This window comes from Lonsdalea britannica, from assembly GCF_002111595.1.
GTDB classification, from domain to species: Bacteria; Pseudomonadota; Gammaproteobacteria; order Enterobacterales; family Enterobacteriaceae; genus Lonsdalea; species Lonsdalea britannica.
Map to the genome: position 1 here is coordinate 1 of NZ_LUTN01000010.1, position 57,069 is coordinate 57,069.

At 51.0% G+C, this 57,069-nt stretch carries 58 protein-coding genes, 2 tRNA genes and 3 pseudogenes (1 of these 63 only partly in view); 23 read left to right on the plus strand and 40 right to left on the minus strand.

The features are described 5' to 3' along the window. On the plus strand, positions 1-928 hold a 928-nt coding region (locus AU509_RS09695; RefSeq protein ID WP_457920371.1), incomplete at its 5' end, for a restriction endonuclease. A gap of 440 nt (positions 929-1,368) precedes the next feature. Here the strand turns inward: AU509_RS09695 and AU509_RS18145 are convergent. The 3 genes from AU509_RS18145 to AU509_RS09710 form a co-directional block, all read right to left on the minus strand. Continuing rightward, entirely contained in the window at positions 1,369-1,506 is a 138-nt protein-coding gene (locus AU509_RS18145) for a hypothetical protein (protein ID WP_176223472.1), read from the minus strand. A 516-nt stretch (positions 1,507-2,022) separates the two neighbouring features. After that, the gene (locus tag AU509_RS18150; protein ID WP_162896333.1) at positions 2,023-2,361 is read right to left on the minus strand and encodes a hypothetical protein; all 339 of its coding nucleotides are present in this window, start codon (positions 2,359-2,361) and stop codon (positions 2,023-2,025) included. A gap of 480 nt (positions 2,362-2,841) precedes the next feature. Then, a complete protein-coding gene (locus AU509_RS09710) occupies positions 2,842-3,219 on the minus strand; it encodes an EthD domain-containing protein (protein ID WP_085653831.1) in 378 nt (125 codons plus the stop codon). Between the two features lie 71 nt (positions 3,220-3,290). Between AU509_RS09710 and AU509_RS09715 the strand changes: the two genes are divergently transcribed. Both AU509_RS09715 and AU509_RS09720 read left to right on the plus strand, forming a co-directional pair. After that, positions 3,291-3,623: a MerR family transcriptional regulator gene (locus tag AU509_RS09715; protein ID WP_085653832.1), complete on the plus strand. Its 333-nt coding sequence runs from the start codon at positions 3,291-3,293 to the stop codon at positions 3,621-3,623. A gap of 204 nt (positions 3,624-3,827) precedes the next feature. Continuing rightward, a complete protein-coding gene (locus AU509_RS09720; protein WP_094118229.1) occupies positions 3,828-4,970 on the plus strand; it encodes a Fic family protein in 1,143 nt (380 codons plus the stop codon). Positions 4,971-5,101: 131 nt separating this feature from the next. Here AU509_RS09720 and AU509_RS09725 read toward each other — a convergent pair whose 3' ends face one another. The 3 genes from AU509_RS09725 to AU509_RS09735 are packed head-to-tail and all read right to left on the minus strand — an operon-like array spanning position 5,102 to position 8,780. Further along, entirely contained in the window at positions 5,102-7,090 is a 1,989-nt protein-coding gene (locus tag AU509_RS09725) for a DUF3732 domain-containing protein (protein ID WP_094118230.1), read from the minus strand. Next, complete coding sequence (locus AU509_RS09730; RefSeq protein ID WP_094118231.1) at positions 7,087-7,575, minus strand: three component ABC system middle component; 489 nt, start codon at positions 7,573-7,575, stop codon at positions 7,087-7,089. Before AU509_RS09730 ends, AU509_RS09725 begins: the two co-directional genes overlap by 4 nt. Before the next feature lie 2 nt (positions 7,576-7,577). Then, positions 7,578-8,780 carry an ABC-three component system protein gene (locus tag AU509_RS09735; RefSeq protein ID WP_094118232.1) on the minus strand — a complete coding sequence of 401 codons (1,203 nt, stop codon included), beginning with the start codon at positions 8,778-8,780 and terminating at the stop codon, positions 7,578-7,580. Between the two features lie 500 nt (positions 8,781-9,280). Here AU509_RS09735 and AU509_RS09740 point away from each other — a divergent pair, with 500 nt between their 5' ends. From AU509_RS09740 to AU509_RS09755, 3 genes are all read left to right on the plus strand, one after another. Continuing rightward, positions 9,281-9,742: a hypothetical protein gene (locus AU509_RS09740; RefSeq protein WP_094118233.1), complete on the plus strand. Its 462-nt coding sequence runs from the start codon at positions 9,281-9,283 to the stop codon at positions 9,740-9,742. Beyond that, positions 9,739-9,960: a helix-turn-helix domain-containing protein gene (locus AU509_RS09745; protein WP_094118234.1), complete on the plus strand. Its 222-nt coding sequence runs from the start codon at positions 9,739-9,741 to the stop codon at positions 9,958-9,960. The genes AU509_RS09740 and AU509_RS09745 overlap by 4 nt, the downstream gene beginning before the upstream one ends. Before the next feature lie 772 nt (positions 9,961-10,732). Then, positions 10,733-11,614 (plus strand): integrase domain-containing protein, encoded by an 882-nt coding sequence (locus tag AU509_RS09755; RefSeq protein WP_094118235.1) that lies wholly within the window; start codon positions 10,733-10,735, stop codon positions 11,612-11,614. A gap of 294 nt (positions 11,615-11,908) precedes the next feature. On the opposite strand, the gene AU509_RS09760 is transcribed toward AU509_RS09755, so the two are convergent. The 6 genes from AU509_RS09760 to aspA all read right to left on the minus strand — a co-directional run bounded on the left by AU509_RS09760 (position 11,909) and on the right by aspA (position 17,739). Beyond that, entirely contained in the window at positions 11,909-13,168 is a 1,260-nt protein-coding gene (locus tag AU509_RS09760) for a tyrosine-type recombinase/integrase (RefSeq protein ID WP_094118236.1), read from the minus strand. A 163-nt stretch (positions 13,169-13,331) separates the two neighbouring features. After that, positions 13,332-13,407: transfer RNA gene (locus AU509_RS09765), tRNA-Phe, on the minus strand. Between the two features lie 117 nt (positions 13,408-13,524). After that, complete coding sequence (gene dicD / locus AU509_RS09770) at positions 13,525-14,100, minus strand: division control transcriptional repressor DicD (RefSeq protein ID WP_085653479.1); 576 nt, start codon at positions 14,098-14,100, stop codon at positions 13,525-13,527. Between the two features lie 25 nt (positions 14,101-14,125). Continuing rightward, entirely contained in the window at positions 14,126-15,829 is a 1,704-nt protein-coding gene (locus AU509_RS09775) for a protein-disulfide reductase DsbD (protein ID WP_094118237.1), read from the minus strand. Continuing rightward, positions 15,805-16,137: a divalent cation tolerance protein CutA gene (cutA, locus tag AU509_RS09780; RefSeq protein WP_094118238.1), complete on the minus strand. Its 333-nt coding sequence runs from the start codon at positions 16,135-16,137 to the stop codon at positions 15,805-15,807. The genes AU509_RS09775 and cutA overlap by 25 nt, the downstream gene beginning before the upstream one ends. Before the next feature lie 162 nt (positions 16,138-16,299). Beyond that, the gene (gene aspA, locus AU509_RS09785; protein WP_085653476.1) at positions 16,300-17,739 is read right to left on the minus strand and encodes an aspartate ammonia-lyase; all 1,440 of its coding nucleotides are present in this window, start codon (positions 17,737-17,739) and stop codon (positions 16,300-16,302) included. Positions 17,740-18,165: 426 nt separating this feature from the next. On the opposite strand from aspA, the gene AU509_RS09790 reads away from it, so the two are divergent. From AU509_RS09790 to ubiA, 5 genes are all read left to right on the plus strand, one after another. Continuing rightward, positions 18,166-18,636 carry an FxsA family protein gene (locus AU509_RS09790; RefSeq protein ID WP_085653475.1) on the plus strand — a complete coding sequence of 157 codons (471 nt, stop codon included), beginning with the start codon at positions 18,166-18,168 and terminating at the stop codon, positions 18,634-18,636. A 207-nt stretch (positions 18,637-18,843) separates the two neighbouring features. Beyond that, positions 18,844-19,137 carry a co-chaperone GroES gene (locus AU509_RS09795; RefSeq protein ID WP_026739589.1) on the plus strand — a complete coding sequence of 98 codons (294 nt, stop codon included), beginning with the start codon at positions 18,844-18,846 and terminating at the stop codon, positions 19,135-19,137. 45 nt (positions 19,138-19,182) lie between these two features. Then, positions 19,183-20,826, plus strand: a complete 1,644-nt coding sequence (gene groL / locus AU509_RS09800) for a chaperonin GroEL (RefSeq protein ID WP_085653474.1) — start codon at positions 19,183-19,185, stop codon at positions 20,824-20,826. A gap of 874 nt (positions 20,827-21,700) precedes the next feature. Then, positions 21,701-22,222, plus strand: a complete 522-nt coding sequence (gene ubiC / locus AU509_RS09805; RefSeq protein ID WP_094118239.1) for a chorismate lyase — start codon at positions 21,701-21,703, stop codon at positions 22,220-22,222. A gap of 15 nt (positions 22,223-22,237) precedes the next feature. Continuing rightward, a complete protein-coding gene (gene ubiA, locus AU509_RS09810) occupies positions 22,238-23,101 on the plus strand; it encodes a 4-hydroxybenzoate octaprenyltransferase (RefSeq protein ID WP_094118240.1) in 864 nt (287 codons plus the stop codon). Positions 23,102-23,147: 46 nt separating this feature from the next. Here ubiA and plsB read toward each other — a convergent pair whose 3' ends face one another. Further along, positions 23,148-25,601, minus strand: a complete 2,454-nt coding sequence (plsB, locus tag AU509_RS09815; RefSeq protein ID WP_094118241.1) for a glycerol-3-phosphate 1-O-acyltransferase PlsB — start codon at positions 25,599-25,601, stop codon at positions 23,148-23,150. Between the two features lie 130 nt (positions 25,602-25,731). Between plsB and AU509_RS09820 the strand changes: the two genes are divergently transcribed. Then, complete coding sequence (locus AU509_RS09820; protein WP_176223473.1) at positions 25,732-26,100, plus strand: diacylglycerol kinase; 369 nt, start codon at positions 25,732-25,734, stop codon at positions 26,098-26,100. A gap of 112 nt (positions 26,101-26,212) precedes the next feature. After that, positions 26,213-26,824, plus strand: a complete 612-nt coding sequence (gene lexA / locus AU509_RS09825; protein ID WP_085653469.1) for a transcriptional repressor LexA — start codon at positions 26,213-26,215, stop codon at positions 26,822-26,824. A gap of 206 nt (positions 26,825-27,030) precedes the next feature. Here the strand turns inward: lexA and zur are convergent, their stop codons facing one another. Together zur and AU509_RS09835 are read right to left on the minus strand one after the other, a co-directional pair. Then, complete coding sequence (gene zur, locus AU509_RS09830) at positions 27,031-27,540, minus strand: zinc uptake transcriptional repressor Zur (protein ID WP_094118242.1); 510 nt, start codon at positions 27,538-27,540, stop codon at positions 27,031-27,033. Positions 27,541-27,625: 85 nt separating this feature from the next. Then, the gene (locus tag AU509_RS09835) at positions 27,626-28,327 is read right to left on the minus strand and encodes a pirin family protein (RefSeq protein WP_094118243.1); all 702 of its coding nucleotides are present in this window, start codon (positions 28,325-28,327) and stop codon (positions 27,626-27,628) included. A 110-nt stretch (positions 28,328-28,437) separates the two neighbouring features. Between AU509_RS09835 and AU509_RS09840 the strand changes: the two genes are divergently transcribed. Beyond that, on the plus strand, positions 28,438-29,334 hold the full coding sequence (locus tag AU509_RS09840; RefSeq protein ID WP_094118244.1) for a LysR family transcriptional regulator: 897 nt from the start codon (positions 28,438-28,440) through the stop codon (positions 29,332-29,334). 82 nt (positions 29,335-29,416) lie between these two features. Here AU509_RS09840 and AU509_RS09845 read toward each other — a convergent pair whose 3' ends face one another. From AU509_RS09845 to AU509_RS09880, 8 genes and pseudogenes are all read right to left on the minus strand, one after another. Further along, positions 29,417-30,406 (minus strand): glutathione S-transferase family protein, encoded by a 990-nt coding sequence (locus AU509_RS09845; RefSeq protein ID WP_094118245.1) that lies wholly within the window; start codon positions 30,404-30,406, stop codon positions 29,417-29,419. Between the two features lie 154 nt (positions 30,407-30,560). Beyond that, entirely contained in the window at positions 30,561-30,956 is a 396-nt protein-coding gene (locus tag AU509_RS09850; protein ID WP_094118246.1) for a DoxX family protein, read from the minus strand. 238 nt (positions 30,957-31,194) lie between these two features. Further along, positions 31,195-31,482, minus strand: coding sequence for a YqjK-like family protein (locus AU509_RS09855; RefSeq protein ID WP_094118247.1), 288 nt, complete (start codon positions 31,480-31,482; stop codon positions 31,195-31,197). Beyond that, entirely contained in the window at positions 31,479-31,874 is a 396-nt protein-coding gene (locus AU509_RS09860; protein WP_085653462.1) for a phage holin family protein, read from the minus strand. Before AU509_RS09860 ends, AU509_RS09855 begins: the two co-directional genes overlap by 4 nt. Positions 31,875-31,879: 5 nt before the next feature. Continuing rightward, on the minus strand, positions 31,880-32,188 hold the full coding sequence (locus AU509_RS09865; RefSeq protein WP_085653461.1) for a DUF883 family protein: 309 nt from the start codon (positions 32,186-32,188) through the stop codon (positions 31,880-31,882). Between the two features lie 140 nt (positions 32,189-32,328). After that, on the minus strand, positions 32,329-32,703 hold the full coding sequence (gene mzrA / locus AU509_RS09870; protein WP_085653460.1) for an EnvZ/OmpR regulon moderator MzrA: 375 nt from the start codon (positions 32,701-32,703) through the stop codon (positions 32,329-32,331). Positions 32,704-32,706: 3 nt separating this feature from the next. After that, positions 32,707-33,380: pseudogene (locus AU509_RS09875) on the minus strand (DedA family protein). A gap of 636 nt (positions 33,381-34,016) precedes the next feature. Further along, positions 34,017-34,970 (minus strand): TerC family protein, encoded by a 954-nt coding sequence (locus AU509_RS09880; RefSeq protein WP_085653458.1) that lies wholly within the window; start codon positions 34,968-34,970, stop codon positions 34,017-34,019. Positions 34,971-35,355: 385 nt separating this feature from the next. Here AU509_RS09880 and rlmG point away from each other — a divergent pair, with 385 nt between their 5' ends. The 4 genes from rlmG to copM all read left to right on the plus strand — a co-directional run bounded on the left by rlmG (position 35,356) and on the right by copM (position 38,190). Beyond that, entirely contained in the window at positions 35,356-36,498 is a 1,143-nt protein-coding gene (gene rlmG, locus AU509_RS09885; RefSeq protein ID WP_085653761.1) for a 23S rRNA (guanine(1835)-N(2))-methyltransferase RlmG, read from the plus strand. A 93-nt stretch (positions 36,499-36,591) separates the two neighbouring features. Further along, positions 36,592-36,888 (plus strand): hypothetical protein, encoded by a 297-nt coding sequence (locus tag AU509_RS09890; protein WP_085653760.1) that lies wholly within the window; start codon positions 36,592-36,594, stop codon positions 36,886-36,888. Between the two features lie 252 nt (positions 36,889-37,140). Beyond that, entirely contained in the window at positions 37,141-37,632 is a 492-nt protein-coding gene (gene spy / locus AU509_RS09895) for an ATP-independent periplasmic protein-refolding chaperone Spy (protein ID WP_094118248.1), read from the plus strand. A gap of 195 nt (positions 37,633-37,827) precedes the next feature. Beyond that, complete coding sequence (gene copM, locus AU509_RS09900) at positions 37,828-38,190, plus strand: CopM family metallochaperone (RefSeq protein WP_085653764.1); 363 nt, start codon at positions 37,828-37,830, stop codon at positions 38,188-38,190. A gap of 48 nt (positions 38,191-38,238) precedes the next feature. Here copM and AU509_RS09905 read toward each other — a convergent pair whose 3' ends face one another. From AU509_RS09905 to AU509_RS18630, 11 genes and pseudogenes are all read right to left on the minus strand, one after another. After that, complete coding sequence (locus AU509_RS09905; protein ID WP_100053515.1) at positions 38,239-39,189, minus strand: Csu type fimbrial protein; 951 nt, start codon at positions 39,187-39,189, stop codon at positions 38,239-38,241. Between the two features lies 1 nt (position 39,190). Further along, positions 39,191-40,948 carry a fimbria/pilus outer membrane usher protein gene (locus AU509_RS09910; RefSeq protein WP_100053516.1) on the minus strand — a complete coding sequence of 586 codons (1,758 nt, stop codon included), beginning with the start codon at positions 40,946-40,948 and terminating at the stop codon, positions 39,191-39,193. Continuing rightward, positions 40,906-41,598 (minus strand): hypothetical protein, encoded by a 693-nt coding sequence (locus AU509_RS17815; RefSeq protein ID WP_139824041.1) that lies wholly within the window; start codon positions 41,596-41,598, stop codon positions 40,906-40,908. Before AU509_RS17815 ends, AU509_RS09910 begins: the two co-directional genes overlap by 43 nt. Before the next feature lie 12 nt (positions 41,599-41,610). Beyond that, a complete protein-coding gene (locus tag AU509_RS09915) occupies positions 41,611-42,399 on the minus strand; it encodes a fimbrial biogenesis chaperone (RefSeq protein ID WP_085653762.1) in 789 nt (262 codons plus the stop codon). A gap of 14 nt (positions 42,400-42,413) precedes the next feature. Next, the gene (locus AU509_RS09920; protein ID WP_085653757.1) at positions 42,414-42,923 is read right to left on the minus strand and encodes a Csu type fimbrial protein; all 510 of its coding nucleotides are present in this window, start codon (positions 42,921-42,923) and stop codon (positions 42,414-42,416) included. Positions 42,924-42,995: 72 nt separating this feature from the next. Then, the gene (locus AU509_RS09925) at positions 42,996-43,553 is read right to left on the minus strand and encodes a Csu type fimbrial protein (RefSeq protein ID WP_085653756.1); all 558 of its coding nucleotides are present in this window, start codon (positions 43,551-43,553) and stop codon (positions 42,996-42,998) included. A gap of 972 nt (positions 43,554-44,525) precedes the next feature. Further along, positions 44,526-44,792 (minus strand): bacteriocin immunity protein, encoded by a 267-nt coding sequence (locus AU509_RS09930; protein WP_094118249.1) that lies wholly within the window; start codon positions 44,790-44,792, stop codon positions 44,526-44,528. A 117-nt stretch (positions 44,793-44,909) separates the two neighbouring features. Continuing rightward, positions 44,910-45,164 (minus strand): bacteriocin immunity protein, encoded by a 255-nt coding sequence (locus AU509_RS09935; protein WP_094118250.1) that lies wholly within the window; start codon positions 45,162-45,164, stop codon positions 44,910-44,912. A gap of 39 nt (positions 45,165-45,203) precedes the next feature. Continuing rightward, positions 45,204-45,524: a bacteriocin immunity protein gene (locus AU509_RS09940; protein WP_094118251.1), complete on the minus strand. Its 321-nt coding sequence runs from the start codon at positions 45,522-45,524 to the stop codon at positions 45,204-45,206. 180 nt (positions 45,525-45,704) lie between these two features. Then, positions 45,705-46,034 (minus strand): hypothetical protein, encoded by a 330-nt coding sequence (locus tag AU509_RS09945; RefSeq protein WP_094118252.1) that lies wholly within the window; start codon positions 46,032-46,034, stop codon positions 45,705-45,707. After that, positions 46,031-47,741 (minus strand): annotated as a pseudogene (locus tag AU509_RS18630) (S-type pyocin domain-containing protein). The gene AU509_RS09945 and the pseudogene AU509_RS18630 overlap by 4 nt, the downstream one beginning before the upstream one ends. 266 nt (positions 47,742-48,007) lie before the next feature. Between AU509_RS18630 and AU509_RS09960 the strand changes: the two are divergent. Then, positions 48,008-49,183 (plus strand): phage tail sheath protein, encoded by a 1,176-nt coding sequence (locus AU509_RS09960; RefSeq protein ID WP_094118254.1) that lies wholly within the window; start codon positions 48,008-48,010, stop codon positions 49,181-49,183. Positions 49,184-49,192: 9 nt separating this feature from the next. Beyond that, complete coding sequence (locus tag AU509_RS09965) at positions 49,193-49,399, plus strand: Ogr/Delta-like zinc finger protein (RefSeq protein ID WP_244201020.1); 207 nt, start codon at positions 49,193-49,195, stop codon at positions 49,397-49,399. 140 nt (positions 49,400-49,539) lie between these two features. On the opposite strand, the gene AU509_RS09970 is transcribed toward AU509_RS09965, so the two are convergent. Continuing rightward, positions 49,540-49,615 (minus strand) — tRNA-Ile (locus AU509_RS09970). A 141-nt stretch (positions 49,616-49,756) separates the two neighbouring features. Here AU509_RS09970 and mug point away from each other — a divergent pair. Next, positions 49,757-50,254 (plus strand): G/U mismatch-specific DNA glycosylase, encoded by a 498-nt coding sequence (mug, locus tag AU509_RS09975; RefSeq protein WP_085651587.1) that lies wholly within the window; start codon positions 49,757-49,759, stop codon positions 50,252-50,254. Positions 50,255-50,338: 84 nt separating this feature from the next. Here mug and AU509_RS09980 read toward each other — a convergent pair whose 3' ends face one another. The 4 genes and pseudogenes from AU509_RS09980 to rpsU form a co-directional block, all read right to left on the minus strand. After that, positions 50,339-50,728, minus strand: coding sequence for a DUF1090 domain-containing protein (locus AU509_RS09980; RefSeq protein ID WP_085651588.1), 390 nt, complete (start codon positions 50,726-50,728; stop codon positions 50,339-50,341). A gap of 75 nt (positions 50,729-50,803) precedes the next feature. Continuing rightward, entirely contained in the window at positions 50,804-52,639 is a 1,836-nt protein-coding gene (gene rpoD, locus AU509_RS09985) for an RNA polymerase sigma factor RpoD (protein ID WP_085651589.1), read from the minus strand. Positions 52,640-52,791: 152 nt separating this feature from the next. Next, positions 52,792-54,545 (minus strand): annotated as a pseudogene (gene dnaG / locus AU509_RS09990) (DNA primase). A gap of 125 nt (positions 54,546-54,670) precedes the next feature. Beyond that, positions 54,671-54,886, minus strand: coding sequence for a 30S ribosomal protein S21 (rpsU, locus tag AU509_RS09995; RefSeq protein WP_001144069.1), 216 nt, complete (start codon positions 54,884-54,886; stop codon positions 54,671-54,673). A gap of 220 nt (positions 54,887-55,106) precedes the next feature. On the opposite strand from rpsU, the gene tsaD reads away from it, so the two are divergent. Then, positions 55,107-56,120 (plus strand): tRNA (adenosine(37)-N6)-threonylcarbamoyltransferase complex transferase subunit TsaD, encoded by a 1,014-nt coding sequence (gene tsaD / locus AU509_RS10000; RefSeq protein ID WP_094118255.1) that lies wholly within the window; start codon positions 55,107-55,109, stop codon positions 56,118-56,120. A 6-nt stretch (positions 56,121-56,126) separates the two neighbouring features. Here tsaD and argR read toward each other — a convergent pair whose 3' ends face one another. Further along, the gene (argR, locus tag AU509_RS10005) at positions 56,127-56,597 is read right to left on the minus strand and encodes a transcriptional regulator ArgR (RefSeq protein WP_085651631.1); all 471 of its coding nucleotides are present in this window, start codon (positions 56,595-56,597) and stop codon (positions 56,127-56,129) included. 450 nt (positions 56,598-57,047) lie between these two features. On the opposite strand from argR, the gene mdh reads away from it, so the two are divergent. Further along, a protein-coding gene (mdh, locus tag AU509_RS10010) for a malate dehydrogenase (RefSeq protein WP_085651591.1) crosses the window boundary here: on the plus strand, positions 57,048-57,069 show its 5' portion. 917 nt of this gene lie beyond the right edge of the window; the window shows 22 of its 939 coding nt (coding positions 1-22); the start codon lies at positions 57,048-57,050; its stop codon lies off the right edge, out of view.

The window sequence follows — 57,069 nt, forward strand, 5'->3', positions numbered from 1 at the left end:
TGCGGGTATTGAGAGATATGTGAAGCCTGTAAGCATGAGGGCCAAGCGCAAATTTAACAAAGAACTCTATGCCTCGCCGGATTTTAAGAGACTTTGGAGCGCTATCAGCCAGAAAACGACTTATCGAGTGACAGTTAAATATCCTATGCTGATTGAGTCGTGCATAAAGGCGCTTAAGGCTGAACCCAAAATCCAGCCGTTACGTATTGATGTCACGCGTGCGGGTGTGAAGGTACTGCGAGGTGGCACGCAAGGGCGAGAGCTGGGGGCGCGGACTGTCGACCTCAAAGGCAGCTATGATCTGCCGGACATTATCGGTGAGTTGCAGCAAGGTACGTCTCTTACGCGCAAGACGCTCGTGGACATTCTCATCGGCAGCGGCAGGTTGGAGGAGTTCATTGCCAATCCGAACGACTTTATGGCGATGGTACGCCGTTGCGTAGAGGGTGAACTACAGCGTGTCATTGTCGAAGGCGTTCAGTATGAAAAGATTGGCGGCTCTGTATACGAACTCCGCGAGTTGCAATCCGATGGCCTTGCCGAAAAGGATTTCTTCAAAGAACATCTGTACCGCGTCATACATACCGAGAAAACTGATTTCGATTGTGTCGTATTTGATGGTGGGTCAGACAGTCCAGAGAGAAAGTTCGCAGAGTTTCTCGATCACCGCGAGGATATCAGGCTGTTTATGAAATTACCGCCAAGATTCCAGATTGACACGCCGGTTGGCCCTTATAATCCCGACTGGGCCATCATGAAATCCGAAGATGGCGAAGACCACATCTATATGGTTCGCGAAACTAAGAGCACCATGGATGAGCAAAAAAGGAGGCCATCTGAAAATGCCAAGATTAAGTCCGCCGAGGCACACTTCAGGGAAATTGGCGCCGAGTATGCAGTTTCAGTGCCTGAACAATGGAATATATGACATCGCTCTAGCATCGTAGGCTTATGGCGAATAGGCAGATAAAAAGCGTGTTAAACCTGTCTTCTCTTTTGCTGAAGTCAGGTTTAACGTGATTGTTTATCATAAAACTATACAAGATATAATTTTAAAAATTATCGACTCGCTACTGTTCGAATCGAGCTGCCGTCAGGGCCGGGTGCAGGCCGAATAATAGCGCGACAAGCATCGAACTGACGATCCCCTGCGGCAGTGACAGCGGTCATAGGGAAAACGCCCAGCCGGAAAATTTTACGAATAGACAAGCGGCGGTCAGACCAAACGTTGCTTCGGCAAGCGCACAGGCCACTCAGTACGATCGTCTCCAGCAAAAATTAGCGGCTAATGTCTATGGCCGTACCCCAAGGTCATGCGCACACTGATTTCGTGTCGTCGTTCGGTTATGTTCATCACCATCACATTCATTACATCCACGCCGCCCACCACCAATGCGATTCCCCCAATATTGCCCGCAACCAAGAGAAGGTACGCGACTGTTGCGGCATTCCCTCCTGTAGTTGCTGCGGGATCGTCGGCATAGGCTTGTGCCATGTCACGGCCATTCAGCAGCAGACTTCCGGTAGTAGGTTGGTCGAGTTGTCCGATGATGTTCAGCAGAGTGCTTTTGCCCCAGCCCTACTCATCACCGATGACACAGCTCTGGCCGGAAGGAATGGATAGAGAAACGCCATGCAATACCGGCTGCGTAGATGCGCCGGTATCTTAGGCATGAGTGATGTTTTTCAGTAAAAACAGAGGAGTATCACTCATCAGCTCCTCGGCAGTTCATCACGGCTACAGCTGGCGTCTCGGGCTTCTGCTCTCACTGCGGCATCGGCCAACTGACGAGCGAGCGTGGAAACGCTGCTTTGTGATTTTGATTCCGTCTCACCGGAAATAATATCGGGGTGATGACTTGTAGATACGCCCGAGCTGTTTCCCGTTGCCTTTGTTTCGCCAGAACGGAAAGAAGTTGCGGACTCAGATAGGCCATTTACATTCATTGTTATCCCTCATCATCGCTATCAGACGCGCCTGAAAAAAAATGGCACGCCTGAATATTAGGTCAAAGGGCCGGTTTATCTCATGGTCAGTTCGACGGTTAAATCATAGGTCCAGGTTTTAGCCCCTTTTACTGCCATGTTGCATCTTGCTCCATTACTTACAGTACCTTTCAGCGCCGCCATGAATTTCACCGTACTGGCCGACCATAGCGAAACTTCACCGAACCCCTGATAGAAAGCAACGCTCCGGCGCTGAGAATGGCGCTCTGCGGGCGACTTGACGCCTGTCTTGCTGGCTTTGTTGTCAGTTAACATATAAGGGTCACTCCCGTTCATCGAACTAAATGACCCGCGTTCTGACCCACAAATTCCCCGATACGAAGGGATATCAAAACGCATTGGAATGGTTTTCATGCCAACTCATTGAATCGAAACATTATAGGTCTTGATAAGAAAGCATAAAAAAGGAAGGGGGGGCGGACTACGCCGTAGGCGTTGAACTGCGCGTTGACGCGCTGACCCCGAAGGGGTGAGCCGCTTGCGGCGAATCATCGAACGGGGTTCGGTGAAAAGGCAATACTCCAGAAAGCAAAAAACCAGCCAATAGGCTGGTTTTTCTGAATAAGTGGTGCCGGACTCGGGATCATATCGACGATTAATATGCTGTTTATTATTGGTTTTGTTGGTATTTCTTGTAAACAGCGCCCCCATGAAAGCCCCCATAAAAAATCACTTTGTTTTTGTGAGGGTTATTACGAAAAATCGATGTTTAAGGGCAGGGGCTCCGTTATGTGTCCAGGTCCATATATAACGCTAGAATGAGTTGGTTTAAATTTTCACCAAAAAGTCGCTTCTGAATAGACGAATAGAGTAATTTTTAAACCCGTCGACGTTTCACTCACAAATCACGCACCGCTCCTCACCGTACCAGAGTTGCGAATGCTGCAAATCCACGAATTTCCCCTCATCATCAATAAGCTCCTGAAGGGCGCTTAATCCTTCTTCTGTTTTTCGGGCTGCAAGATGCGACTCCAGACTGTCCCACCACAACTCGGCGCAACCATCAAAATCGACGGGCAATGAATTTCTTGTCTGCTGAAGCGCCGATTGCGCAGTATTATTCGCAAAGGGAACTGTCTGGATGTACTTACGAATACCAAGACGTTCTGAGTGTTTAACCACCAGTGAGGCATGTTGATTACGCCAGTAATGATCAAATTCTTCTCGCGTTAAATGGGCGCGCCTTTTGACACACATGACTAGTTTTAACATGTCGCTACTCCTGTCATTTCGGGAGTTCAAAGCTTACACTCTGACAGTGGTGTCAGAGTCAAGAGGACGTTATGCAGATTGGAAAACTGGCGGCATTGACTGGCGTTAGCATACGGATGCTTCGGTACTACGAGAGCGCAGGTTTGCTTCATCCTTCGCGAACCGACGCAGGCTATCGAAGTTTCTCGTCAGAAGATGTGGATATTCTCAGACGGATACTTATTCTGAATGGTGCAGGCTTCACGTTACCGGTTGTGCGTAGTTTGCTGAACTGCGTACATGCAGGAACCTCACCTTGCGAGGAACTAAAAGCTAAAGTGCGAGAACAACTGATGCAGATAGACCGTCAGTTTGAAGCGCTCTCGGAAAGCCGCAATCTTCTTAATAAGTTTCTTATTGACTAGCCCCTAACAATTTACCTGCTAACAGCATGCGGACAATGGATCCTACCCTTCCGATTGAACATCGTTCAAACTTACATTTGATATGTTGGAACAAAGTTTTTTGAGATAATGAGAAAAGATGAAATTTCTAATTTATAGATTCTATTAGTATTTTTGCTATACTTTTGAGATATCGTCATGCACCAGTTGAGATAACTAAACATCATGGCTCAATTTAATCACTTTGAACTCTCGCTTCTGAATCCCAGCTTTGACTCCCCTTTGGTCGATGCGCTGACGGAGCTGGAGTTACTCCGGCATCTACGGCTGGAAACCGATGTTCACCCTATCCTGTTTGCGCAGTTGAAGGCGGTTTTCCACATGTTGGAGAGTCTTGGCTCTGCAAGGATTGAGGGAAACCACACCACGCTTGCCGACTATGTTGAAAGCAAGGTTGAGGGAACACAGAGTTCGACGGATCAGCTCAAAGAAATCAACAATATTGAAGCCGCGATGGAGTTCATTGACGAATACCTGAACGATGGCGATGAGATAACGGAATATTTTATCCGCGAGTTGCATAGTCTGGCGGTAGCCGGGTTGCAACAGGAAGGCGACAGAACGCCCGGTGCATATCGACAACATAATGTCAGCATCGCTCAGTCTGACCATTTGCCGCCGGACCACATCCACGTTCCCGATTATATGGCAGAACTGACCGCCTTTATTAACCGTGCCGATAAACCAAAGTACGATCTGATGAAGATTGCACTGGTGCATCACCGCTTTGGCTGGATACATCCCTTTGGCAATGGTAATGGCAGAACGGTCAGGCTGCTGACCTATGCGTTGCTTATCAAGTATGATTTTAATGTTCAGGCTGGTGGGCGGGTTCTCAATCCGACAGCGGTATTCTGTAACGATCGTGAACTCTATTACGCCATGCTTTCGTTAGCCGATAAAGGAACGGAACAGGGGCTCGAGGAATGGTGCTTATATGTCCTTTCGGGGATCTCTTCTGAGCTGAAGAAAGTCGATCAACTGACAAACCACGCTTTTCTGAGCGAAAAGATCTTGTATCCGGCTATCGATTTTTCCTCGGAGAGAGGGCTGATAAACCCACTGGAGTCGAAAGTTCTGAAACGCGCCGTTGAGCTGGGGACGATAAAAGCAGGCGATCTCCGCGCCGTTTTACCTGATCTGAAACCGACGCAGGTGACTTACCAGCTTGGTAAGCTGATTGAGCGGGGATTGCTCCAGCCAGTAGAAGAAGGGGCTCGTACCTATACAGCGAAGTTCTCTAACTCGTATCTGATTCGTGGGGTGATTAAGGCTCTGAGGGAAGAAGGGTTTATTCCTGATTTGTGATTATTTGCATGAGTACGCAATGTCAGTGAAATTTAACATAGTATGCTCGTACCCTATATTTGCTCGGACCTGATCTGACATTATATTTGAAATTTTGACGTATCATATCAGGTCTAAGTTATTAAAAGTTACTAAAACCATTCTTTAGGAATGAGCCCGTCACCTTTATTTTTCCAGCATGCAGATTCGTGGATATTACTTACTTTTCCCCATATTGATTTATCGGCGTGTTCCAATACGATAATTTGAAAATTGTAACTATTTTCTTCAATCGCGGATGAAAGTATTTCGAAAATTTGTCGTGTTGCAGTAATGTCGTCATGTCTGGTTATTTGTAAATCTCCATTTTTATCTGCCTGATCTAATATATTTTCGCCAGAGTCAGCGCTAGGGAAATAGACCTGACTGGGCTGATCTATCACCAGAAAACTAAAAGGGGGTAATGTAAATCTGTCCGCATGAGATAAGAATTCATGAAAAGCTAAGAATACTGAAATATGATATCCCATCCAATTGGCACCGCTACCAACCTCCCATAAATATTCATTTTTGCTATATGTTGATGCTTTAAAGCTTAATGTTAGTTCTTTTTTGTCAAAGTTAATATCACCCCGACGATCAAGTTCAAACTTGTCCACATATTTTTCGATAAGTGAATTTATTTTTTTATAAACAGAATATTCTAAATTCTCTCGATTTGATGTTTTGAAATATTGTTCAAGTGGAGTCAGTTGAGTATTAATTTCTTTGATCTTCTCGCCGATGTCATCAGTGTTTTTCACCTTATTTAGTGATGACAATGTCTCCTGAATTCGGCCAATTATAACATATACTTTATTTAATGAGTCATTGGTTGCTTTATCTATATTTTCAAATTGAAATTTTTGTTTTCTTATATTTTGAAGTTCATCTTGTTGGTTTCTTAGTTCTTTTTTTAGATTGTTTAACTCTTTATCTGCAACAGGATTATCAAAGAGTGCATTGGACATTATATTAATTTTTGAAACTTTTCTCTCAAGGTTATTAACAACAGCAGATAAAGCGTTCGTCTTTGATCCACAAGCAATACATTCTCCATTGGGTGATAAATTTTCTTTGAGCCAGTAAAAACCTACAATATGTTCTTGTTCTTTCCTTACTGCTTGAGCGAAATATTTTCCTTTAGAAAATAATTGCTCATAATTTCTTATTTTTACTCGCAAGGAATCAACTTCTCTTTGTTTTTCCTCTCCGAGAATATTAAGTCTTTTTAATTGTTCATTTGTGTATTCATAATTTGGAGTATTTAATAGTTTGCTAAGATTCCCTTCGAGGTAAGTTTTATTGATGAATGTAAGCCTGTCAACCTTATAATCTGTATCCTTTTCTTGTTCTTCTGGGGAAGGTGTTAATCCTAATTCAATACACCCTCTCCATAAACGATCGACTTCAAAATCCCAACCGGCCAAAGCTTTTTTATTAACCTCTTGTTGTTTATGTAATGAATCAAGTCTTTTTTGTAGATCTACACGTTCTTTTTCTTTTATCATATATTCACGATTAATTATACCTAATGCGAAAGGCATAACTCTTTGTAATCGTTCTTTATTCTGATAGGAATCGGCTTTAAAAAATAATGTATAGGGATTTGCAACAATGTGTTGTGGTAAAAAATTTAACGCGGCCATGTCTCTATAAGAAGCTCTGGCATCAAAACCTGGTCTTTCGTTATCCTCTGACTGAGGAAGATCGCTTAATTGGACTAATTGGTTAAATTTATTCTTAAATGCAGAATTATTGTGAGTGGTATTCAGTTCAAGCGGAAGTTCTTCTGGGCAAAGTGAAAGGCAAAACTCATTGCTTACAGATTTGTTCCCCGGCGTTTTGCGAGCAATAAGATATTTGTATCCCTGAATATCAACAGTTAAGCCAAACCACATAACGGATTCTCGAATTATCCCGACAGGGATAGCACATTTACTAGCCCCAAGGCAGTAATCAATTATTGATATAATCGATGATTTTCCTGTTCCACTAATTCCATGAATGATACTTATTTTATCTTTTTTAAAAGAGATCTTACGAAGCTCATTTTCAGGATTAGTTGGCCAAAGAATCAGTGAGTCAATCATGAATTTCATAATGATTTCCCTAAAAGTAAGCTATAAAGTAAAGGAGTATCCATATGGTAGAACCAGTTTGCCAGCCGAATTATAGTTTTACTCATATCAGAAGGTAATGTTTTTTTTACATTAGTCGGCCATTTTGCAGGACTTCTTTTGAACAGAATTTTATTATCTGCTTCGACTTTAATTAATAGTCCTGATGAAACAGCGAAATTTAATCCCTGAAGTGTTATGCCACTATAATCAGCAATGCGTTGATTTATATTTGATTTTATTATTGGGGTTGCTTGTATAACAACATCTAACGGTGTTGATGATTTTTTTGTTTTTATTGCTTCTCGGCTGATTTTATTCCATGTAAATGGTAGTATAAGAAGAAATTGCATTAGATCTGGAACGCGATCGTCAATAGATAATTTCTCGTACTCTTCTACGAAAAGTACAAATAAAAAACAAGCAAGTGAACTGTTGTTAATGATGTTTTTATCCATGTAAAACATAATTATTCGACCTTGTGTTTTTTATAACTATTATGCCAGTATATAAATGATTTTTTTTCGGGATTATTTGCTAATTCGTGATAATTTCCGATAGTGAAATAGGAATTATCCGTATCGTTACCATCGAGAGATGCTTTATAGTTTGGGCTCATGGTTTCTGAATATATTTTTTGAAAGTAAGATAATTTCTTTTCATGCGTATTTTCCGATTCAGGTAAGCTGAATTTTATATTTAACCATCTATTATAAAGTTCATCGTCACGATCTTCCCATGCAGAAGGTGACACTTCACCTATATCTAGTAATCTGACTCTTTCAGCATAAAATGCCCAATAGTTGGACAGGGCGTGGATACAGGCATCAGCACTTTGACCAATATCTTGAAGTTGTTTAATAAAAGTATGACTAGTTCCATCATTTTCTAAATATTCTTTATATGAAGTTTTGAACATAGGTTGGTCAATGAAATTCCTACGCTTTATTTTACTGCTTTCAGCATGTAATAAATTAAAAAACGGTTCTTTTGTTAATTCGATAGGTTGCTTGGCTTTCCATGCTGACTGGCATTTATCCACAATTAAGCCCAATAACGACTGATATATTGTTTCTGAATGCTTTTTGATTTCTGATGGGAGGTGCAATAGGTTTATTGTTGCGCGTTTAGTTTCAAGGCCTGAAATAGTCCCGTGGTTATCAAGTAATACAATGTTTTTAACCAAAAAATTAAGGTCATCTTCAGAGTAATTAAGTACTTGCTTTGCAATTTCTTTTACTGCTCCTGTAATAGCATCCGCCTGTTTCCTTAATTCTCCTAATGCTATTTTTATTTGTTCATCTGTTTGTGCTTTGGAAAGTAAGTTGGCAAGGGTGTTTGCACCTACATTTTTGTTAGTTACTAAACAATAAGAAATTTCCTCGTATTTTTCTCGAGCACCTTTCATTGTTGAAAGCCAGATATGTAAAGTATGCCAGAGATTCTTGCTACTATCCTGATAGGGTTGTCCACTGATATCCAAAGCGTGTTTATCTTGCTCAAAAGAGACATGAAGCTGACCGTTATTGAATGAAATTTCTTCTACTACATCATCTGCGGTTTCAATTCCAAATACCGCAGAATCATGCTCACTAGCAAAGATGCGATACAGTGCGCGCTCAATCTGATAAAGAAAACCTAAAAATTTAGAACTGGCTTCTTGAGTGACCATTTTTTAATCATCACCTGTATAAAATTACATATGAATTTGTCTAAATAACTGTTCATACATCAAAAGTGACATTTCATGAGATATAGAATCATTCAAGCGCAAATTTTCACCTGATGCAATAACATTATTCATGTTATATGATTGTAAACTAATACATATGTGACGTGTATATATATACCTGCGCTACCGTATTTATGATTTGATTATTTCATCCGGAAACTTCTTGCTGTTTTTCATCGCCAGTCGTAGCATATTTGCGTACCTGCAAAATCAGGTGCCGGGATTGGTCTCCCGAATACCATACTGGCGACATATGACGCGCCTTGCGTCTTTTTTTATGTCGTAATGCTTAGCTATGCCGAATTATGGTGGGCTGGGCGGGGGCACCGCAAGGTGCGCCGGTTCCAGTATGGCCGGTAAGACCAACTCCGTTCAGTCCACCACCAGTAAGATTGGTCTCTTCGGTGATGGTTTAAACATCACATACTGGAGGCTGCCCTATGGCTACAACCCTCGATCAAACTCATCCGTTACTTTCCCACCCTTTTAATGCCGATACAGATTTCACCGTACTGGCCGATCATTGTGAAAAGTGCGCAGATACTCAGGCGGAAAGCTACGATCCTGTACTGAAGATGGCTCTCTGCGGTCGGTTCGCCGCCGGTCTTGCGCTGCTGAAACCGGGCCTAAGCGATCCCATTCCGCCTCACCTGATAGACAGCCTAACCGTTGATACCTTGCCCACAAATTCTCCCCGTTTTGCCCCCGATGCGGATACGCTTTGCGATTACTGTTTTACCCTGACTCAGCTTCTGCTTTGCCGGATGTTTCCACCACAAGCGGAAGAACAATTGCGTTGGCTTCTGGCGGAACTGGTTGATTACTTTGCCGCTGAACTGAAAGCCCCGCGCTGGATACGTACAGCGGATGGTGTGAAATGTATTAATGAGGAGGCGGTATGAATCAACAGGACTGGCATTCCGCCGATATTATTGCGGCGCTGAAAAAGCGGGGAACGTCGATGGCGGCGGTTTCGCGTAACGCGGGGCTGGCCTCTTCCACGCTGGCGAATGCGCTGACAAAACACTGGCCCAAGGGAGAACGGCTGATTGCGGAAGCGTTGGGTGTTGCGCCTGCGGAAATCTGGCCTTCCCGTTACCGCAAGCCAGAGGAGCACTAAAGTAAAACAATCTCTCCCGTCCTGTTATCGGCGAACGCAGATAACAGGACGGGAGAAGGCAAGCGAAGCGTGGCAGCTTGTTATTCATGAAGTGATCAAAAAATCAATAAACAACTGTGTAAAAGCAAAAAACAGTTTTCTCTTTCTGCCTTGTTGCCACGGGTGTAAGTTTTCACCTGCACAAAATGCTTCACGACCTGAGAGAAGCGCCTGATGAATCAGGATGGTCGTCCCTTATGGCGGCTACCTTTGTAAACTGCCAGACCGTCTAACAGACGGTTGAGGTCATCCTTCACTCTCTACACCAGTCTATAAACGTGACGGGCCGCGGCCTGCAAAGACAGCGGCTTTGCTGCCGCGTGACCGCAATCCTGCACCAGAATTTCAATTTTTAATCACTGTGCCAGTCCAGTGCGTCACTTTAACCGCGCAACGCGGGAAAGTGACGCACCAACGCCCTTTCACTGCACCAGACAATTTAGCTGCGCCAACGCACGGCGGGATTCCGACACCGTGATTCCACCCACTTTCACTCACAGGAGAACGTGAACCGATACCGGAGGGGGATCAGGACGATCTGGGGGATAACCCGCGCAAGCGGGCGGCTGCTCAGAGAGCACAACCGAAGCCCCACAACACCTCAACGGCTGCCGCCCCGGCGCTCAGGTATCGTTCGCAGCCCGACCCATCATTCAGGGCTATCGGCCTACGCGCCGGGGAAAAGTTGTATCAGATTTTGGAGTTGCGGCAATCATGAAAGGGGGAAGAGAAGATGAGTTTTCTGGAGCAGGAAATGAAAATGCTGGCGCGGCAGGCGGGTGGCAGTCATAAAACTGTCCACGATCGCATGGCGCTGGCGCAGCGATTTTGTGAGCGCTTGCTGGAACAGAATGTACAGATCCGCCGGGTGGAGCAACTGAAAGCGCGGCATATTGAGAATTACGTTCGGGAACGACTGGATCAGGGCATAACGAAACGTAGCCTGCAAAACGAGATGGCGGCGATCCGCTGTCTGTTGAAGCAGGCCGGGCGTGATCGGTTAGCAGCCAGTGAACGGCTGTCCAATAAATCGCTCGGCTTGTCCGGCGCATCCCGCAACGGCACCCGGCGGGCGATTACGGCGGAGTATTATTGGCAGGTGCTGGAAATCGCTCGCGCAAAAGACGCCGGGATGGCGGCGGCGCTGGAACTTTCAAAGTTGATGGGCCTGCGTTCACAGGAAGCAGTGCAGTGCGCGCAATCGCTTAGGACGTGGAAACAGGCGCTGGAACGCGGTGAATCCCGGCTGACCGTGGTGTTCGGCACCAAAGGTGGGCGGCCCCGCGAGACGGTGATTTTGGATGCTGGCGCAGTCAGAAAAGCGCTGGAAAATGCGTTGGCTGTGGCGGAACAACGCAACGGCAGGCTGATTGATAAACCCGATCTGAAAAGCGCGATGAAGTACTGGCACGGTCAGGCTTCGCGTATCGGCTTGACCGGCGCATATTCCCCGCATTCATTGCGCTACGCCTGGGCGAAGGATGCCATTCGCCATTACCTGGCGCAGAGATTCAGTGAAAAAGAGGCTCTGGCATTGGTCGCGATGGATTTAGGCCACGGCGACGGGCGCGGGCGTTATGTGGCGCAGGTTTACGGACGGCGGGGAGAGGAGTGAGTTTCCGTGCTGGTGCAGCCGTTGATGAATGTTCGATCATTGCGTCAGCCAAAAGGAAAAAGGGCTAAAGGGTAAAGGATGCTAAGGGTAACAGCGCCAAACCGGAAAGGGCCAAAGGCTGAAAAGGCCGTGATTGGCGCAGTTCGATGTTCGTTCGACGGGGAATCTGGTGCAGTCCTGCGATTTTACCGGCGTCAGTGAATGAGGGCTGTGATAGGCCCCAGTGTTGGTGCAAATAAAAAAGCAGATCCGCTGGCGCAGAGATCTGCTTTTCGGCGTCAATCAGTCGCGGGTTCAGGCAACCTGAATATGCCTCTCAAAACGGTAAGCCGGGATGAATTTCTGCCGGCAGGCGTCGAGATAGTCCGACCACCATTGCATCATCTGCGTGCGTTCGTCGAGGTGCTCCGCCTTGTGGATATAGGCGGCGCGAACGTGGTTACGCTCCTGATGGCTCATCTGCCGCTCCACTGCATCTTTTGACCAGCGGCCTGATTCAATCAACGCGCTACAGGCCATCGTGCGGAAACCATGACCGCAAACGTCCACCTGCGTGTCATAGCCCATCGTGCGCAGCGCCTTGTTGATGGTGTTTTCGCTCATCGGTTTGCGCGGATCGTGGTCGCCGGGAAACAGCAACTCACTGCTACCGGACAGCAGTTTTAGCTGCTTCAGTACAGTTACCGTCTGTGTTGACAGCGGCACCAGATGCGGTGTTTTCATCTTCGCGCCGCGCTCTGAATAACGCACGCCCGGAATGGGTTCACGTTGCGCGGGGATGGTCCACATTGCGCCATCCAGATCGATCTCCGTCCAGCGGGCAAAGCGTAGCTCGCTGGAGCGAATAAAGATCAGCAGGTTAAGCTGCACCGCCAGACAGGTTAGTAATCTGCCGGAATAGCCTTCGATCCGTTCCAACATCTCCGGCAGCTTCTCCAGCGGTAGGGCGGGGTAGTGGTTTTTTGGCGGCGGCGCAATGGCTCCGGCCAGATCGTTGGCGGGGTTGCTGGCGATGAGTCCTTCCTGTACCGCATAGCGCATGATCGCCGTGGTGCGCTGCTGTATCCGCGCGGCGGTTTCCAGATTGCCTTTTCTCTCCGCCACCCGCAGCGGGATTAGCAGATCGGCCGTTTTCAGGTCGGTAACGAGGAATTTACCGATCAGCGGAAAGACGTGCAGTTCCAGCGAGCGCAGGGCTTTGGCGGCATGGGCTTCAGTCCAACGGGTATTACCCGCCACCCACTTGCGGGCGATCTCTTCAAAGGTATTGCCGTTTTTTCTCGCCTGCTTCTCCTGCTGTTTTTTTACGCCGGGATCGGCACCTGCACTGAGTACCGCACGGGCTTCCTCGCGTAGCTTACGGGCATTTGCCAGCGTGACGGTGGGGTAAGCGCCAAACGCCAGCTTTTTCTCTTTGCCGCCGAAGCGGTATTTGAGATGCCAGAGTTTAGAACCGTTGGGTTTAATCAGCAGGTACAGACCCTGCGCGTCGCTGAGTTTGTAAGGTTTATCGAACGGCTTGGCGTTGCGGATGGCGGTATCTGTCAGAGGCATGGTGGGGGCTCCATAGTTTATCGAACCGGCAGGCCCCCAATTAAGCCCCCAAAAACTACGGATGTCAAAAAATCTGGTAGTACCTGTTGGTACTCCAGATTCTTATCAACTTACTGATTTTTCAACGTTCCCGGACGCATAAGGACATCCTGAAACTAAATTTTGGTGCCCGGACTCGGAATCGAACCAAGGACACGGGGATTTTCAATCCCCTGCTCTACCGACTGAGCTATCCGGGCAACGGGGCGCATTAAACCGTATTGGTTCCGCGCCGTCAACGGCTTTATGGGAAAATAGCGCTGACTGCTGACTTTTCAGTCAAAGCCATGCTATCTGATATATATCAGCGGCCTGGCTTAACTCAGCGCGCCGTTTAGGCGGCAGCAAGCGATGCGCAATACGTCTTCCGCCAACCGTTTGGCGACGGCAATATCGGTGATTTGGCGCTTCACCAGCAGTTTGCTCAGGCAACCTTCCAAAATCAGTTCCATCTGCTGTGCGACCATCGCAGGATCGTCGATGTCTAATTCGCTCAGCAGCTCCTTGGTATAGTGGTATGACGCCTGCTTTTGCTGCTCGGCCAGTTGGTGAATGGGGTGGTGAACGTCCGGGTAAAAACTGCAGGCCGCGATGAACAAACAACCCGGATAGCGCCCTTGTTTAACCGCCTCGTTCAGAACGTGATAACGCGCCAACAGCTTTTGCTCTACATCGCGCGAGTCGTCCAGCATCAGTCGCCTGCGCCAGCCGTCGATCTGTTGACTGTGATAGCGCAGACTGTCATACAGCACCGCCTCATCGTCGGGCCAGAACGGCGCCAGCGTCTCCAAAGAAATGTGCAGACTGTCGGCCAGTGTTTCCCGTGTCATGGCGGTGAAACCATGCTGTTCCAGCAAGGTCAGCGCATGCTCCAGTACTTTTTCCCGTTGCATGTGTTCTCCTCTCAGTACGTGGCCGTTAATCAACAAGTGTCGTTGACGGAGATAGTTTCTGCAAATGCGACCGGAACTGCGCCGCATCCATAAAACCGGTGACGCGTGACCCCGGAATTTCTTTGCCGGAATCGTCGAAAAATAGAATGCTTGGCAGGCCGAGCACCTGCAACTGCGTCAATAGGGCGTTCTGTTCAGGCGTATTGGCCGTGACGTCGGCTTGCAGGAGCCGCAGGCGAGCCATCTGATGTTGCACTTGGACATCGCTGAACGTGACTTTTTCGAACGACTTACAGGCGGCGCACCAGTCGGCATAGAGATCCAGCATGGTGATGCCGTGGCTGCTGCGAAGGGCGGTGTTCAGATCGTCCAGATTGTTGATGGGCGAAAAAGCGATGTCGGAAGCCGATTCGGTTTGTGGCTCAGCCGAGGCGAACAGCCAGTCCTGTATTGGCCGTACGGAGACCAGCGCGCCGAGCAACAGCAAGACCTGAAGACCGCGTATCCAGCCACCTCGTCCGCGCAGACTGAGGGCGAAGGCCCAACCGAAAAACGCGACGCCGAGCAGGCCCCATAGCCGCCAGGCCCAGAGGTCGCCGAGTAGCCGCGTCAGTAGAAATACCGGCAACGCCAGCATCGCGAAACCGCAGGCCTCTTTAATATGATTCATCCACGGACCGCTTTTGGGCAGGATACGGTTGCCAAACAGGGTGACGCCAATCAGCGGTAAACCCATTCCCAGCGCATACAGGTACAGCGTACCGCCGCCCGCAAGCATATGGCCGCTCTGGGCGATATACAGCAGCAGCGCGCTGAGCGGCGCCGTGGTGCAGGGGGAGCAAATCAGACCGGCGAGCGCGCCCATCAAAAAGACGCCGGATAATGAACCGCTTTCCTGTCGGTTGCTCCAGTCAACGAGTCGCGTTTGCATGGCGGAAGGTAATTGCAGGCTAAAAAGGCCAAACATGGATAGCGCCAACAAGGTGAACAGCGACGCCAATCCGATTAAGACGTAAGGGTGCTGTAGCGCCGCCTGAAAGCGCAGACCGGCTGCCGCCACGACCAATCCCAGCAGCGTATAAGTCAGTGCCATACCCTGCACATACGCGAAGGCCAAGAGCAAAGTGCGTCGAGTGGAAAGACGTTCCCGACGGCCCAGAATCAGGCTGGAGATCAAGGGGTACATCGGCAGCACGCAGGGCGTAAAGGCGACTCCGATACCGATCACTATGGCCCACCACGGAGAAAACGGCAGTGGCGGCGGGGTGGCCGTCGTCTCGTCGGCCCTATCCCATGTGTTGAGCGGGATGTTTTGCTGCTCCGGCGGATAGCAGAACCCGGCATCGGCGCAGCCCTGATAGCTGACCGTTAATGTACTGCCCTGTGGGAGTTCATCCAGAGGAACATTGAGCTGTAGCCGATCCCGGAAAATGTCGACCACCCCGAAAAACGCGTCCTGATGCCGTTCGGCAGCCGGAAACTCAATGCTTGTTAGCGTGGTGGTGCCGGAGTGAATCGCTATTTTCTGGCGATACAGGTAATAGCCCGGGTGAATGATCCACTGAAGCTTGAGCTGCTTCCCTTGTTGCTGGAAGTCGAAGACAAACGCCTGCGGGGCAGGCAGAAATCGCGACGTTTGCGCACGGCCGAAAGGATTTTCGGCAGGCACGACGGCAGTAAAAAGCAATGTGCCGAAGAGGATAATCAGCGTAAGGACGCGTTGAGCCATGAGAGATAATCGTTATCGCCGTCGTGAACCGGAAGCGCCAATAATTCCGGCGTTTGGTAAGGATGCTGCTGTTTCAGCAACGTGAACAGGTCTTGCATATGCGCCTGGTCGCTTTTCAGCATCAGCTGGATCTCCTGCTGTTGCTCCAGTTTCCCTTCCCAACGATAAAGCGAAACGGCGCCGGGCAATATTGTGACGCAGGCTGCCAATTTGGCTTCTAGCGCGGCGGCGGCTAGCGATCTGGCGCTGGCGTCGTCGGGGGCGGTACACAGCACCACCACGGCGTCGTAGGCGATGAGTTCAGACATAATGACCTCAGCAGCGGAAACGTGAAATTATCGCCACACTATACCTTGAGGCCAGCGTGAGCGTAAGCGCGGATCGCGTCGAAAATAGACGCTGTGGGAAGTGAGAAGAGTCACAAAATCTCCCTTCGACGCATGGCTCGGCGCCGAAGGGAGCTGAGGAGGTTACTGCGGTTCGTTTTCGTCGGTGTAACGTTTCGCTTTATAAGCCGGATGCATCAGGTTCTGTACGGAGAAAATATCGTCCAGTTCTGCTTCAGTCAGCAGGCCGCGTTCCAACACGACTTCACGTACGCTTTTCCCGGTTTCGGCGCAGATTTTACCGACGATATCACCGTTATGATGACCGATAAACGGGTTCAGGTAGGTAACGATGCCGATGGAGTTAAACACGTAAGACTCACAGACCGACTGGTTGGCGGTGATGCCGTTCACACATTTCTCCAACAGGTTGTAGCACGCGTTGGTCAAAATGTGGGTGGACTCGAACATGGCCTGTCCAATTACGGGCTCCATCACGTTCAACTGCAACTGGCCTGCTTCGGCCGCCATTGTGACGCAGGTGTCGTTGCCGATAACCTTGAAGCACACCTGATTGACCACCTCGGGGACGACCGGATTGACCTTCGCGGGCATGATGGATGACCCGGCCTGCAACTGAGGCAGGTTGATCTCATTGAGCCCCGCGCGCGGGCCTGAAGAGAGCAAACGCAGATCGTTACATATTTTCGACAGCTTGACCGCCAGACGTTTGAGCGCGCTGTGCACCATCACATAAGCGCCGCAGTCGGATGTCGCTTCAATCAGATCTTCTGCGGAAACGCAGGGCAGGTGACTCACCTCGGACAGCTTTTGCACGGCCAGTTGCTGGTAGCCGTCCGGCGTATTCAGCCGCGTGCCGATCGCCGTTGCGCCCAGGTTTACCTCCAGCAGCAGTTCAGCGGTGCGCAGCAGGTTTTTGTTCTCTTCCTGCAGCAGAATGTTGAAGGCGTGGAACTCCTGGCCCAGGCTCATTGGCACGGCGTCTTGCAGTTGAGTCCGTCCCATTTTCAGGATGTTTTCAAACTCTTTGGCCTTACGCTCGAACCCTTCGCCCAGATGCGTATTGGCATCAATCAGCTTCAGGATCGCGTTGTAAACGGCGATACGAAAACCGGTGGGATAGGCATCGTTGGTCGACTGGCATTTATTAACGTGATCGTTGGGGTTGAGGTATTGGTACTCGCCCTTTTGGTGCCCCATGAGTTCAAGACCGATATTGGCCAGGACTTCGTTGGTGTTCATATTCAACGAGGTGCCTGCGCCGCCCTGAAAGACATCCACCGGGAATTGGTCTAAACATTTACCGTTGTTGAGTACTTCGTCGCAGGCGCGAATGATCACGTCGGCGATTTTACGTGGAATGGTTTGGAGCTCTCGGTTAGCCATAGCGGCGGCCTTTTTGACCATCACCATGCCGCGAACGAAATCCGGGACGTCGCTGATTTTCTGATTGCTGATGTAAAAGTTTTCAATAGCGCGAAGGGTATGGATGCCGTAATAAGCATCGGCGGGTACTTCTCGGCTGCCTAACAGATCTTCTTCAATACGGATATTGTCTGACATAAAGAGCCTTCTCTTACTCTTCTATAAGTTAGCGTTTGTACAGCTTATCGTAAGGTATTTTCCCAAGAGGGGTGGTGCATTTGACCGCTATTAACGGGTATTCCACTATTATATTCTTAACCTGTGCGTGAAATAGTCGCCTTGATCACATCTGGGCATTCCATTGTCTGTCTCCTGAGTGAATCGTAATGAATAGTCACTCGGCGTGACTATAGCTGAAAAACGATAGCAGCCAAAAAAAACCACGTACGTAGGTTGAAAAATAGCGTATGAGCTACCATCTCAACAGTATTGTAACGAAATGACGGGCGCGTTGAATGCTCTTACAGAAAGCCGCTTATGACTGCGTCAATAGCATATTACGAGCGCAAGTTTTAGGAATATACTTTTTATCAATACGTTAAATATCAATTACAGGAGCACTGGGTGCGCTGGATACCTTTAATACTGATTTTCCTGTTGGCCTACATTGAAATCTTCATTTTCATTCAGGTCGCCCACGTGCTGGGTATCGCTATCACGTTGCTGCTGGTGGTGTTGACTTCCTGCCTCGGCGTTTCGCTGGTCCGTAATCAGGGAGTCAGAACCTTTGTTCAGATGCAGCGGAAAATCGAAGCGGGCGAGAGTCCGGCCGCAGAGATGGTGAAAAGCGTTTCGCTGGTGATGTCAGGATTTCTGCTGCTGGTGCCGGGGTTCTTCACCGACTTTCTTGGCCTGCTGCTGTTGCTGCCGGCGCTGCAAAAACATCTGACGTTGAAACTGATGCCGCATTTGCATCTTTGGCGCTCGCGCTCGGGTCCGGCAGGATCGCAGGGCGATGTCTTCGAGGGTGAATATCAACGTAAGGATCAACGCCCTGAACGACTTGAGAAACATGATGAAAATGACGACCGCTGATTCAGGCGGTCTTTTTTTATTAGCTATCTGATCTGCTGCGTTTTTTTTCGAGGGGTGTGAAAAAGCGCGAACAAAGCGAAAAAATTTTGCCTTCCTCCCTTGAAGCCCGTCGAAACGTCCCCACTTACTTTTCCACAAGGTCGGATATAAAAGCGTATCCGGCATGTTACCTAAACTGACATGGACTTTCTCAAAGGAGAGCTATCAATGAAAATTCGTCCATTGCATGACCGCGTTATCGTCAAGCGCAAAGAAGTTGAATCAAAATCTGCTGGCGGCATCGTTCTGACCGGTTCTGCAGCGGGTAAATCCACCCGTGGCGAAGTCCTGGCTGTGGGTCATGGGCGTATCCTGGAAAACGGTGAAGTTAAACCGCTGGATGTGAAAGTTGGCGATATCGTTATTTTCAATGATGGTTACGGCGTGAAGACAGAAAAAATCGACAACGATGAAGTCCTGATCATGTCCGAAGGCGACATTCTGGCAATCGTTGAAGCCTAATCGCGCGTAATCCTCTGAACTGAACGAATTTAAGGGAAACAACCAATGGCAGCTAAAGACGTAATTTTCGGTAACGACGCACGAGTCAAAATGCTTCGCGGCGTGAACGTACTGGCAGATGCAGTGAAAGTCACTCTGGGGCCGAAAGGTCGTAACGTAGTGCTGGATAAATCCTTCGGCGCGCCGACCATCACCAAAGACGGCGTGTCCGTCGCCCGCGAAATCGAACTGGAAGACAAGTTCGAAAACATGGGTGCGCAGATGGTCAAAGAAGTGGCTTCCAAAGCGAACGACGCTGCCGGTGACGGTACCACTACCGCTACCGTACTGGCGCAGTCCATCGTCAACGAAGGTCTGAAAGCCGTTGCCGCGGGTATGAACCCGATGGATCTGAAACGCGGGATCGACAAAGCCGTTATCGCCGCGGTCGAAGAATTGAAAAAACTGTCTGTGCCTTGCTCTGACTCCAAAGCCATTGCTCAGGTAGGTACCATCTCCGCCAACTCCGACGACACCGTGGGCAAGCTGATTGCTGAAGCCATGGAAAAAGTGGGTAAAGAAGGCGTGATCACCGTTGAAGAAGGCACTGGCCTGCAGGACGAACTGGACGTTGTTGAAGGTATGCAGTTCGACCGTGGTTACCTGTCTCCTTACTTCATCAACAAGCCGGAAACCGGTTCTGTTGAGCTGGAAAGTCCTTACATCCTGCTGGCTGACAAAAAGATCTCCAACATCCGCGAACTGCTGCCGGTACTGGAAGCCGTTGCTAAAGCCGGCAAACCGCTGCTGATCATCGCTGAAGACGTTGAAGGCGAAGCCCTGGCGACTCTGGTTGTGAACACCATGCGCGGTATCGTGAAAGTCGCGGCTGTGAAAGCACCGGGCTTCGGCGACCGTCGTAAAGCGATGCTGCAGGATATCGCGACGCTGACCTCTGGTACCGTGATCTCTGAAGAAATCGGTCTGGAACTGGAAAAAGCGACCCTGGAAGATCTGGGTCAGGCTAAGCGCGTTGTCATCACCAAAGACACCACCACTGTGATTGATGGTCTGGGTGAAGAAGCGACCATTCAGGGCCGTGTTTCTCAGATTCGTCAGCAGATCGAAGAAGCGACCTCTGACTACGATCGTGAAAAACTGCAGGAACGCGTAGCGAAACTGGCTGGCGGCGTTGCCGTTATCAAAGTCGGTGCGGCTACCGAAGTTGAAATGAAAGAGAAAAAAGCGCGCGTTGAAGATGCCCTGCACGCAACTCGTGCTGCGGTTGAAGAAGGCGTGGTTGCCGGTGGTGGTGTTGCGCTGGTTCGCGTGGCTAACGCCATCCGTTCTCTGACTGGCGAAAACGAAGATCAGAACGTGGGTATCCGTGTTGCGCTGCGCGCGATGGAATCCCCGCTGCGTCAGATCGTCGCCAACGCCGGTGAAGAGCCGTCTGTTGTTGCCAACAACGTGAAAGCGGGCGAAGGTAACTACGGTTACAACGCCGCGAGCGAACAGTACGGCAACATGATCGACATGGGTATCCTGGATCCGACCAAAGTGACTCGTTCTGCTCTGCAGTACGCTTCTTCTGTTGCTGGCCTGATGATCACCACCGAATGTATGGTGACTGATCTGCCGAAAGAAGATAAAGCGGACTTAGGCGCTGCAGGTATGGGCGGCATGGGCGGTATGGGCGGCATGATGTAAGATGCGTTAAGCATCGTATCATCAGCTCGGGGGCAGACTGACAGCGTGCTTCACGCCGCAGGTTTCCCCCAGGCCTTGATAGCCGATAAAAAACGACCGGGTCAACATTGACCGGTCGTTTTTTTATGTCTTGCGGCGATGCATTTTACTTGCGTTGTCGTTCACCTTGAGCCGACGCCATGCGCTGCGTCGGTTATGACAGGATATTGGCGGGACCTTAATTTTTGAGCAAAGAAATGGACGATTAAATACCCTTCATATAGAGAGGGAAAATAAAAGGAACGTCGTGGATGTCGCGAACAAAAAACGTCGCTTATCAATGACAAAGTTAATTGTATTTTGAGCGCAATCCTCGGTGCGAAATAAACCCGCGATGGGGGTTTATGAATAATACAGAGAAACCTTTAAAGAGATGGGGTTTGTTTTTTTGGCATCTGACGCACTGAAGTCTATTTCCTAAGGAGAGGGATTATCCATTATGATTGTATGGTTTTTTATCTCTACAATCAGACAATTAGCCTTTTTCATCGCAAGCTGTTCTAATCGCGAAAAGTGAAAATAAGCCGCCCTATTAATAGCTGGATTTTTATTGTATTAATAGCGCATTCAACGGGCGGTGACGCGTGAATACATTCTGGTGTCATTGCATTGAAATATGATGAAATTTAGATGTGTGGCAGGCATGAACTCGTTATCCTGACTCTATGTGGCTCGAAAACCGGTTATTGTCTTCAAGCGTGTTTTGGGCGTAAAGAAAGTATGAAAATCATGCAGATCATGCACCGCAAGGGCAGAACGGATTATCAGTGCGCTATTCTACGCTACAATGGAAATCGTTTACTTTATTTACTAAACCCGAGGCGAGGAGGGAACGATGACTGATGAGACTGTAGATCTCCTGCGCCCGGTGACATGGTGCGAGTTCGCCGATGTCCCCGCCGCCGTCGCCGATTGGCTTGGCCATCGAGATTCAATGACCACTCGCTTGGAAACGCATTGCCAGCGTCTTGATGTGGAAGTCACCCATGAAGGTTTTATCTCGCCTTCGGACTCAGGGGAGGCGTTACCTCTGTTGCCGGTCAGTGACCGCTTCTGGCTGCGGGAAGTGACGCTGTACGGCGACGGCAGGCCCTGGTTATTCGGTCGTACGGTGATCCCTGAGCGCACGCTGCAGATGTCCAACCTCGCGTTGGCACGCATCGGAAGTGCTCCGCTTGGGCGATATTTGTTTCAAGCTGGGACGCCAGAGCGTGACTTTATCAACCCGGGTCGTCGTGGCGATCTGTGGGCTCGCCGCTCACGGTTACGGTTGGCGGGTCACCCGTTATTACTGACAGAGATTTTTTTGCCTGATGCCCCTATTTATTCTCCGCTCAGTTCTGATGCTGAACGGTAGAGAGGAGACGATGCGTTGGAACGAATTTTAACGACAGGACGGTGGACGGCGTATTGTCGCCTGATGCGGATCGATAAGCCGATAGGATCTCTGTTGCTGCTGTGGCCGACGCTGTGGGCGTTATGGCTGGCGGGGCGAGGAGCGCCGGCGAGCTGGACGCTCTGGGTGTTTGTGTTAGGCGTCTTCTTGATGAGAGCCGCCGGCTGCGTCATCAATGATTATGCGGATCGTCATTTTGACGGTCATGTGAAGCGCACCGCATCGCGACCTCTACCCAGTGGCATGGTCAGTGAACAGTCCGCGAAAGCGCTATTCGTCATTTTAGCGCTGGTGGCGTTTGCGCTGGTGCTGACGTTGAACACCATGACGATCTGGTTATCGGTCGGCGGGCTGGTTCTGGCCTGGATTTATCCCTTTATGAAGCGGGTCAGCCACCTTCCTCAGGTTGTGCTGGGCGCGGCTTTCGGCTGGTCTATTCCTATGGCCTATTCCGCCGTTAGCGAGTCGTTGCCAATCAGCTGCTGGCTGATGTTTTTCGCCTATCTGTGCTGGACCGTGGCCTATGACACCGAGTATGCGATGGTGGACCGCGATGACGATCTCACTATCGGCGTGAAGTCGACCGCTATCCTGTTCGGTCGTTACGACACCGTTATTATCGGTATACTGCAGTTGTTGATGCTGGGAGCGATGGTGATTTTAGGACGTATTTCCGATCTTGGCGCTGTGTTCTATGGGGCGTTGCTGGTCGCTGCGGGATTGTTTGTTTATCAGCAAACGCTGATTGCGGGGCGGGAGCGAGATAATTGCTTCAAGGCGTTTCGCAATAACAACTACGTAGGGATGGCGCTGTTCATCGGGATCGTACTGAGTCTCTAGCAACAAGGCCTGCGGCAGACTTGCCGCAGGCACACATCCTCTCGTGTTACTTCACTTCTTTATTCTGCTGCGGCATCGTTTCGACGACGGCGGGACTTTCAATCGTCAATCTGACCTCGGGCGTAATGACATCGCCTAAAATCGCATAGATTGCCTGCACCTTCTCCAGAACCGCATCCCCGCTATCGCTGATGTAGCCTTCGCTACGCAGCGTATTGACCAGCGTCGAGAAGACGGCCTTATCAAAGAACTCCGGCGCGTTGATACCGTGTAGCAGGGACAGGCGCTGTGCCATCGCACGACTCTCTTTCTCCAGCGTGCCGCGATTGATCGTCGGATCGCCTTTGAGCAGCAGGAAAGTGATGGCGTACCGCTGCAGCGTTTCGATAACGCCGGCAGCCAGTAGTTGCAACGGGCGGCTACGTTCGCTATTCGGCGTCAGTGTTTCTCCTTCAATCACGATTAACTGCTGATTCGCCAGCTCGGACGTTAACGCCTGCAGCACATCGGCCAGTTGCTCGGTGTCGTAGTGCAGGAACAGTTCCGCCTTCAGCAAGGGATAAATCAAGGTGACCTGGCGCAACAGCTCGGCCTGCGTAATGTGTCGATGATGCACAATGATGCTGGCGATCAGAGACGGCAGGATCAGCAAGTGCTGGATATTGTTGCGGTAATAGGTCATCAGCACGGCCTGATCGCTTGGGAGGCTGATGATGGTGCCCAGCTTGTCGTTTTCAACCGTGAACTTGTCCATCTTCAGCGCATGATCGATCAGCTCGGCAGGCGTTTTATCCGGAGTCGTCGCGTTTTCGGTATACGGCACGTTGCGCATCAGATGCAGATAACATTCGAGCTGTTCTTCGAGCTGCGCACGGGTCATCGCGCGCTGTGGAGACACCAGCAGGGCGGTGGAACACAGGTTCATCGCGTTGGCCGCCGCCGCATTGTTGATGCGTACCATGATGTTGGAGGCGATGTCCTGCACGGTAGGCGTCAGCCAGGCGGGTCGCTGCGCTTCAATCGGGTCAATGGCGTCGCGCCACTGCGGCACCTTGTTGTTGAGATACGTCATCAACGGTAACGGTTCGCCAAAGTTGACGTAACCCTGACCCAGATTTCGCAGCTTGCGCAGCCCACGCACCATCTGGAGAAAACCTTCTTTTTCCTTGGTGGCGCCGCGCAGCTCCTTGGAGTACGTGCCGACTTCCATGACATGCTCGTAGCCGATGTAAATCGGCACCAGCGTGATGGGGCGTGTACCGCCGCGCAGCATGGCCTGCAACGTCATGGCCAGCGTACCGGTTTTCGGATCAAGCAGGCGACCAGTGCGTGAGCGTCCGCCCTCCACGAAGTACTCTACCGAATAACCGCGGGTGAACAGTTCACCGAGGTACTCGCGGAACAAGGTGGAATAGAGCTTGCTGCCTTTGAAGGTTCTGCGGATGAAGAACGCGCCCAGACGGCGGAAGATAGGCCCCGCCGGCCAGAAGTTCAGGTTAATGCCCGCGGCAATGTGTGGCGGCACCAGCCCCTGGTGATACAGCACATAAGACAGCAGCAGATAGTCCATGTGACTGCGGTGGCAGGGAATATAAACGATTTCATGGCCGTCCTGAGCCAGCTGTCGTACGCGCTCGGCGTTATGGACGTTAATCCCCTGATATAGCCGATTCCAGGTCCAGCCCAGCACACGGTCTGTCAGACGCACCGCTTCATAGGAGAAGTCGGCGGCGATCTCTTCCAGCATAGTAATGGCGTTCTGCTGGGCTTTTTCTCGGGAGATTTTCTTCGCTCGCGCCTCGTCATCTACCGCTTTAGCGATGGCTTTCGATGACAGCAGTTTTTTGAACAGTTCCTGCCTGACCGGCAGACGCGGACCAACGGCGGCCAGACGCAGACGGGCGAAATGCATCCGAGCCACACGCGCCAGCTTATGAGCGATGGTGGTGTCTGTGCCATGCTCTGTCGCCATGTAGCGCAGCGATACCGGCGTTGAAAAGCGCACGAAACTGTCGCGTCCAAGCCACAGAACCGCGAAAAATTTTTCGATACCGTTCAGCAGGCGAAGCTGAGGCGCTTCTTGCTGGTGGCCTTCACGGCCCGGCGAGCGACCAAACATGACTGAAACCGGCACCATCTGAACATCCAGCGACGGATTGTCGCGATGCAGATCCAGATAGTCATGAAAAAGCTTGATGGATTTCTCTTTGGGCACGTAATAGCGAAATACGCGCGGGCCGCTATTGACGAATACATAGCTCGGCAGCGCTTGACCGTCGACAATCAACGGTTCGAGCGGATCCTGCAGCCCCAACGCGAGGCACTTTTCGCGCAGCGTCAGTAAGTCCGCTTTGGAGTTATAGGGCAGAACGTAGAAAATAGGACGTGTAGGATCGATATCCAGCTCAGCAATCGGATCCAGAGGAATGATTTTGCTCTTTACCAAAAGTTTCAGAGGGAAATTCAATAATTTATAGTAGATTTTACGCCAACCTGACATAACAACTGAGAACCTCTTATTAGCAATGCGCCGCAAGGATAACAGAAACCTTATCGGATATCTGTGGTCATGAGACAATGGGGTGACGCGAAAATTGCGTTCGAAACTAAATAAAAAGGAGTAAGAAAGGATCATGAATAAGGCGACCGGGATTACCCGCCTTGTCAAGGCAACGGGCTATTCGTTGCAAGGACTCAAACAAGCATGGAGGCATGAAGCGGCCTTTCGTCAGGAAACTATTCTTACTCTGGCAGGCATTATTATTGCCTGTTGGTTGCCAGTTTCAATATTAGAAAGATTGTTATTGATTGGCTCAGTCGTGTTGATTGTGATCGTCGAGTTGCTGAACAGTGCTATCGAAGCTGTGGTGGACAGAATTGGCCCGGAATATCATGAGCTTGCAGGAAGAGCGAAAGATTTGGGCTCGGCGGCGGTGCTGGTTGCTTGCCTGCTAGCGGCCGTGGTTTGGGGTGTCTTGCTGTGGGGCCATTTTGCGTGACAGCTCTCATGAATGGCGCCGAAAAACAAGGTATAACGCGATTTCTCAGTTCCCATAGGCAGTTTCCCTGTATATACTCACAGCGAAACTGTATAAACAACCAGGGGGCGGAATGAAAGCTTTAACGACCAGACAACAGCAGGTTTATGATCTTATTCGCGATCATATCTCACAAACCGGTATGCCACCCACCCGAGCGGAAATCGCTAAACAGCTGGGATTCCGCTCACCCAATGCCGCTGAAGAACACTTGAAAGCCCTCTCCCGTAAAGGTGTGATTGAGATTGTCACCGGCGCGTCTCGCGGTATTCGTTTGTTGATGGAAGAAGAGTCTCTCGGACTGCCTTTGATCGGTCGTGTTGCCGCAGGGGAACCGCTGCTGGCGGAACAGCATATCGAATGTCATTATCAGGTCGATCCGGCCATGTTCAAGCCAAACGCCGATTTTCTGCTGCGAGTTAGCGGCATGTCGATGAAAGATATCGGTATTCTGGATGGCGATTTACTGGCTGTGCATAAAACGCAGGATGTTCACAACGGTCAGGTGGTTGTGGCGCGCATTGAAGATGAAGTGACGGTAAAACGATTGAAGCAGCAGGGCAACAAAGTACAGTTGTTGGCTGAAAATAAAGAGTTTTCACCTATCGTCGTCGATTTGAGCAAAGAAAACTTTTCCATTGAAGGGTTGGCCGTCGGCGTCATTCGCAATAGCGACTGGAGTTGATAGACTTGCTTGCTGAACGCCCCGTTTATGCATCTTCCGTTACGTTTGGTTTTTCTCGCTGAACGTAACGGGCGAAATAACATCCGAATCCAACGTTAATCGCAAGCCTGCTCGTTAATCCCTTCTTAATTCCTTTTATTCTCAGATTCCATGCTCAGTATCATCGTACGGCGCTGATTACATCTCCACTAAAAACCTCACGCGGCTCAGCGTTTTTTGATGACGATACTGTGATCGTGGTTGCAGCTATCACGATGTTCGCAGGCTTCGACTTTCCTGCATTCAACGCACAGGCCGTGCGCTTCCACTACACTGTGTCGTAGAGCGAATCCGGTCTGGAGCGCAATCTGCTGCAATATCTCTTCGACGCCCTCGGTGGGGCTTTCCGTTACCTGGCGGCAGCGGTCGCAGATAAATAACGCCGAGGTGTGGCTGTGTTCTTCAAAATGATGGCACAGCACGTAGCTGTTAGTGGATTCCACGCGGTGGATGAATCCCTGTTCAAGCAGGAAATCCAATGCGCGATAAACGGTGGGGGGCTTAGCCTGAGGTTCAGCGACACGCAGCAGGTCCAGCAGATCATAGGCGCTGATGGCACCGGGCTGTTGGGTCATCAGACGTAGCACTTCCTGACGCTGCGGCGTGAGTCGCACGTTGCGCTGCTGGCACAGTCGCTCAGCCTGGGCAAGAAGTTTGACCGGATCGGTTGAATCCATCGCTGTAACCCTGAAGAAAAGTGGTGAAGATAATGATTTATCTTACCATGACTCCGCAAAAACGCCGAGTCAGGCGGGGGATCCGTTACGCCACCAGGTCGATCAACAGCGCTCGCACCGGCGTTTTCGCATTCACTGTGATGGCGGTCTCTTGCTGAATAAAGGCACCGTCGCCGCAATGTAACGTCTTGCCCTCATCGGCATGACAGCGGAGGCCAAGCTCACCGTGGATGGACTGAATGTAGGCGCGATTCCCCTTCACGGAATGCGTCAACGACTCTCCCGCGGCCAGATCCAGATGGTAAACCCAAACCTGTTGTCTCAGGTGCAGACTGCCATTTTCGTCGTCTGGAGAAGCCAGCAGCTGACAGCGATCGCCGTTCAATGTCATACGCTGCAATGCGCGGTTTTCGCGTGTCGGGCAGGCGTCCAACCATAGTTGAATGCGGGTCAGCGGAGTATCGCTGGCAATATTCTGTTCGCTATAGCTGAGGTTGGGCTGGGTCGCCAACAACATGACGTCGCCGGCTGTGGCTTGTGTGTGGTTGCCGTTGCTGTTCCGATATTCGGCTTCGCCTTGCAGAATAAGATTAAGGATATCGACGCGCGGATAGGTGCGCGCCTGAAAGGCGGCCTTGGGGGCCAGGACTTCCTGATTTAATACCCGCAATGAGCCGAATCCCAGTAGGTCGGGGTCGAAGTAATGGCCGAAAGAAAAGGTGTATCGCGCCTGCAACCACCCGTAGTCAGCCTTGCCGCATTGCTCTGCTGCTCTGCTAATGATCATGGTGTCAGGCCCTCGTAATTAGTCGACTCTACAAGGGTAATAGGCTGGACGGTAGATTGTTAGCTAGTTAATCTGGTGGGGACGTTCAAAAATCCTGAATGAGAATATCTATGTCGAAAGATCGGGCGTTAACATTGGAAGCGTTACGGGTGATGGATGCTATCGATCGCCGGGGTAGCTTCGCGGCCGCGGCTGATGAGCTGGGCAGAGTGCCATCGGCGCTGAGCTACACCATGCAAAAATTAGAGGATGAACTGGACGTGGTGCTGTTCGACCGCTCGGGTCATCGCACCAAATTTACGAATGTGGGAAGGATGCTGCTGGAGCGTGGGCGAGTCCTGCTGGAAGCAGCTGATAAGCTGACGACGGACGCCGAAGCGCTTGCCCGCGGCTGGGAGACCCATGTCACCATCGTCGCGGAAGCCTTGGTGCCGACGGAGCGCCTTTTTCCGCTGCTGGACAAGTTGGCGCAAAAGGCCAATACGCAGGTCTCTATTCTGACCGAGGTGCTGGCAGGCGCCTGGGAACGGCTGGAACAGGATCGCGCCGACATCGTGATCTCACCGGATATGCATTTTCGTGCGACGTCGGAGGTCAATACGCGCAAGCTCTATTCGGTAAAATGCGTTTATGTCGCCAGCCCGGATCATCCCATCCATGACGAACCTGAACCGTTATCCGAAGTGACCCGAGTCAAATATCGGGGGATCGCTATTGCGGATACCGCGCGCGATCGCCCGGTGCTTACCGTACAGCTGTTGGATAAACAGCCTCGCCTGACGGTGAGTACGATGGACGATAAGCGCCGGGCTTTGCTTGCTGGATTAGGTGTTGCGACGATCCCCTACGAGTTGGTGGCTCAGGATATCGCTGAAGGACGTCTGCGCGTGGTGAGTCCGGAAAGCACTTTCGAAAGCCAGATCATCATGGCCTGGCGCCGTGACAACATGGGCGAAGCCAAGTCCTGGCTACTACGGGAAATCCCCAAAGTATTGCGTGAGCCCTGATCACGATCCAACGAGACGGTAGTGCGGAAATTCCCCCGTTCTGCCGTCTCGCGGAGACTGACCGTCATGTGGGTGACGGGAGTTAGCGGTGGAAGCGGCTCTCTCTGTCGTGCGGTTTGGTAAGTGACAGCTCTGGGCCGACGGAAATAATGCCGTAGGGGTTAATCGTGGCATGGCTACGGTAGTAGTGATGGCGTATGTGGTCCATATTGACCGTTTCCGCGATACCCGGCAGCTGATAAATATCCCGTGTAAACCCGTACAAATTCTCATAATCCGTCAAACGCCAGCGGTCGCACTTGAAATGGGTGTGATAGACCGGATCGAAGCGGACAAGCGTGGTCCACAGCCGCAGATCGGCTTCCGTCAGACGTGAACCGGTCAGATAACGTTGCTGACTTAGACGCTGCTCCAGCCGATCCAACGCGTCGAACAGCTGTGCGACCGCCTCGTCATAGGCGTTTTGCTGTGTGGCGAAACCCGCTTTGTAGACGCCATTGTTAACCTGGGGGTAAATCCACTCGTTCAGCTCCTCGATCTCTGTGCGCAGCGCCAGCGGGAAGTAATCGCCCGGCGTCGCCCCCACGTCGTCAAACGCGCTGTTCAGCATGCGGATAATATCCGCCGACTCGTTACTGACGATGGTTTGTTGCTGCGTGTCCCACAACACCGGCACGGTCACGCGGCCGCTGTAGTCTGGTTTGGCGTGCAGGTATAGCTGATAAAGGTAGCTGTGTTGATAGAGTCTGTCGCCGGTGGTTGCCGGGAAATCGGTCGCGAACGTCCAGCCGTGTTCCAGCATCAGAGGATGCACCACCGAGACGCCGATGTGCGTTTCTAATCCCTTCAGTTTGCGTAGCAGCAGCGCCCGGTGCGCCCACGGACAGGCAAGCGAAACGTACAGGTGATAGCGCCCAGGCTCCGCGCAAAATCCGCCTTCACCGCTGGGGCCGGGGCGGCCATCAGGCGTCACCCAATGGCGGAATGAGGTCTGTGGGCGTTGAAAATGTCCGCCCGTCGACGAGGTGTCATACCAGACGTCGTGCCATTGCCCTTCAACTAATTGTCCCATCGTGCTCTCCTCCCTTAAGTGGTATCGCGCAGAACGCCAGGTTATACCGGCTATCTCTTGAGTTCCAACCCGCCTGCGCGGAGCGGTTTGATGGCCGTGTTAATGCGCTTTTACACGGCCGGTTGGAATCAGTACAGCATGCCTGTATCGGGGATTACCACTGCTTATTCAGCAGGCGGTCGAGGCTGAAAGCGCCGGGACCGGTCACGAACAGTAGGAGATAACCGCCGGTAATGGACAGGTTCTTCATAAACATCAGCTCATTACCTGCCTGTGCAAAGTCGTGGTGGAAAATAAGCGCGGTAAGCAGCGTAAATATCGCTGTCGAAATCGCGACGGTGCGAGTGAGGAAACCGAAGAGAATGGCCAGCCCGCCCCCCAGCTCCAGAAGAATCGTCAGGGGCAGCAATGCGCCGGGGACACCCATCGCCTGCATATATTGCTGGGTGCCGGCATAGGCGTCGCCCAGCTTGCCGTAACCGGCGTAAATGAACAGTATTGGCATCAGGATACGGGCAACTAATATCAGGACATTGTCTGATTTTTTCATCAATTCTCTCTCCGGTCGGAACAATATGATTCAGTTGGCTGATGATGATTAACTATCAAAAATTCATCGAGTTTTTAGCCGTGTGTGACGGTTGAGAGTGATGTTAGAAGGGAAGGTGAAAGTAAGACAGCAAGTAAAACTGTCTTTTTTATTCAATTAAATTGATTTAAGCGTCAGGGCATAAAAAAGCCATACCTCGAAAGGTATGGCGATGTCTTAATAAAGGTGCCTTTCTGAACTAGGCGCGCGGAAGAATGTTGCGCACCAGCTTTATCGCGCCCCAAACGCCGGCGGCTTTGCGGGCAACCTTCAGCAGACGGCCTGGGCGTCGTAGACCGACGACGGCGACAAGCCCCGCGCCAGCCATCAGATAATGACGCAGGCCAACGAGTTTTTGCCAATAGCGATCGCACGGTTCAGTCGCTTCAAGCCACTGCCTTTTTTCTGAGACCAGTTCAATGCGTTGCTGGTGGATGAGACTCACCAGTCGCGCTTTTTCCTGTGCCAGATACCGTTTACGGCTCACTTCAGCTTTTCCTCCAGCAGCGCCCGATCGTTAGCCAGCTCTTTGCGGGTCTCTTTCAGCAGCGTGGTGCGACGCGCGCGCAACAGTGCCCAAAGGCCGCCGATAACCGCCAGTCCCAGCAGAATACCGGTTGTCCAGCAGAGTCCCAGCAGGCGATACTCAGGTTCCAGGCTCCAAATCACCAGTGCAATCAGACACATCAGACCAAAAGTGGTGAATATCAGGGTTAGCCCTACCAACAGCAGCAGCTGGACCAGATTACTCTTCTCTTGTTCAAGCTCGACAGCAGCAAGCTTGACCCGCGTCTCGACCATTCCCGCGACCAAGGTGATGATGCGTTTCACCGTTGCGACGCAGGCGATGGCGGGGCCTTGGCGTTCTTGATTACTCATAGCGATTAACGACGTGCGAGCAGAATGCCGACGACGAGGCCGACGGCCGCGCCGATCCCAACGCCAGCCCAGGGTTTTTCGCGAATATAGTCTTCAGCCTGTCCGGTCGCCTCACGCGTGTGAGCTTTGATGCGCTCACCGGTTTCATTCAGGCGTGAACGGGATTCTTGCAGGACGCCCTCCGCTTTTTCGCGCAGTTTATCCAGGTCGCCTTTGGATTTTTCGCTGGAGCTACGCAGCACTTCTTCGAGCGTGTCGCCCAGAGATCGTAATTCTTCACGTAGCTGCTGTTCTGAATTGGATTCACGAGACATAGCAAAACTCCCTAATGTTATGAAAGCTGATATTCAACTATAGACGATATTTCTATTGGCGTGCGGTAAACCCTTGCGTTGGTTGCGATAAATGCGGCCGCAACGGCGCAAAAGGGGAGTGATGAGATAACCCCGAGGGATTACCCCAAATGAGACGATGGCGGTGGGGAGTATTTATGCGCGGGCTGGCCGCTTTTCGCTATCTGAGTCACGACATTGACCTGCGGGAGCACCGTGCGCAGCACGTCGCGCGCGTCTCGGCTTTGTTCCGGACAAGACAGCCGTACTACGATGCTGTCCTGCGCGGGGATGATACTTTCAATACCAATGCCGCGCTCACTGAGGCGCTGATAAATATAAAACCCATCCGGTAGCGTGGCGCCCTGACGCTGCGGGCTAATATGCAGCGTGACTTCATCGGGCGTATGGCGGGATGACGTGACCATGATAATTACAGGCAACAGCATCAACAGTAGACGCCAGACGGGCTTGTTTTTCAGCCAGCGGCTCACCATGTCTTAATGTCCTTTTCCACTATGAACGGCGCGCTTCTTGCGCCTGAGTACAACCAATGATCCTACTAATCCGATGCAGAGCAACACCAGCGGCAACATCATCAGGAAAAACATCAGCTGGCCTTCGTACTTGCGAAAGACCGGCGTGTTTCCCAGCGCATAGCCGAGAGAAACCAAAATGATGACCCACAGGAAAGCGCTCATCCAGTTGAAGAACTGGAAACGGGCGTTATTCAGCCCGGATAGCCCGGCAATGGTGGGTAGCAGCGTCCGGATAAAAGCCAGGAAACGCGCAATCAGTAATGCGGACAGGCCGTGACGGTGGAACAACTGGTGCGCTCTTTGATGGTAATGCACCGGCAGGTGAGAAAGCCAACTTTGCACCAGCCTGGTATTGCCGAGCCACTTGCCTTGCAGATAGCTCATCCAGCATCCCAGGCTTGCCGCCGTGGTCAACAGAGCGATGGTAAAAGGGTAGTTCATGGTGCCTTTGGCGATGAGGACGCCGACAAGAATCAGCAGCTGTCGCCGGGCAGAAAGGCGGCGGGCAGCAAACCGTTTTCCAGAACGAGGATCAGGAACAGCAGCCCGTAAATCGTCCAAACCAGCTTGGGGTTGGCGAGAATGTCGAAGTTTTGGTGCCAGAGTGCGTTAAGAAGCTCTTTAATCATTTCCATCTGGTATTCCTGTACTGCGGCATGGGGATAAATTCGCTGCCCTCAATGAACGGCAATAGGTCACTGTAAGTTTCAAATCCTGCTGATGTAGCGTGATTTTGCGCCAAAAGAGCTTCTTTCGGCGAGAAGCAGCTTTAGCCTGATGCATCGGCAAGGAAACGTTGCTCGATGACGCGTTATTTATTGATTTTATTATTCGAACGACTCCAGGCTGGCATGCCTGAACCGACGACGGCAATACAGTGGATGGTCATCACAGCCGTGGAGTGACGGCGCGTTAAAATGACTGACATCCTGTTTCAGGGGGTTTGCCCAATCTGCTACCGATAAACATAAAAAAAACGCCATAACTGTAACAAAATAGGTAGGGCTGAGATAGGGAAATATCAGCGGTAAAAGTCAGATAATTCGCGGTTTTAGCCGCGATAATCGTGGATACAGTCATATTTTACACTTACTGACAGAAATCGACGTTTTATGACCTTTTTTTCCTATTGTTTCGATTATGTCCGCCCTGCAAAAAGGCGATAAACAGGCAAAGTATAGACAAGCCTGACGATAATATTAAAAAGAGAACGCCCGGTATGGTGTTTACCGGGCGTGTTATTTAGGGCCGTGAAAATGACGTCAATGAGATTAGCGTGCCGCGCGTCGATTAACCCAGATATTGATCAGTATGGTCACCAACAGTATTGCCGCCACGATGCCGAGCGACAGCGATACCGGGATATGGAAGAGATCGATCAGCATCATTTTGACCCCGATGAAGATCAGGATCACCGCCAGACCGTACTTCAGCAGTGAGAACTTTTCAGCGACGCCGGACAACAGGAAGTACATGGCGCGAAGTCCCAAAATGGCGAAGAGGTTGGAAGTCAGTACGATGAAGGGATCGGTCGTCACGGCGAAGATGGCCGGAATACTGTCCACCGCGAAGATCACGTCGCTGATTTCCACCATGATCAGCACCAGAAACAGCGGCGTGGCATAAAGCACGCCGTTCTGGCGGCTGAAGAAACGTTCGCCTTGCAGTGTGTCGGTCATTCTGAGGTGCTTGCGCAGCCAGCGTACCACTGGCTTGTCGCCGACCGCCGCGTCATCTTCTTTTGCCATCGCCATTTTGACGCCGGTAAACAGCAAGAATGCGCCGAAGATATACAGCAACCACTGGAACTGCGTGACCAGCCAGCTGCCCGCGAACACCATAATTGTACGCAGTACGATGGCGCCCAGGACACCGAAAATCAGCACGCGACGCTGATACTGCGCGGGGATGGAGAAGTAACTAAACAACATCAGCCAGACGAAGACGTTATCGACGGCCAGCGCTTTTTCAATCAAATACCCGGTAAAGAAGGCCAGCGCCTGTGCGTCCGCGATCTCCCGTCCCATCGTGCTGTTGAGATACCACCAGAAACCGGCGTTGAACAGCACGGCCATCGTAACCCACACGATGGACCAACTGGCCGCCTGCTTGAATGTCATGACCGTCGACCCCTTTTTCCCCTGAGAGAAAAGGTCGATCGCTAGCATGACCACTACAATGGCAGCGAAGCTGCCCCACAACCACGGTGTGCCTATGGAAGCCATAGTTCATATCCTTAAAATGTAAAAACAAAACGGCCCACGTCGTAAGGCGTGGGCCGTTTGCGCGCATTATTCACAAATGGACCTCGCCTTCCGGCAAGGTCTCACTTACAACTTAATGTGCGTACGCATTAAGGTTGCCCGGTAACCGAGTGCAAGAGCACTGTAATGACGACTAACCGGCGAAGAAGTTACTCCCCTTTGCGTGACTAAAGATAGGTGAAATATTGACCCCGGTCAAACCGATATCGCCCGTTGTCTGATGGAACTTGTCTACGCCGCCGCCCGCTGCGCTCGACTGATAAAAAACCAATATGAGAAAAGCATTTACTGCCGCGTTCTTTTAGGGGATAAACAGCGCAAATTTACATTGTTAACAGGAGAGGCTATGAGCCAACTCGATCTGGAAACGAGCACCTTAACATTGGTGCGCTATCCCCTTTCGGCTCAGGAGACCGCACTGCAGGCATGGGAAGCGGCCGACGAATATCTGTTGCGAGAACTGGCGGATATGCCATTAGGCGACGGACCCCGCCTGATTTTCAACGATGCGTTCGGCGCGCTGGCCTGCGGGTTGCAGGCGCAATCACCTTGCTGCATCAGCGATTCATACCTCAGCCAGTTGGCGACACGGCACAATCTGGCGCAGAACGGTTTTGACGCCAATGGGGTCACGCTGCTGGATAGCCTGTCCGATCTGCCCGCCGCTCCGGCGCTGGTCGTGATTAAAGTCCCGAAGACACTGGCGTTGTTGGAACACCAACTACGGATGCTTAGTCACGTGGTAACGCCGCAGACGGTCGTCATGGCCGGGGCGAAGGCGCGCGACATTCATACCTCGACGCTCGCGTTGTTCGAACAGATTCTGGGCCCGACCAAGACGTCGCTGGCCTGGAAAAAAGCGCGTTTGGTTCATTGCCAGCCTGACGGCCGGGAACCGAGTGAGCGCCTGCCGCTGACGGAATGGGCGGTGCCTGAAAATGGTTTCCAGATAGCTAACCACGCCAATGTCTTTGCGCGCGGCGGGCTGGATATCGGCGCGCGACTCTTTATGCAGCATTTACCGCAACAGTTGGAAGGCAAGGTGGTCGATCTGGGCTGCGGCAACGGCGTTGTGGGACTGACGGCGCTCGATCTGAATCCTCAGGCCACCCTCAGTTTCCTGGATGAGTCCTATATGGCGGTGGCCTCAAGCCGGAAGAATGTGGAACTGAACCGACCTCAGGATCTCGACCGCTGCGAGTTTGCGGTAAATAACTCACTGGCCGGTATTGCCGACGGGAGTCTGCAGGCCGTGCTGTGCAACCCGCCGTTTCATCAGCAGCAGGCAATCTCGGGCGATATCGCCTGGCAGATGTTTACGGATGCGAAGCGTTGTCTTAGCGTCGGCGGGGAACTGCGGATTATCGGAAATCGCCACCTGAACTATTTTCAGAAGCTCAAGCGTATGTTCGGCAATTGCGAAACCATTGCCAGCAATCCGAAATTTGTCGTGCTGCGCGCCATCAAAAGCGCTGCCAAACGCCGCTAGTCTGATTAACGTAGCCTGAGCCTGAATGGGGCGATTTGTGGTCAAGTGAGACTGTCATTATAATTCGCTGGATATTCAGGCAAAGGAATCTCTATGTGTATTGATGAGTGGGAAGCGCGACTGGACAGCGCGCTGCAGGCGTTGGAGTCCAGCGTGCAGCAACAACAGCAGCGTTGGCACGAGCACGTTTATCAGCTCAATGCGCAGTTGACGCTGGCCCGTGAGCAGGAAGCGGAACTGAGAGAGCAGATAGAAACGCTGGTGGCGCGGATGAATTCGGTTAGCGCTTCGCCGGAACGGAATCCTCTGCTGCAAAAGGTCAATGCCATTCGGACTCATATCGATGCGTTGGCCAAAGATGCCGAGGCGTTCTGCCAGTCTTTGCCCTGACAGAGGAATCAAGGAGGGGCGTCAGTCTCTCTCCTTTATCCCCACGTTGTTCGAACCTGGCATTGTGCTGTTAACCTTCATGTTTGCTTACGTAATATTGTCGCTTTGCCCACAAATGGCGATATTCTCGCCGATTCTCCTTTCAAAGTTTTACCTTTACTCTCATTACCTTAAATTCTGTGACCTATACTCATCCCTGACAACGAATGATGAACGGCATTAATGCTGATAAACCATATATGAGGGGAGTCTATGTCTAAATTAACCGCTATCGTGATTGCTTCCGCACTGGCGTTCGGCGCGGCTGGCTTTGCTAACGCACAGGACAGCAAACCGGCGGTGCCGCATGGCGAGCACATGATGAAACATCATGGCCCAGGCGAAGGGAAGGAACATGGCATGATGTTTAAAGGCCTGAACCTGACCGCAGACCAGAAGCAGAAAATTCATGACATCATGGAAAGCGCTCGCAAAGATGCGCCTCGTCCAGCACCGGAAGATCGTACCGCAATGCATGACGTCATTGCTGCCGAGAGCTTTGATGCGGCCAAAGCCGAAAGCCTGGTAGACAAGATGGAAGAGGCCAGCAAGGCGCGTACGCTGAAGCATCTTGAAACGCAGAACAAGATTTATAACGTGCTGACGCCGGAACAGAAAAAACAGTTCAACGAGAACTTTGAAAAGCGTCTGGCGAAAGGCGAACACGCGCCTAAGCCCGACCACGCGCCTAAAGCCGAGCAATAATTCTCGGCCTGTTAACCGCCGGAGCGACGCTGACCGTCACCCGGCGGTTTTTTATCGCCTGTCGTATCATCGGTTCCCCATGTGACGACGATTTTTACGCGCTGCCGTCGGCGTTTTCATGCGTCGCGTCTTGACCTTTCCCCTGATAAAAAGGGTATGTTTTCTCTTTCCCCCACCATGATGAGGTAGTAAATGATGAAGCATCGTCACTGGCTGTTAGTGGGTTTTCTTCTGACGCCGTTAAGCGTACTGGCGGTTGAAAGCACTCACGATGGAAACCATACAACCCCGCATTCAACGGATTTCGAGCAGGCTTATCAGCAAGATATGGACAACATGCATCGCGATATGATGAAAAGCATGTCGACTCAGAATCCGGACGTCGCCTTCGCCCAAGGGATGATCGCGCATCATCAGGGCGCGATCGCGATGGCGAAGACACAGCTGAAATTCGGCAAAGATCCGGAGCTGCGTAAACTGGCGGAAGACATCATCAAGGCGCAGCAGCCGGAAATCGAACAGATGCAAAAATGGCTGGAGCAGCATCCGGGCCAATAGTCGCTGAGAGCAAGGCTGACCGGCTCCGGTCCGCCTCGCTTTGCTCGGCTAATAGGTCACGGTCACCGTTACTGTGTCGCTGTAAGATCCCGCTGGGACATTGCTCTGATTTGGATTGATCTTCGCGGTGTAACTGATGCTTTGCGAATTTCCGGATCCCGTGGCGCCGTAGTCATTATCGCTGGTCCACGCGGTGCCGTCCGATCGGTAGAACTGATATTGCAATGCGTAGGTCGAACCGTTAATGAGCGCGTTCATCTGACGCCAACCGCCGCTGCTGGCATTCAGGCTGGTGAGATCGACGGTGTAGGTGGCGTTGCGTGTACACCGCACGCTAAGCGCATTGCTGATAGCGGAGAAACTGCTGGGAAGCGCCTGAGTACCGAAATTTACGTCCGGCGCGCTGTCGATATAGCAGTCGTTGGTGACCACCATGGAGACCGGAACGACGGAGGTGTCTGTCCCCGTGGTATAGGCGCAGATACCCAGAACCCCGACAAAACAGATTTTGTAGTACCAGGACAGCGTGATGTTGTCGGTGTAAGTGCCGGCGGCGACATTGGCGCCTGTCGATGTCCTTAGATAGATGGGCAAGGTGCCGTCGCTGGAATTGAACAGACCTAACAATCCGAGCAGCGTGGTACTGCTCCATTTAATGGTATCCCCGATCGGGTAGGTGGCGCTGCAGCCGGAGTCCTGGCAAATGGTGTAGGGGATATATTCACCGGTACTGGCGTTATACAACCGCGGCGTGGCGCCGGAGGCGTTGCTGGTGGACGCGATCGTGGCGGTCACCGTATTGGTGCTGATCAGCGACAATAGGCTGCCGGAGCAGGTGAACCCGCTACCGGATTGCACCGTTTGCGCGCTGCTGGCGAGCGAAAACGAACTGATGGAGCCGAATGTCGAGCTGCTGGACGACGAGCTACAGCCCGCATGGGCCGTGGACAGCCCCGATATCCCCAACAACAGCATCATAAAAAACCGAAACATAGTCATGTTATTGATCCTTCGAAGACGCGGTATCCGCCCTCGTTCCCGTAGCTGTACACACTTTCTCTCCCAGAATGGCGATGCCCGGCTTGTTGTCCGGTAAATCGAGATTCAACACACAGATACCACTGTCTGAACGCTGCACGCGCAGTTTGATGTGCGGCGTCACCTGCTCCATGAACACCTGGCCGTCATAGCCAACGATAGCGGTTTGTCCGCTGACGGTATCCGTGACGTAGGAGCCTACCGGCAGCGCCGCTTTTTTATCGTCCACCAGATTGAGGTTGACCGAATGAACCTGTCGGACGCTGAATCTCACCAGCGCGCCGCTGCCTTCCTTGACGGCTATGCGTCGTTCGGCCTCGGGGGCATCAATGCCCAAAGGGAGTTCCAGCGTATCGATTTCAACGCGAGCCGGATAATAGGCGCTAACCCAGGGGACAAGAATGTGACCGGTGTTGCTGGTCGTGCCGACCTGCTGGTTTTCATATTTGACGGGAACATCGGGATAGCCGTCGGTGCTGACGACGATAAAGGCGTCGTTAATCTTGTTGGCCGCGAAAAACGTGTTGTCCATATACAGCACGGAACCGCTGAGATCGCCCCAGTAGTTGTAAGCGGAGGTCGTGCCGTACATGCCTGCCTGATAGGTTGCCCGCTGTGTTTTCCAGGTCAGGCTGGCCTGCTGATCGTGGTTGTCGCCGCCCGAGTAGGCGACGTTCCAGCCGATACCGCCGTCTGTCGGCGTGGTGCGCGTCATCGACACGCGCTCGGTGTATTCGCCTATCGAATTCTTCTGCACGCTGGCGGTGGCGGACATTCCGTTGTCCAGCGGAACGATCATTTGGAGGAGCGCGCCGTAGCCGTGGCTCCCGATGGTTTTATTCAAGGACAAATACATGCTGGCCTTGTCCCAAATCGACCAGCTGTAGGAGAGGTTGGCCAGACGAGTCCGGGTGTCGTCATAAGCGCGAATGTCGAAGTAGCCCAGCCCTAACGTGCCGTTGCCGCGTCCAAACGGCGCGGTACTTAAGGTCATCTGATCGGACTGTTTACTGAGATGGCCGCCACTGGAGGCCACGCTTAAATCCCGATAGTTGTTGCTGCGTTCGGCATGCTGCGCCGCGATGCCCATCGTATTCGCATAATAGGAGTAGCCTACGACGAATTGCTCGCCTTGACCGTTGTCCTGACTATGGCTGTAGGCGCTGCTCAGCGTGCCCCAATGGCCTATGGCGAGATCGCCGCCTACGCCGCTCAGCAGCAGGTCTTCCGAGGTTTCCAGATGGCTCGACAGCGTTAGCCAGTTCGTCAGGCCGCGACGATAAATACCGCTGGCCGCCGCCTGACCGTAATCCGCATCTTTCACGCCATAGTTGCGGCGTAAAACCCCGAGAGACATATCGAAGTCATCCAACCCTTTGCGCAGCAAGGCGTTGGACACGTAAAAGGGGACGCTGGTGGACACTTGCCGTCCCAGCGCATCGGTCGTGATGACCGTCGCTTCGCCCGCGCCATTGATATAGGGCACATTGGTAAGCGTAAAAGGTCCGGAATTCAACGAGGTACTGCTGGCCTTGTAGCCATTGATAAACAGATCCACCGTACTCGGCAAGGGATTCGCCCCGGCGTATTGAATCAACGGGTAGGTGACGATATCCGGGCGTACGGCGAAATCGCGACTCACCCGCACGCCTCCCATACGCACCGAATTGCTCCAGGTCAGCGAATTACTGATGAAATCGCCCGCCTGAAAGGTATGCATGTCGTCGATATCGTTGTAACGCCAAAAGGTGTCGTAGCGCAGATATCCTTTGTTACGGCTGTCGTTTTGAGTGTTGCCGAAATAGTGTGAGTAGGTCCCCGTGTTGGATATGAGGCGTAATCGTTGAACAGCCGCTGTTCCAGCCAGGTGGTCACGCTTTGCGAGGACTGATAGCCTTTGAAGTAATACGCATCGTAGTTAAACGCCAGACCGGGCGTGCTCTGCGCTTTCGTCGCCTTGACCATCTCTCCGCTATTGGCCGACTGCTCTGGCAGCCATTCCAATGGTACGGTCAGATTCAGAGACTGATTACCGGAGTCATAATAGACCTTCACTTCGGGAAGCGCGTTGACGTCGACCCATCCGGAACGTTGCGTCCCGATATGGACGTGGTTTTTGGCTAAAACGCCGGATTCCACCGAGAAGTGTCCGCGAATGTACTGCACCGGAACGACCTGACGATCTGAAACGCCGTTCACGATCAGCGTCAGGTAATACATAGTGTTTTCGACGGCGGGCGCGGTCTGCGGCGGTTTGGGCAAATCCCCATACTCTTCCGCCGCGGCCTCCGGCGCGCCACACGTCAACATGAGGAAGGGGATGACCCCCATATGGCGCCGCAGCCAATATCCATGGCATAAAATAAGCATTCTCTTCCCTTATTAAGGCGCGGGGCTGATGAGCGTTGGCTGGTGGTTATCGGCTAATTGGGCGTAGAGGTGGCTTTGCATAGCAGGGCGCTTATTCGCGGGCAGCGGCCAGCGGATCTCCTGCCCTGGCAGAACATAAGCGAAAAACCCCTGCGCCAGTGAAATAGACGATTTGGTCGCGCGCGGCTTATCGCCAAAGAAGGTGTTGCTCAGTCGTGCATGAACGATGCCGCTGTTTTTGATGGCAAGCTCAGTCTGGTCACCTTTGCGAATCAGGCGCCAACTGAGTAGCGGGCGGGTCAACATTGAGTCGTCTGAGTGTTTATTTTTCGGCGGTTTGAGCGCGATACCGTCGCCGGTCATAAACAGCGGCAGCAGATAGCGCATCTGCAGCTTCAACCCTGATTGCTTATTATCGGCGGTATTGAGCGTCGGGATTTCATCGATCACGATGCGATAGGAGCGTTCCGTTTGCGGCGCGACAGGGATCGTTTTCATGAGCCGGATCATCTGGCGTTGATTAGGCTGCACGGTGGCGAACGGTGGGCTGGCGATAGCATCAGTCTGATTCGCGTAACGATCCTTGCTGTCCTGTTGCTGCCAGGCCAAGACACGGATCTGCAGCGTCACCGGTGTTGAGCCGCGATTTTCCAGCCAGAGAGCGGATCCCTTTTCATCCGACTCGATGACCTGATAAATCGGCCATACTAAAACCGAGCTGGCCGCAAGAGCGGAAGAGGTGAATAAACCGAGCAAAACTGCAAAAATCGCCAAATGCCATTTTGTGAGAGTTATTTCCATTTTATTCAATTTTTTCAATAAGTAAGTGTTACTGTGACCGTGTCTGTATACGTGCCTGCCGAAGGTTGAGTGCTGGATGAAAACAGACGGCCATAGACCGGATAAGTTTGCGTACCGGTGGGAAAAGAAGAGACGCCATAGGCCAGAGAACCCGTTCCCCAGACAATGCTGCGTCCGGCATCCTGATAGAGCTGGTAGGCAATGGTGTCGCTGCTGTTGGCTCTTACCATGTAGCGGGACGCGCTATTTCCGCCATTCACCCCATAGTCCATCGCAATACTGATGGCGAGGCCGGGCGTACATGTCACGACAATAGAGCCGCCACCGCTGGTGCTTGTGACGTCAACGTTGCTATCCAAAAAGGCTTTCTCGCCAAAGTTCAAGGTGCCCAAACTGGAGGTTGTACTTTTGGCGCTATTGCCGAATACGCAGCCGCTGTTGATGACGGCCGCTACCGTGAACTGTTTGCTAACGCTGCTGGCCGGCGCACAGGGAGATACAAGCAGGCCAGCGAAAAGCGGCATCCACTGCCACAAACGCTTTACCGAACCTGCCTCAATAACGAACCTCAATGCGTCTCTCCCTGATCGCCTGTTTTACCAGGACAATGTAGCGGTCACGATATCGGTATAAGTACCGGATGCCGGAGCGGTAGTAGACTGATCCGCCGGAGAAATACGGCCATAGATCGGAATGCTCTGCGCGCTGCCGTCAGCATTCAGAGACATGGAGCCGTTAATCGCGATTTCTGAACTACGGCCGCTGTCTGAATACAAGTGGTAAGGAATGACGGTGCTGCCGCCGTTGGATGACAAATTACGAACAGAGGAAGAACCGTATAAGCCGCCATCCAGCGCTAAAGAAGGGGATAGGCCATTACTGCAGGTGATGGACACCGTGCTACTGCCATCTTTACCGATAACGGTCCCGTTGACGGCGTTGGTCAAGTCGGCGTATTCACCAAAGTTCAAGGTTCCCCATTCATTCGTGCCGCCGGATGAATTATTGTTGGAAACCGTACAACCTTCGCCAATGGTAAGTTGAACGCCAATCTCACCGGTCAATGACCCGGTAGCCGCATGAGCCGCGCCAACAAAAGACAATGTTAGCGCGGTGCTCAACAGGGAAAGAGCAAGAGAACGTACTGTTTTCATATTATTCCTCAGTCATAGGTGACCACTTCTTTATATGTATCCTTATGACAAAGAGACATATATAGGTAGGGTAATTGAAATTCACAGCGCTTGTTATTAACGATCGCAAGCGAAGGTAGACGTTAATTAAATAGATGGCAGGGTATTAATACCCATGAATTCATTATTGGATGAATGAATTTACCCACTTCTCCTGTTTATGTTAATGAATACTGATTTAAATTATAGGGTCTTTAAGGACTAAACCAAATTGGGTGGTTAAATAATTATAATATATCTTATTTTGATTTATTTTTAATTTTATATTCTGTTTTTTTATGAAAATTAGTTCAAAGAGCTGATTTTGTGTGCGGCAACGGCGTTACAGGTTTATTCAATCTCGTACCCTTGATATTGGTTTTTTAGCTCATTTACTGCTTTTGTTGGTCGGTGAAGGTTTTTAATATTCAAGTAGAAATAATCAACCTGGCTCATTAATATTGGTTGGTGGGTAATATGATATTGATTGCATTGAGGTCTTATTTATTAAACTATTACTTTACTACTCATCATTTGATTATCTGGGCCCGTTGGGAATTAACCATTTTATAAAATTGAAATTTAGAAGAAACTGTAAGTAAAAATAGAGGCGGAGACGCCTAAATCTATCTACTAACTCAGCGTGGGCATTGATGTATTTTTTTTCTTTTATCCAAAAAACATTTTTATTTCCGCCAGACTATTCATCCCCAGCCTATCTTGTTGATATTTATTTTTACGGGCGGCTTAGGGAGGGCGCAGCGCTCGGAGCTGGACTGACCCGTACCGTAGATAACCCTGCCCTATAGTTGGATGTTCCCAACTGAAATTAACCCTATTGGGGCTTTTAACTTCATTTGTCCTTGAAGCAGGGCTGCGCCATTTTCTATTGTTGCTGAATAAAGAAAAAAAGCGGTTTTATTTCTCTAAGAGGACTAACCATCCTCCCCATGGTTACTGCGAATCTTTGAAAAGTGGTAATCCTTGCGATTTTCGCCATTCTTTTATGTATTTAGTAACACCATCAGGGGTGCATTGGTCATCTTCAAGTGTGTAAAAGAAAAGATCCGAAGCATCAGAGTGAGATGTTATTTTTTCAAAATTCTCAAGTAATTCATCAAGTTTTTCATCATTTTCTGCGATATTTACACGGAAAATATCGTTTATAAATAACTCAAATTCATGTTCGGTATAGTCACTTAAGTTGTTTTTCATAATCATGATTACTTCTCCCTGTGAATACACTTTTTAGTGCTGCGATATCTTGTCTGGGATGGCTACTAACATATAAAGTCTTAGGGTGTATGGGGGCTGACAGTGATTTGTCAGCCTACATGATCATTTTGAGTCTTTAAATAACGGGAGGTCTTGCGATTTCCGCCACTCTTTAACCGCTTGGACTACCCCCTCAGGACTATCCTCACGGTCATCTGGTGGATAATAAATCAAGTCAGAACCATCTGGATGTTCAGTCAATCTTTTGAATTCAAGGACATTTGCGACATCCTCTTTCTCTGTAGTCCCGTCGACATTAAATATTTTTCGAACAAACTCTAAAAATTCTTGTTCTGTATAGTCGTTGATGGATTTCACGTCATTTACCTCTATGAATGTCAATATGTCGTTTAGGGGTTACGACTCTGATATAGGGCTGGATTGTCTACCGTGGCAGGAGCAGTCCAAATATTTAAAAAGTGATAATCCTTGCGATTTTCGCCACCTCTTTATCTCATTGATCACAGCTTCAGGTGAGTCGTCTCGATCATCGGACGGGTTGAAGATTAGACCGTTACCTTCTGGGTGCTCGACAATTTTTTCAAAGTGAGAAACTAATTTCCCTATGTGGTTTTTTAATTCTCTACCTTTAAATTTGTTAGGATTTTCAAAAAACTTTTTCAAAAAATCGATGAATTCACTCTCTGTATAATCGTTAATATTTTTTTTAAGTTTCATTTCGGGGGCTGTTTTTTGTATGTATAAATAAATTTTAAGGTATGTTTATTTTAAGCTTGCTGATTTCATGTGCCGGGTCACTATATATCAATTTTAGACGTTATGGCTCTTGGTGACCCATTTTTAGCAGCCAGTTAGTCAGATGAATGAGTATGGGGTTTTCCATTTATTAACTGATGGTTACTGCATTTCTAGTTTTTTTATAGATTCTTTTATTTTATTTCTTAGCACTTCAACATCCCAAGGCATGACCTCTTCAAAAAATGGGTTTTCCCAATCCCCATTTTTTATTATGTAGATTTTAAAAGCACCAGGCACTTCAAATGATGGATACCATCCCACATCTATCAAGTCTCCATTCGAATAAGATATCATTAATAAATCCTCATCCAATTTATCGATCTCTTCTGTGGCAGTTTTATCAAAGTTGATGCCAGATAATTCGTCGAAAACATTATCTAATGATTGAATGTTATATTTTTCGCCTAGAATCATGATGTCGCGTGTCATTTCATTAACCTCTGTGCTTCTTGTTCGCCGATAGGATGAGAGTGAATGGTTCCTTGAGACTCCTTTGTGACTACCCACATAGTTTCCTTTCCTTTGTATGCTCCTTTTACTTCATCAAATTTCATGATCTTCCAATTTTGACCATTTGATGTTGGTGTACCACGCTCCCAAACGTCACCATCCATGGATGGGATATCTATATCAGGTTTAAATTTAGCTGGCCCGCTTTTCGTACTTTTAACAACTTCACGCCACGGTAATCCCTTCGGTGGGTAATGTTTGTATCCGTGTGTATATGAAACCTTATCTTCTGATAAATATATATAAATCGGCTTTATGCCAGAGTCCGCCGGGAATACCAGTATCCAGTCATTAAAGTCTTGCTCATCCGGCATCGGGAACGGCGGAGTTGTTGTTTCCTCTGCGCTGTCCGGGATGGGGTGTACCAGGATGGTTGGTTGATCGATAGGGGCGACCGGCGTTTCTGTCTGCGATATTGGCTCAGAGCCTTCCGGATTGGCGGGCGTCCAGGTGATTTTCGGGCCGTCGACGCCCGGTGCGGGCGTAAATTCGTAGCGGCTTTGCTCGGGTTTCCACACCATATTTGCGACGCGCACACCTTCGTACGGCGTGCCTTCGCCGGTATGAACACCGTAGACCTGCATCTTGCCGTGAATGTCGGGACGCCAGAAAAAGCGCACGCGGGTCGTAGCGGTTTCTCCTGCCCAGCCTTTTTGCCGTAGGGTATCTTCCAGCCAGTGATCATCACGTCCCGGTACTTTGTCGCTGCCTTCGCCGACTGATTGGCTGTAAAAAGCGGCAAACAGCACACCGAGTAAAGGCACCGTGCTTGATGCCGCCAGTGTGCCTTCAGTCAATGTCACTTGCCCCCAAACCTGCGTCATCGTGGTGACGGCGGCTCGGGTTGCTACCGTGTTTCCGGCAGACATCGTAGCCACGGGAACCGCGGCAGCGGCAACTGGCGTGATGGCTGATTTAGCTAATGGCGTCGGCGTTACTGCTATTTCCTTTGAGGACATCAGGTAATAAAGCGTTTTATACCAAGCTCCGAGCCAGTGAGTTGAACAGGTGTTGATGCCGCGGTCGGTTCAGTCAACTGAGAGGGGTTTTTCTTCTTCGCAGCTTGCGCGTGCTGTACCACCGGTTTGTTTACGTGAGGGCGATGATACCCACAGCAATCGTCGACGACGGGCTGAGCAAATAACGCCGTCTGCCCAAAGTTATCAACCGTCTCTTTCTCCGTTCCCGCGTCAGTACAGCCTTCACCGCGCAGGCAGGATTTCGCAAAAACTGGCGGGATGGTCAACATAGGCGATAAAGCGAGGAGTGGATCACGCCGCTGGGCGGATTGTTGCGCACAGCCAGCAACCGGAGATTGATAAGGGGTATCCCCGATAATGACGTTACTGCTTCCGGTCACGATATTGCCACCGCAGTTGATATCGTCTCCGATACGGACGGCTTGCTTACCGTTAATGATGACGGTGGAGGAACCTGCGGCTATCTGACGCGGATGAAGACCGTGGGCATGTTGGGGCAGGGGCAACCGTGGAGCTGAATGGCGTCACCTTGTCGTGCGGCGGGCTGGCCATTGATGATAACGTCCTGACTACCTTCGACGACGGGAGTGGCTGGAAAACACGCGTGGCCACTACCTATATCGTTTAGACGGGCGGCTCCCGGCATAGTAATAATCCTTTTACTATAAAATCAACTATATCAACAGAATACGGTGTCGTGTCGGAAAGGCTTGTGCCGTCCTGGCATAACCGGCGGCGTAGCATCATAGACCGATGATTAATTATTACACGGCTACCTATGTCCTGCCAGTGTGCCATGATTAAACGCCGCAGGCGGGATCCTGCCCGCTGGCAGACCACTAAGCCGTAATAACATGCGTCCCCCTTTATGGCCTGCCACCCTGAGCACACCTTCAATCAGGAGTGCAACAGATGGCAGATTATCACCACGGTGTTCGCGTCGTAGAAATCAACGACGGCACGCGCACTATCTCCACCGTATCAACCGCCATCGTCGGCATGGTGTGTACCGCCGAGGATGCTGATGCAGGTACGTTTCCGCTGAATACACCGGTCTTGATCACTAATGTACTGTCTGCCATCGGTAAGGCAGGAACGAAAGGGACACTCGCCACCTCATTGCAGGCTATCGCCGATCAGGCGAAGCCCGTCACAGTCGTCGTACGCGTCGCCGAGGGGGCCACCGAAGCTGAAACCATTTCCAACATCATCGGCAAGACAGACGAGAACGGGCAGTACACCGGCATGAAAGCACTGCTGGCCGCGCAAACGCAGCTTGACGTTAAACCGCGAATTCTTGGCGCGCCGGGTCTCGACTCGCTGGAAGTGGCGACGGCGCTTGCCAGTATCGCGCAACAGCTGCGTGCCTTTTGCTATGTGTCGGCGTGGAATTGCAAAACCGTTTCCGAAGCATGCCTCTATCGCGACAACTTCAGCCAGCGCGAAATCATGGTGATCTGGCCTGATTTTATTGCCTGGAACACTTCGGCCAATCAGTCACAGACGGCGTACGCCACCGCTAGAGCACTAGGGCTGCGCGCCAAAATCGACAACGACACTGGCTGGCATAAAACGTTGTCAAACGTCGGTGTGAATGGCGTGACCGGAATTTCGGCGGGCGTATTTTGGGATTTACAGCAGACGGGCACTGACGCCGATCTGCTTAATGAAGCCTGTGTGACCACTCTTATTCGCAAAGATGGCTTTCGCTTCTGGGGAAACCGTACCTGTAGCGACGATCCGCTTTTCCAGTTTGAGAACTATACCCGCACTGCGCAGGTGCTGGCCGATACGATGGCTGAGGCGCATATGTGGGCCAACGATAAACCGCTAACGCCGGTATTGGTACGCGATATTATCGCGGGTATCAATGCCAAATTCCGTGAGTTGGTCTCGGCCGGTTATCTCCTCGGCGCGTCCTGCTGGTACGACGATACCGCCAACGATAAAGACACGCTGAAAGCGGGCAAGCTCTTTATCGACTACGACTACGACTACACGCCGGTTCCTCCGCTGGAAGATCTGACCTTACGCCAGCGTATTACCGACACTTATCTGGCGAACTTTGTCGCCTCCGTAAATAGCTAAGGAATTGCAATGGCACTGCCAAGAAAACTAAAGGCACTGAACCTCTTCAATGATGCAAACAGCTATCAGGGGGGGCCGTCACAGAGCCAAAACATAAATTGCAGCTGTACATTCAAAACCCATGAAATCATTGCCGGGATGATTGTATCGCCAGGGCAAACTAATAAAGTGCCGATTTTTACGCAAAATGAAAAACAGCCGTCCTTGCTTCACTGATAAGCCCGCGAAAGCAGGTTTTTTTATACCTATATGCGAGACAAGAAAAACCGTGCGACATTTTTGCGACACTATCCGATTTCCCAACAAAAAAGCCACTCGCGAGAGTGGCTTAATTTCATGATTTTAAAGCTAAAATTTGGTGGCCCCTGTTGGGTTTGAACCAACGACCAAGCGATTATGAGTCGCCTGCTCTAACCACTGAGCTAAGGGGCCAGCGGGTGCTGATTATACGTTACCCTTTATAGGTAGGTCTATAGATGTACGGTCAGGTGGCGTTTTTCTACACAAGGCTAGCCTGTTGTTATTATTGCCGGAATTTGTCATAAACGTCCGAAACAACATAAGGAGGTAGAGATGATAACGGATATTCTGGCTTCACATCTTCAGGTGGTTTTTTGTGGTATCAACCCTGGTCTGTCTACTGCACATCACGGCTATCATTTTGCAAATGCCAATAATCGTTTCTGGCGGGTAATTCATCAGGCGGGGTTTACCCATCGTCAGTTGGCCCCGGAAGAAGAGGGTCTCCTGCCGGATTATGGCTGTGGGATAACCATGCTCGTGGAAAGACCCACCGTGGAAGCCTCGGAGTTGGCACGCCACGAGTTAAAGCAGGGTGGGGAGCTATTGCGCGAAAAGGTCATGCAATATCAGCCACAGGCTCTTGCCGTGCTGGGTAAGCAGGCGTTTTCCCAGGCGTTTGGCCGCAGCAAAGTGGAATGGGGCCAGCAAGATATTTTTCTGGGACAAACTCAGGTGTGGGTTTTACCGAATCCGAGCGGATTGAATCGTGCGACGCTGGAATCACTGACGGCATCCTACCATGAGCTCTATCGGGCGTTGCAGGCCTAGCGATGGAAAGGTAATGAAAGAAAACCCGGTCGCGGGACGGAGGCAGTCTCCGCCATCCGCCAACCACCGGGTATGCTGAATTAGTTAGTGGGTGAGCTCCGCCTGAGCTTGCTTCAGCTCATGGCGCGCTTCTTCCAGTTTGGCGGTTTTTTTACTGACTTTATCCGCTTTACCTGACTGTTTGGCTTCCTGAACTTCGCGCTCAAGTTCTTGCACCTTGTGCTGTTTCTCATTGACGTTTTGCTCACGCTTATTGTGCAGCGCGCTGTCCGTGCAGTTTGCCTTTGCTTCTTTCAGCGCTTTCTCCAGTCCGGCCACGCGGTTGTGATTACCCTGCGCTTTAGCCTGAGAAATTTCCTGTTCGATGTTGTGCTCTTTTGCCTGACAACCGCTCAGGGAGTGGTTGGCTGCGAAGGAAGAAAATGAGAGGAATGCCGCAAGAGCGATGCATGCGTTGAGGTGGTAGGTTTTCATCTGTTTTTGCCTGTATGTCTGTAGGAAGGGTAAGTATAGGATCGGCTTACCGATCCTATACTTAAACAGACAGAATTAGTCGTCCAGGAAGCTGCGAAGCACTTCAGAACGGCTAGGGTGACGCAGTTTACGCAGAGCTTTAGCTTCAATCTGACGGATACGCTCACGCGTAACGTCAAACTGTTTGCCGACTTCTTCCAGCGTATGGTCGGTGTTCATGTCGATACCAAAGCGCATGCGCAAGACTTTCGCTTCGCGAGCCGTCAGACCTGCCAGAACGTCATGCGTTGCAGAACGCAGGCTTTCTGACGTTGCTGAATCGAGCGGCAGTTCCAGCGTGGTATCTTCAATGAAGTCGCCCAGATGCGAATCTTCGTCATCGCCGATCGGCGTTTCCATCGAGATAGGCTCTTTCGCGATCTTCAACACTTTGCGGATTTTGTCTTCCGGCATCAGCATACGTTCTGCCAGCTCTTCTGGCGTTGGTTCGCGACCCATTTCCTGCAGCATCTGGCGCGAAATACGATTGAGTTTGTTGATGGTTTCAATCATATGTACCGGGATACGAATGGTACGCGCCTGGTCGGCGATAGAGCGAGTGATTGCCTGACGGATCCACCAGGTGGCATAGGTTGAGAACTTGTAACCGCGACGATATTCAAACTTGTCCACGGCTTTCATCAAACCAATGTTTCCTTCCTGAATCAGATCCAGGAACTGCAGGCCACGGTTGGTGTATTTTTTGGCGATGGAGATCACCAAACGCAGGTTCGCCTCAACCATCTCTTTCTTGGCACGGCGCGCCTTCGCTTCACCAATAGACATACGGCGGTTGATGTCTTTAACCTGTTCGATCGTCAGCCCGGTTTCTTCTTCGATCTGCTGCAGTTTCAACATGCTGCGATGAACGTCGTCCTGCACTTCGCGCAGTTTTTCGGACCATGGTTTATTCATGGCCAGAGCCGCATCGAACCACTTATCGTTGGTTTCGTTGCCGCCAAACAGCGTCACAAAGTTTTTCTTCGGCATTTTGCACTGCTCGATGCAGTACTTCATGATCAGACGTTCCTGCGTACGCACGCGATCCATCATGGTACGCATACTGTTGACCAGGAAGTCGAACTGTTTAGGTACCAGACGGAACTGTTTGAAGACTTCGGACAGATTCAGAATTTCCAGCGCGGCTTTGGCATGACTGCGACCGTTGGCCTTGATGGTCTGACGAGTCACTTCATACTGATCGCGTAGATCGGTGAATTTCTGGCGAGCCAGTTCCGGATCGATGCTGTTGTCGTCATCGCTGTCGTCATCGTCGTCATCGTCATCGTTGTCATCGAGTTCTTTACTGGGAAGCTCGGAGCCCACGTGAGTCGCGGTGGGTGCGATGTCTTCTTCCGCATTGGGATCGACAAAACCGGTGATTAGATCGGACAAGCGGCTTTCGCCGGCTTCAACGCGATCGTACTGATCCAACAGATAGGTGATGGCTTCCGGATACTCGGCCACAGAGCACTGAACTTGGTTAATACCATCTTCAATGCGTTTGGCGATATCAATCTCACCTTCGCGCGTCAGAAGTTCAACGGTACCCATTTCACGCATGTACATGCGCACTGGGTCGGTCGTGCGGCCAATTTCGGATTCAACGCTGGATAACACCTGCGCAGCTGCCTCTGCCGCATCTTCGTCTGCGTCATTGGTATTTTCTGCCAGCAGAAGATCATCTGCATCCGGTGCTTCTTCCATCACCTGGATGCCCATGTCATTGATCATCTGGATGATGTCTTCGATCTGGTCGGAGTCGATGATATCTTCCGGCAGATGGTCATTGACCTCAGCATAGGTCAGGTAGCCTTGCTCTTTACCACGGGTGACAAGAAGCTTGAGCTGTGACTGCGGGTTTTGCTCCATAAGACGGTATCCACACTTCAGAGTATTTGGGTTGGTGTCGGTCAGCGTAATCGCTGACAATAACAGTAGGGGTTTTTGCTATCGCCGCAGCCCCCGTCACGGCACTCTGTAGGGTTCAACCCTACTATTTATCGGCAATTAAGCCTCGGTAATCAGTTTTTTCTTGTAAGGGCCAGCTGCAATGACCAGAGTTCCTTTCGTTCTTCCGCACTGAGCCCATGTGTTCTATCTCGGGCTATCAGCGTGTCCAGACGAAGCTGCAGCAATTGATCGTAAAGTTCAGCCAGGCTGATCCTGAATTTTTCCTCGATCTCCTCATCTACGATCATATGGTTCCAGGCAGCCATGGTTTCAAGCTGTTTGCGATAGTGACTGTCGCGATATTTTTCCAACAACAGTCCCATGCTCATGCCCGGACTTTCATTGCAGGTCTGAACCAGATCGAGGAATAAGCCCAGTCCCGCCATTTTACTTTCGTCGCTGCCTTCCAGCGCCAGCGCCGGTACCTCGGCCGCCAGCCGGGGATTTTGTACTAAAAGTCCTATCAGTATACGCATAGTTGTGACTTTTAGCCGTGGAGGCTGATAAGACGATGAGTGCTCCGTCGTCTTGGGCATCAAACGATCAAGCTGGGAATCATCCAGCAATCCCAGCTTTTTGCCCAACTGCTGGCGTAAATATAACCGCAGCGTTTCGCCCGGCACCTGACCGATCAGCGGCAGTGCCAACGTACTTAACTTGGTACGGCCATCCGGCGTGCTCATGTCGACCTGTTGTAACAGCGTGTCGAACAGGAATGAAGATAGCGGCATTGCCTGTTCGATACGCTGCTCAAAAGCGGTTTTCCCTTCCTGCCTCACCAGCGTGTCCGGGTCTTCGCCATCCGGTAAAAACATGAACAGCAGTTGGCGTCCATCGTCCAGATAAGGCAGGGCTGTTTCCAGCGCGCGCCATGCAGCATCTCGCCCGGCTCTATCACCGTCGTAGCAGCAGACAACGCGATCGGTTGCGCGGAAGAGCAACTGAATGTGATCTGCGGTCGTTGACGTCCCCAGAGAAGCCACGGCATAGTCAATGCCGAACTGCGCCAGAGCGACGACGTCCATATACCCTTCCACCACCAACAGCTGTCTCAGCTCGGGATGTTTTTGCTGAGCTTCATACAGGCCATAAAGCTGGCGACCCTTATGAAAGATCTCTGTTTCCGGCGAGTTAAGGTATTTGGGAACGCCGTCCCCTAATACCCGACCGCCGAATGCGATAACACGTCCTCGCTTGTCCCGGATAGGGAACATGACGCGTTCGCGGAAACGATCATAAGTTCGGCCTTGATCGTTAGTCACCAACATGCCCGCATCGTTCAGCGTTCTTTTATCTTCGCTGCTGCGGCCAAAACGTTTTAACGCGTTATCCCATCCGGGCGGCGCGCATCCAATCGCAAAATGCCTGATGATGTCGTCACTGAGACCACGATTCGCCAGATAGGTTTTGGCTGGGGTGCCGGCGGCTGATGTAGAGTTTGTTGGTAAAACGTGCTCAATTGTTCCATCAGCCCGTACAAGCTCTGCCGCTGATGACGTTCGAGCTGAGTGGGCCCTGAACCTGCCTCGTAAGGCACCTCAAGGCCATGCATGGTCGCCAGTTCCTCAATGGTTTCAACGAATTCCAGTCTGTCGAAATTCATTAAAAAATCGATGGCGTTACCATGGGCACCGCAGCCGAAACAGTGGTAGAACTGCTTATCGCCGTTAACAGTGAATGAAGGGGTTTTCTCGTGATGAAATGGACAACACGCGTGATAATTCTTGCCCTGTTTCTTCAGCTTCACGCGCGCGTCGATCAAGTCGACGATGTCGGTGCGAGCCAACAGGTCACCAATAAATACGCGTGGGATTCGTCCAGCCATAAGCCCCTGATTCATAGCTTATAAACGACAACAAGCCGCGCATTCCTTTCGGAAATGCACGGCCTTCGTATGCAACTGCTAAGTCTGCGGATTAATCACGCGATCGGAGGCGGCACCTCCTAAAATTAATACAGACGAGTGCGGCGTGCGTTTTCTCGAGCCAGTTTCTTCGCGTGGCGTTTTACTGCAGACGCTTTAGCGCGTTTACGTTCAGTAGTCGGTTTTTCATAAAACTCACGACGACGAACTTCTGCCAAAACCCCTGCTTTTTCGCAGGAACGCTTGAAGCGACGCAGAGCTACGTCGAACGGCTCGTTTTCACGTACTTTAATTACCGGCATGTGCCTCTCACCTCAATAAATTCGGTTTGTCGCTGACCTGGTGCCAGCCTTTTCAAAATGGTGCGGAATTCTACTGCAACTACGAGGTCGTTGTAAAGCACTGCGGCAATAACAAACCTCGCGGTCTTATGTCCACGCTCAAATGGGAGCGCTTATGGTAGACTATTCGCCGCTTGAAGCAAGCCGCTTGTTAACCGTAACCGAGAGTGAAAAAACAGCAATGCGCGTATTGGGTATTGAAACGTCCTGTGATGAAACGGGAGTCGCGATTTATGACACTGAAGCCGGTCTGCTGGCAAACCAGCTCTATAGCCAGGTCAAACTGCATGCAGATTATGGCGGTGTCGTTCCAGAGCTCGCTTCCCGCGATCACGTCCGTAAAACCGTACCCTTGATTCAGGCGGCCTTGCAGGAAGCCGGGCTTCAGCGCACAGATATCGACGGGATCGCCTATACGGCGGGGCCTGGTCTGGTGGGGGCGCTGTTGGTTGGTGCGACCATTGGGCGTTCTTTGGCATTTGCGTGGGATGTTCCGGCTATTCCTGTTCATCACATGGAAGGCCACCTAGTTGCCCCTATGCTGGAAGAGAATCCGCCTGCGTTTCCCTTTGTCGCCTTGTTGGTTTCGGGGGGGCACACCCAGTTAATCAGCGTGACGGGGATCGGCGAATACCGCTTGCTGGGCGAGTCAATTGACGATGCCGCGGGCGAAGCGTTCGATAAAACCGCAAAGCTGTTGGGACTCGATTACCCCGGTGGTCCGCTATTGTCGAAAATGGCCCAGTCAGGGCAGGTTGGACGCTTCACGTTCCCTCGTCCAATGACCGATCGCCCCGGATTGGATTTCAGTTTTTCCGGACTGAAAACTTTTGCCGCGAATACGATTCGTGAACAGGGCAAGGACGAGCAAACTCAGGCGGATATCGCTCGGGCATTTGAAGATGCGGTGGTGGACACGTTAGCAATTAAGTGCCGACGGGCGCTGGATGATACTGGATTTAAACGACTTGTCATTGCCGGCGGCGTCAGCGCTAACCGTACACTGCGAGAAAGACTGTCTGAAGTGATGGCTAAACGCGGTGGCGAGGTGTTCTATGCCCGTCCTGAGTTTTGTACAGACAATGGCGCGATGATCGCCTATGCGGGAGCCATTCGATTGCAGCAGGGGGGAACGACCTTATTGGGCGTGACGGTGCGGCCGCGCTGGCCGCTGGCTGAGTTGCCGTCTCTGTGAGGCGGCTTAAAGCTCTTGCTCAAATAAGGCGAGAATGGCTTCATACAGCTGTTTCACGCTGAAGCCTTTTGCCGGGGTGGTAAATATGGTGTCATCCCCGGCGATCGTCCCGAGTATTCCTTCTGATTTCCCCAGAGAATCCAACAGCCGTGCGATGAGCTGAGCGGCGCCCGGACTTGTATGAATGACGACGACGGATTCATTGAAGTCCACGTCCCGCACCAGATTTTTTAACGGACTGGATGTGGTGGGCACGCCAAGTTCCGCGGGAAGGCAGTAAACCATCTCCATCTTGGCGTTGCGCGTGCGGACCGCGCCAAATTTGGTGAGCATTCTTGAGACTTTGGACTGGTTAATATTTTCAAATCCTTCGTCCTGCAGTGCCTGCACAATCTCGCTCTGAGAACTGAATTTTTCTTCTTTTAATAGCGCATTGAACGCCTTAACCAAATCTTCTTGCTTTGTTGAATGACGCATTTGGCTGCAGCCCATCATTGTTAATCATAACGATATTATGCTGCGCAATGAATTTTTATGCAATCTGGGCGCCTAGCCAATCGATATGGCGCGCTTAGGTGAGGAAAAAGTTGCGAGCCGAAAATAAAAATGGAGAATGTGCGACTACTCACATAAAGGTAATTGAAATGTTACTCAAATGAAGTGAGTTGTTATTTGTTTGCCATGATTAATCTGTACATGCTCAGGTAACGAACGGGGTTGGTACCTTCAGCGTATAACGCCCTGTTACTTTACTTACCTTAGTTACATTTTTATAACCTGTGTACATTTTAATTTATTATTCGCCACATAGCGCTCTCGACGCGCTGATTGGTTGCCTGATTCTACTTTTTATTATGAGCACGGACGTTTGTAACGAAACAAATCCACGGCATATTTAACTAATGATAATAAAATAAGGAGTTTAAGATGAAAGTTGCTGTTCTTGGAG

Bases quoted from the DNA above. Each gene is read 5' to 3' on its own strand.
- AU509_RS18145 (WP_176223472.1), bottom strand. From the start codon at position 1,506: ATGGCCGTGACATGGCACAAGCCTATGCCGACGATCCCGCAGCAACTA.
- AU509_RS18150 (WP_162896333.1), bottom strand. From the start codon at position 2,361: ATGAAAACCATTCCAATGCGTTTTGATATCCCTTCGTATCGGGGAATT.
- AU509_RS09710 (WP_085653831.1), bottom strand. From the start codon at position 3,219: ATGTTAAAACTAGTCATGTGTGTCAAAAGGCGCGCCCATTTAACGCGA.
- AU509_RS09715 (WP_085653832.1), top strand. From the start codon at position 3,291: ATGCAGATTGGAAAACTGGCGGCATTGACTGGCGTTAGCATACGGATG.
- AU509_RS09720 (WP_094118229.1), top strand. From the start codon at position 3,828: ATGGCTCAATTTAATCACTTTGAACTCTCGCTTCTGAATCCCAGCTTT.
- AU509_RS09725 (WP_094118230.1), bottom strand. From the start codon at position 7,090: ATGAAATTCATGATTGACTCACTGATTCTTTGGCCAACTAATCCTGAA.
- AU509_RS09730 (WP_094118231.1), bottom strand. From the start codon at position 7,575: ATGTTTTACATGGATAAAAACATCATTAACAACAGTTCACTTGCTTGT.
- AU509_RS09735 (WP_094118232.1), bottom strand. From the start codon at position 8,780: ATGGTCACTCAAGAAGCCAGTTCTAAATTTTTAGGTTTTCTTTATCAG.
- AU509_RS09740 (WP_094118233.1), top strand. From the start codon at position 9,281: ATGGCTACAACCCTCGATCAAACTCATCCGTTACTTTCCCACCCTTTT.
- AU509_RS09745 (WP_094118234.1), top strand. From the start codon at position 9,739: ATGAATCAACAGGACTGGCATTCCGCCGATATTATTGCGGCGCTGAAA.
- AU509_RS09755 (WP_094118235.1), top strand. From the start codon at position 10,733: ATGAGTTTTCTGGAGCAGGAAATGAAAATGCTGGCGCGGCAGGCGGGT.
- AU509_RS09760 (WP_094118236.1), bottom strand. From the start codon at position 13,168: ATGCCTCTGACAGATACCGCCATCCGCAACGCCAAGCCGTTCGATAAA.
- dicD (WP_085653479.1), bottom strand. From the start codon at position 14,100: ATGCAACGGGAAAAAGTACTGGAGCATGCGCTGACCTTGCTGGAACAG.
- AU509_RS09775 (WP_094118237.1), bottom strand. From the start codon at position 15,829: ATGGCTCAACGCGTCCTTACGCTGATTATCCTCTTCGGCACATTGCTT.
- cutA (WP_094118238.1), bottom strand. From the start codon at position 16,137: ATGTCTGAACTCATCGCCTACGACGCCGTGGTGGTGCTGTGTACCGCC.
- aspA (WP_085653476.1), bottom strand. From the start codon at position 17,739: ATGTCAGACAATATCCGTATTGAAGAAGATCTGTTAGGCAGCCGAGAA.
- AU509_RS09795 (WP_026739589.1), top strand. From the start codon at position 18,844: ATGAAAATTCGTCCATTGCATGACCGCGTTATCGTCAAGCGCAAAGAA.
- groL (WP_085653474.1), top strand. From the start codon at position 19,183: ATGGCAGCTAAAGACGTAATTTTCGGTAACGACGCACGAGTCAAAATG.
- ubiC (WP_094118239.1), top strand. From the start codon at position 21,701: ATGACTGATGAGACTGTAGATCTCCTGCGCCCGGTGACATGGTGCGAG.
- plsB (WP_094118241.1), bottom strand. From the start codon at position 25,601: ATGTCAGGTTGGCGTAAAATCTACTATAAATTATTGAATTTCCCTCTG.
- lexA (WP_085653469.1), top strand. From the start codon at position 26,213: ATGAAAGCTTTAACGACCAGACAACAGCAGGTTTATGATCTTATTCGC.
- zur (WP_094118242.1), bottom strand. From the start codon at position 27,540: ATGGATTCAACCGATCCGGTCAAACTTCTTGCCCAGGCTGAGCGACTG.
- AU509_RS09835 (WP_094118243.1), bottom strand. From the start codon at position 28,327: ATGATCATTAGCAGAGCAGCAGAGCAATGCGGCAAGGCTGACTACGGG.
- AU509_RS09840 (WP_094118244.1), top strand. From the start codon at position 28,438: ATGTCGAAAGATCGGGCGTTAACATTGGAAGCGTTACGGGTGATGGAT.
- AU509_RS09845 (WP_094118245.1), bottom strand. From the start codon at position 30,406: ATGGGACAATTAGTTGAAGGGCAATGGCACGACGTCTGGTATGACACC.
- AU509_RS09850 (WP_094118246.1), bottom strand. From the start codon at position 30,956: ATGAAAAAATCAGACAATGTCCTGATATTAGTTGCCCGTATCCTGATG.
- AU509_RS09860 (WP_085653462.1), bottom strand. From the start codon at position 31,874: ATGAGTAATCAAGAACGCCAAGGCCCCGCCATCGCCTGCGTCGCAACG.
- AU509_RS09865 (WP_085653461.1), bottom strand. From the start codon at position 32,188: ATGTCTCGTGAATCCAATTCAGAACAGCAGCTACGTGAAGAATTACGA.
- mzrA (WP_085653460.1), bottom strand. From the start codon at position 32,703: ATGGTGAGCCGCTGGCTGAAAAACAAGCCCGTCTGGCGTCTACTGTTG.
- AU509_RS09880 (WP_085653458.1), bottom strand. From the start codon at position 34,970: ATGGCTTCCATAGGCACACCGTGGTTGTGGGGCAGCTTCGCTGCCATT.
- rlmG (WP_085653761.1), top strand. From the start codon at position 35,356: ATGAGCCAACTCGATCTGGAAACGAGCACCTTAACATTGGTGCGCTAT.
- AU509_RS09890 (WP_085653760.1), top strand. From the start codon at position 36,592: ATGTGTATTGATGAGTGGGAAGCGCGACTGGACAGCGCGCTGCAGGCG.
- spy (WP_094118248.1), top strand. From the start codon at position 37,141: ATGTCTAAATTAACCGCTATCGTGATTGCTTCCGCACTGGCGTTCGGC.
- copM (WP_085653764.1), top strand. From the start codon at position 37,828: ATGAAGCATCGTCACTGGCTGTTAGTGGGTTTTCTTCTGACGCCGTTA.
- AU509_RS09905 (WP_100053515.1), bottom strand. From the start codon at position 39,189: ATGACTATGTTTCGGTTTTTTATGATGCTGTTGTTGGGGATATCGGGG.
- AU509_RS09910 (WP_100053516.1), bottom strand. From the start codon at position 40,948: ATGCATACCTTTCAGGCGGGCGATTTCATCAGTAATTCGCTGACCTGG.
- AU509_RS17815 (WP_139824041.1), bottom strand. From the start codon at position 41,598: ATGCTTATTTTATGCCATGGATATTGGCTGCGGCGCCATATGGGGGTC.
- AU509_RS09915 (WP_085653762.1), bottom strand. From the start codon at position 42,399: ATGGAAATAACTCTCACAAAATGGCATTTGGCGATTTTTGCAGTTTTG.
- AU509_RS09920 (WP_085653757.1), bottom strand. From the start codon at position 42,923: ATGCCGCTTTTCGCTGGCCTGCTTGTATCTCCCTGTGCGCCGGCCAGC.
- AU509_RS09925 (WP_085653756.1), bottom strand. From the start codon at position 43,553: ATGAAAACAGTACGTTCTCTTGCTCTTTCCCTGTTGAGCACCGCGCTA.
- AU509_RS09930 (WP_094118249.1), bottom strand. From the start codon at position 44,792: ATGATTATGAAAAACAACTTAAGTGACTATACCGAACATGAATTTGAG.
- AU509_RS09940 (WP_094118251.1), bottom strand. From the start codon at position 45,524: ATGAAACTTAAAAAAAATATTAACGATTATACAGAGAGTGAATTCATC.
- AU509_RS09945 (WP_094118252.1), bottom strand. From the start codon at position 46,034: ATGACACGCGACATCATGATTCTAGGCGAAAAATATAACATTCAATCA.
- AU509_RS09960 (WP_094118254.1), top strand. From the start codon at position 48,008: ATGGCAGATTATCACCACGGTGTTCGCGTCGTAGAAATCAACGACGGC.
- AU509_RS09965 (WP_244201020.1), top strand. From the start codon at position 49,193: ATGGCACTGCCAAGAAAACTAAAGGCACTGAACCTCTTCAATGATGCA.
- mug (WP_085651587.1), top strand. From the start codon at position 49,757: ATGATAACGGATATTCTGGCTTCACATCTTCAGGTGGTTTTTTGTGGT.
- AU509_RS09980 (WP_085651588.1), bottom strand. From the start codon at position 50,728: ATGAAAACCTACCACCTCAACGCATGCATCGCTCTTGCGGCATTCCTC.
- rpoD (WP_085651589.1), bottom strand. From the start codon at position 52,639: ATGGAGCAAAACCCGCAGTCACAGCTCAAGCTTCTTGTCACCCGTGGT.
- rpsU (WP_001144069.1), bottom strand. From the start codon at position 54,886: ATGCCGGTAATTAAAGTACGTGAAAACGAGCCGTTCGACGTAGCTCTG.
- tsaD (WP_094118255.1), top strand. From the start codon at position 55,107: ATGCGCGTATTGGGTATTGAAACGTCCTGTGATGAAACGGGAGTCGCG.
- argR (WP_085651631.1), bottom strand. From the start codon at position 56,597: ATGCGTCATTCAACAAAGCAAGAAGATTTGGTTAAGGCGTTCAATGCG.